This window comes from Mesorhizobium norvegicum (assembly GCF_004919685.1).
GTDB classification, from domain to species: Bacteria; Pseudomonadota; Alphaproteobacteria; order Rhizobiales; family Rhizobiaceae; genus Mesorhizobium; species Mesorhizobium norvegicum.
In genome coordinates, this window is the sequence record NZ_SMYZ01000056.1 from 1 (window position 1) to 55649 (window position 55649).

52 protein-coding genes and 1 pseudogene (2 of these 53 only partly in view) are annotated in these 55649 nt (G+C 63.4%); 28 read left to right on the top strand and 25 right to left on the bottom strand.

Features of this window, described 5'->3' with window-relative positions:
* Window positions 1-178: 178 nt before the first annotated feature.
* Genes waaC through rfaD form a run of 3 tightly spaced genes read right to left on the bottom strand, consistent with a single transcriptional unit; the run spans window position 179 to window position 3095 of the window.
* Window positions 179-1168, bottom strand: coding sequence for a lipopolysaccharide heptosyltransferase I (waaC, locus tag FCU66_RS23085; protein ID WP_136622362.1), 990 nt, complete (start codon window positions 1166-1168; stop codon window positions 179-181).
* Window positions 1165-2172, bottom strand: coding sequence for a lipopolysaccharide heptosyltransferase II (gene waaF / locus FCU66_RS23090; protein ID WP_136622363.1), 1008 nt, complete (start codon window positions 2170-2172; stop codon window positions 1165-1167). The genes waaC and waaF overlap by 4 nt, the downstream gene beginning before the upstream one ends.
* Entirely contained in the window at window positions 2145-3095 is a 951-nt protein-coding gene (gene rfaD / locus FCU66_RS23095; RefSeq protein ID WP_136622364.1) for an ADP-glyceromanno-heptose 6-epimerase, read from the bottom strand. Before rfaD ends, waaF begins: the two co-directional genes overlap by 28 nt.
* A 163-nt stretch (window positions 3096-3258) precedes the next feature.
* Here rfaD and FCU66_RS23100 point away from each other — a divergent pair, with 163 nt between their 5' ends.
* The 4 genes from FCU66_RS23100 to FCU66_RS23115 all read left to right on the top strand — a co-directional run bounded on the left by FCU66_RS23100 (window position 3259) and on the right by FCU66_RS23115 (window position 6775).
* A complete protein-coding gene (locus FCU66_RS23100; RefSeq protein WP_136622365.1) occupies window positions 3259-3891 on the top strand; it encodes a LysE family translocator in 633 nt (210 codons plus the stop codon).
* A gap of 158 nt (window positions 3892-4049) precedes the next feature.
* A complete protein-coding gene (gene rfaE1, locus FCU66_RS23105; protein WP_136622366.1) occupies window positions 4050-5543 on the top strand; it encodes a D-glycero-beta-D-manno-heptose-7-phosphate kinase in 1494 nt (497 codons plus the stop codon).
* A gap of 7 nt (window positions 5544-5550) precedes the next feature.
* A complete protein-coding gene (locus FCU66_RS23110; RefSeq protein ID WP_136622367.1) occupies window positions 5551-6123 on the top strand; it encodes a D-sedoheptulose-7-phosphate isomerase in 573 nt (190 codons plus the stop codon).
* A complete protein-coding gene (locus tag FCU66_RS23115) occupies window positions 6116-6775 on the top strand; it encodes an HAD family hydrolase (protein WP_136622368.1) in 660 nt (219 codons plus the stop codon). Before FCU66_RS23110 ends, FCU66_RS23115 begins: the two co-directional genes overlap by 8 nt.
* Window positions 6776-6779: 4 nt before the next feature.
* Here the strand turns inward: FCU66_RS23115 and FCU66_RS23120 are convergent, their stop codons facing one another.
* Both FCU66_RS23120 and FCU66_RS23125 read right to left on the bottom strand, forming a co-directional pair.
* Window positions 6780-7574, bottom strand: a complete 795-nt coding sequence (locus FCU66_RS23120) for a glycosyltransferase family 2 protein (RefSeq protein WP_136622369.1) — start codon at window positions 7572-7574, stop codon at window positions 6780-6782.
* Between the two features lie 242 nt (window positions 7575-7816).
* Entirely contained in the window at window positions 7817-8296 is a 480-nt protein-coding gene (locus FCU66_RS23125; RefSeq protein WP_136622370.1) for an Lrp/AsnC family transcriptional regulator, read from the bottom strand.
* Between the two features lie 251 nt (window positions 8297-8547).
* Between FCU66_RS23125 and trxB the strand changes: the two genes are divergently transcribed.
* Together trxB and FCU66_RS23135 are read left to right on the top strand one after the other, a co-directional pair.
* Complete coding sequence (gene trxB / locus FCU66_RS23130) at window positions 8548-9522, top strand: thioredoxin-disulfide reductase (RefSeq protein WP_136622371.1); 975 nt, start codon at window positions 8548-8550, stop codon at window positions 9520-9522.
* Between the two features lie 80 nt (window positions 9523-9602).
* Window positions 9603-10499, top strand: coding sequence for a LysR family transcriptional regulator (locus FCU66_RS23135; RefSeq protein WP_136622372.1), 897 nt, complete (start codon window positions 9603-9605; stop codon window positions 10497-10499).
* Window positions 10500-10668: 169 nt separating this feature from the next.
* Here the strand turns inward: FCU66_RS23135 and FCU66_RS23140 are convergent, their stop codons facing one another.
* From FCU66_RS23140 to FCU66_RS23150, 3 genes are all read right to left on the bottom strand, one after another.
* Window positions 10669-11166 (bottom strand): methyltransferase family protein, encoded by a 498-nt coding sequence (locus FCU66_RS23140; RefSeq protein WP_136622373.1) that lies wholly within the window; start codon window positions 11164-11166, stop codon window positions 10669-10671.
* A gap of 730 nt (window positions 11167-11896) precedes the next feature.
* Window positions 11897-13948: an elongation factor G gene (locus tag FCU66_RS23145; protein ID WP_136622374.1), complete on the bottom strand. Its 2052-nt coding sequence runs from the start codon at window positions 13946-13948 to the stop codon at window positions 11897-11899.
* 198 nt (window positions 13949-14146) lie between these two features.
* Window positions 14147-15676 carry a putative bifunctional diguanylate cyclase/phosphodiesterase gene (locus FCU66_RS23150; protein ID WP_136622375.1) on the bottom strand — a complete coding sequence of 510 codons (1530 nt, stop codon included), beginning with the start codon at window positions 15674-15676 and terminating at the stop codon, window positions 14147-14149.
* Window positions 15677-15956: 280 nt separating this feature from the next.
* On the opposite strand from FCU66_RS23150, the gene FCU66_RS23155 reads away from it, so the two are divergent.
* Both FCU66_RS23155 and FCU66_RS23160 read left to right on the top strand, forming a co-directional pair.
* The gene (locus FCU66_RS23155; RefSeq protein ID WP_136622376.1) at window positions 15957-16352 is read left to right on the top strand and encodes a (R)-mandelonitrile lyase; all 396 of its coding nucleotides are present in this window, start codon (window positions 15957-15959) and stop codon (window positions 16350-16352) included.
* Between the two features lie 185 nt (window positions 16353-16537).
* Entirely contained in the window at window positions 16538-18055 is a 1518-nt protein-coding gene (locus FCU66_RS23160; protein ID WP_136622377.1) for an MFS transporter, read from the top strand.
* Between the two features lie 61 nt (window positions 18056-18116).
* Here the strand turns inward: FCU66_RS23160 and FCU66_RS23165 are convergent, their stop codons facing one another.
* On the bottom strand, window positions 18117-19319 hold the full coding sequence (locus FCU66_RS23165; protein ID WP_126070111.1) for a pyridoxal phosphate-dependent aminotransferase: 1203 nt from the start codon (window positions 19317-19319) through the stop codon (window positions 18117-18119).
* A 195-nt stretch (window positions 19320-19514) separates the two neighbouring features.
* Between FCU66_RS23165 and FCU66_RS23170 the strand changes: the two genes are divergently transcribed.
* The 3 genes from FCU66_RS23170 (at window position 19515) to FCU66_RS23180 (ending at window position 22161) form a co-directional block, all read left to right on the top strand.
* Complete coding sequence (locus FCU66_RS23170; RefSeq protein ID WP_136622378.1) at window positions 19515-20405, top strand: EAL domain-containing protein; 891 nt, start codon at window positions 19515-19517, stop codon at window positions 20403-20405.
* Entirely contained in the window at window positions 20402-21250 is an 849-nt protein-coding gene (locus FCU66_RS23175; protein ID WP_136622379.1) for an EAL domain-containing protein, read from the top strand. Before FCU66_RS23170 ends, FCU66_RS23175 begins: the two co-directional genes overlap by 4 nt.
* A gap of 317 nt (window positions 21251-21567) precedes the next feature.
* A complete protein-coding gene (locus FCU66_RS23180) occupies window positions 21568-22161 on the top strand; it encodes a glutathione S-transferase family protein (protein WP_136622380.1) in 594 nt (197 codons plus the stop codon).
* A 428-nt stretch (window positions 22162-22589) separates the two neighbouring features.
* Here FCU66_RS23180 and FCU66_RS23185 read toward each other — a convergent pair whose 3' ends face one another.
* Entirely contained in the window at window positions 22590-22802 is a 213-nt protein-coding gene (locus tag FCU66_RS23185) for a cold-shock protein (RefSeq protein WP_010910991.1), read from the bottom strand.
* A gap of 277 nt (window positions 22803-23079) precedes the next feature.
* On the opposite strand from FCU66_RS23185, the gene FCU66_RS23190 reads away from it, so the two are divergent.
* Window positions 23080-23409, top strand: coding sequence for a hypothetical protein (locus tag FCU66_RS23190; protein ID WP_136622381.1), 330 nt, complete (start codon window positions 23080-23082; stop codon window positions 23407-23409).
* A 33-nt stretch (window positions 23410-23442) separates the two neighbouring features.
* On the opposite strand, the gene FCU66_RS23195 is transcribed toward FCU66_RS23190, so the two are convergent.
* Window positions 23443-24012: a methylated-DNA--[protein]-cysteine S-methyltransferase gene (locus FCU66_RS23195; protein WP_136622382.1), complete on the bottom strand. Its 570-nt coding sequence runs from the start codon at window positions 24010-24012 to the stop codon at window positions 23443-23445.
* Window positions 24013-24193: 181 nt separating this feature from the next.
* On the opposite strand from FCU66_RS23195, the gene FCU66_RS23200 reads away from it, so the two are divergent.
* The 6 genes from FCU66_RS23200 to FCU66_RS23225 all read left to right on the top strand — a co-directional run bounded on the left by FCU66_RS23200 (window position 24194) and on the right by FCU66_RS23225 (window position 28728).
* On the top strand, window positions 24194-25096 hold the full coding sequence (locus FCU66_RS23200) for a lytic transglycosylase domain-containing protein (RefSeq protein ID WP_136622383.1): 903 nt from the start codon (window positions 24194-24196) through the stop codon (window positions 25094-25096).
* Between the two features lie 5 nt (window positions 25097-25101).
* Window positions 25102-25590 carry a GNAT family N-acetyltransferase gene (locus FCU66_RS23205; RefSeq protein ID WP_136622384.1) on the top strand — a complete coding sequence of 163 codons (489 nt, stop codon included), beginning with the start codon at window positions 25102-25104 and terminating at the stop codon, window positions 25588-25590.
* A 307-nt stretch (window positions 25591-25897) separates the two neighbouring features.
* Entirely contained in the window at window positions 25898-26641 is a 744-nt protein-coding gene (locus tag FCU66_RS23210; protein WP_168992205.1) for a DUF899 family protein, read from the top strand.
* Window positions 26642-26974: 333 nt separating this feature from the next.
* Window positions 26975-27439, top strand: a complete 465-nt coding sequence (locus FCU66_RS23215) for a cupin domain-containing protein (protein WP_136622386.1) — start codon at window positions 26975-26977, stop codon at window positions 27437-27439.
* 266 nt (window positions 27440-27705) lie between these two features.
* Window positions 27706-28098: a RidA family protein gene (locus FCU66_RS23220; RefSeq protein ID WP_136622387.1), complete on the top strand. Its 393-nt coding sequence runs from the start codon at window positions 27706-27708 to the stop codon at window positions 28096-28098.
* A gap of 237 nt (window positions 28099-28335) precedes the next feature.
* Window positions 28336-28728, top strand: a complete 393-nt coding sequence (locus FCU66_RS23225) for a RidA family protein (protein ID WP_136622388.1) — start codon at window positions 28336-28338, stop codon at window positions 28726-28728.
* Window positions 28729-28769: 41 nt separating this feature from the next.
* Here FCU66_RS23225 and FCU66_RS23230 read toward each other — a convergent pair whose 3' ends face one another.
* The 5 genes from FCU66_RS23230 to FCU66_RS23255 form a co-directional block, all read right to left on the bottom strand.
* Entirely contained in the window at window positions 28770-30557 is a 1788-nt protein-coding gene (locus FCU66_RS23230; protein ID WP_136622389.1) for an AIPR family protein, read from the bottom strand.
* Between the two features lie 176 nt (window positions 30558-30733).
* Window positions 30734-34231 carry a carbamoyl-phosphate synthase large subunit gene (gene carB / locus FCU66_RS23235; RefSeq protein ID WP_136622390.1) on the bottom strand — a complete coding sequence of 1166 codons (3498 nt, stop codon included), beginning with the start codon at window positions 34229-34231 and terminating at the stop codon, window positions 30734-30736.
* Window positions 34232-34443: 212 nt separating this feature from the next.
* Entirely contained in the window at window positions 34444-35295 is an 852-nt protein-coding gene (locus FCU66_RS23240; RefSeq protein WP_342778191.1) for an SH3 domain-containing protein, read from the bottom strand.
* A gap of 615 nt (window positions 35296-35910) precedes the next feature.
* Window positions 35911-36702, bottom strand: a complete 792-nt coding sequence (locus tag FCU66_RS23250; protein WP_136618016.1) for a metallophosphoesterase family protein — start codon at window positions 36700-36702, stop codon at window positions 35911-35913.
* Between the two features lie 251 nt (window positions 36703-36953).
* Entirely contained in the window at window positions 36954-37310 is a 357-nt protein-coding gene (locus tag FCU66_RS23255; protein WP_136618015.1) for an ArsR/SmtB family transcription factor, read from the bottom strand.
* 208 nt (window positions 37311-37518) lie between these two features.
* On the opposite strand from FCU66_RS23255, the gene FCU66_RS23260 reads away from it, so the two are divergent.
* Entirely contained in the window at window positions 37519-38697 is a 1179-nt protein-coding gene (locus tag FCU66_RS23260) for an MFS transporter (RefSeq protein WP_136618014.1), read from the top strand.
* A 26-nt stretch (window positions 38698-38723) separates the two neighbouring features.
* Here the strand turns inward: FCU66_RS23260 and FCU66_RS23265 are convergent, their stop codons facing one another.
* Window positions 38724-39179: a MarR family winged helix-turn-helix transcriptional regulator gene (locus FCU66_RS23265; protein WP_136618013.1), complete on the bottom strand. Its 456-nt coding sequence runs from the start codon at window positions 39177-39179 to the stop codon at window positions 38724-38726.
* A 218-nt stretch (window positions 39180-39397) separates the two neighbouring features.
* Between FCU66_RS23265 and FCU66_RS23270 the strand changes: the two genes are divergently transcribed.
* On the top strand, window positions 39398-40192 hold the full coding sequence (locus FCU66_RS23270; protein ID WP_136618012.1) for an SDR family NAD(P)-dependent oxidoreductase: 795 nt from the start codon (window positions 39398-39400) through the stop codon (window positions 40190-40192).
* Between the two features lie 283 nt (window positions 40193-40475).
* Here the strand turns inward: FCU66_RS23270 and FCU66_RS23275 are convergent, their stop codons facing one another.
* Window positions 40476-41075: a LysE family translocator gene (locus FCU66_RS23275; protein ID WP_136618011.1), complete on the bottom strand. Its 600-nt coding sequence runs from the start codon at window positions 41073-41075 to the stop codon at window positions 40476-40478.
* A 96-nt stretch (window positions 41076-41171) separates the two neighbouring features.
* On the opposite strand from FCU66_RS23275, the gene FCU66_RS23280 reads away from it, so the two are divergent.
* Entirely contained in the window at window positions 41172-42041 is an 870-nt protein-coding gene (locus tag FCU66_RS23280) for a LysR family transcriptional regulator (protein ID WP_136618024.1), read from the top strand.
* 245 nt (window positions 42042-42286) lie between these two features.
* Here FCU66_RS23280 and FCU66_RS23290 read toward each other — a convergent pair.
* The 3 genes and pseudogenes from FCU66_RS23290 to FCU66_RS23300 form a co-directional block, all read right to left on the bottom strand.
* Window positions 42287-42936 (bottom strand): annotated as a pseudogene (locus FCU66_RS23290) (dihydrofolate reductase family protein).
* A gap of 109 nt (window positions 42937-43045) precedes the next feature.
* Window positions 43046-43900 carry a protein-L-isoaspartate O-methyltransferase family protein gene (locus tag FCU66_RS23295; protein ID WP_168991876.1) on the bottom strand — a complete coding sequence of 285 codons (855 nt, stop codon included), beginning with the start codon at window positions 43898-43900 and terminating at the stop codon, window positions 43046-43048.
* Window positions 43901-43987: 87 nt separating this feature from the next.
* A complete protein-coding gene (locus FCU66_RS23300; RefSeq protein WP_136618009.1) occupies window positions 43988-45352 on the bottom strand; it encodes an Nramp family divalent metal transporter in 1365 nt (454 codons plus the stop codon).
* Between the two features lie 223 nt (window positions 45353-45575).
* On the opposite strand from FCU66_RS23300, the gene mntR reads away from it, so the two are divergent.
* Entirely contained in the window at window positions 45576-46028 is a 453-nt protein-coding gene (mntR, locus tag FCU66_RS23305; RefSeq protein WP_168991874.1) for a manganese-binding transcriptional regulator MntR, read from the top strand.
* Window positions 46029-46128: 100 nt separating this feature from the next.
* Complete coding sequence (locus FCU66_RS23310) at window positions 46129-46317, top strand: hypothetical protein (protein WP_109659990.1); 189 nt, start codon at window positions 46129-46131, stop codon at window positions 46315-46317.
* 83 nt (window positions 46318-46400) lie between these two features.
* On the opposite strand, the gene FCU66_RS23315 is transcribed toward FCU66_RS23310, so the two are convergent.
* On the bottom strand, window positions 46401-48479 hold the full coding sequence (locus tag FCU66_RS23315) for a hypothetical protein (protein ID WP_246093993.1): 2079 nt from the start codon (window positions 48477-48479) through the stop codon (window positions 46401-46403).
* A gap of 178 nt (window positions 48480-48657) precedes the next feature.
* Here FCU66_RS23315 and ypfJ point away from each other — a divergent pair, with 178 nt between their 5' ends.
* From ypfJ to FCU66_RS23330, 3 genes are all read left to right on the top strand, one after another.
* The gene (gene ypfJ / locus FCU66_RS23320; protein WP_136618006.1) at window positions 48658-49587 is read left to right on the top strand and encodes a KPN_02809 family neutral zinc metallopeptidase; all 930 of its coding nucleotides are present in this window, start codon (window positions 48658-48660) and stop codon (window positions 49585-49587) included.
* A 155-nt stretch (window positions 49588-49742) separates the two neighbouring features.
* Window positions 49743-51008, top strand: a complete 1266-nt coding sequence (locus FCU66_RS23325) for a TCR/Tet family MFS transporter (protein ID WP_136618005.1) — start codon at window positions 49743-49745, stop codon at window positions 51006-51008.
* Window positions 51005-51925, top strand: a complete 921-nt coding sequence (locus FCU66_RS23330; RefSeq protein ID WP_136618004.1) for an aldo/keto reductase — start codon at window positions 51005-51007, stop codon at window positions 51923-51925. The genes FCU66_RS23325 and FCU66_RS23330 overlap by 4 nt, the downstream gene beginning before the upstream one ends.
* Before the next feature lie 223 nt (window positions 51926-52148).
* Here FCU66_RS23330 and carA read toward each other — a convergent pair whose 3' ends face one another.
* The gene (carA, locus tag FCU66_RS23340) at window positions 52149-53354 is read right to left on the bottom strand and encodes a glutamine-hydrolyzing carbamoyl-phosphate synthase small subunit (RefSeq protein ID WP_136618003.1); all 1206 of its coding nucleotides are present in this window, start codon (window positions 53352-53354) and stop codon (window positions 52149-52151) included.
* Between the two features lie 278 nt (window positions 53355-53632).
* On the opposite strand from carA, the gene FCU66_RS23345 reads away from it, so the two are divergent.
* Complete coding sequence (locus FCU66_RS23345; protein WP_136618002.1) at window positions 53633-54082, top strand: GatB/YqeY domain-containing protein; 450 nt, start codon at window positions 53633-53635, stop codon at window positions 54080-54082.
* Between the two features lie 143 nt (window positions 54083-54225).
* Here the strand turns inward: FCU66_RS23345 and FCU66_RS23355 are convergent, their stop codons facing one another.
* On the bottom strand, window positions 54226-54822 hold the full coding sequence (locus FCU66_RS23355) for a TetR/AcrR family transcriptional regulator (RefSeq protein WP_136618001.1): 597 nt from the start codon (window positions 54820-54822) through the stop codon (window positions 54226-54228).
* A gap of 146 nt (window positions 54823-54968) precedes the next feature.
* On the opposite strand from FCU66_RS23355, the gene FCU66_RS23360 reads away from it, so the two are divergent.
* A protein-coding gene (locus FCU66_RS23360; protein WP_136618000.1) for a DUF4336 domain-containing protein crosses the window boundary here: on the top strand, window positions 54969-55649 show its 5' portion. Its footprint extends 24 nt past the window's final position; 681 of the gene's 705 nt are visible here — the first part of the coding sequence; its start codon is at window positions 54969-54971; its stop codon lies beyond the right edge, outside the window.
* A protein-coding gene (locus FCU66_RS23365; RefSeq protein ID WP_136617999.1) for a LysR family transcriptional regulator crosses the window boundary here: on the bottom strand, window positions 55615-55649 show its 3' end. 952 nt of this gene lie beyond the right edge of the window; the window shows 35 of its 987 coding nt (coding positions 953-987); its start codon lies off the right edge, out of view — the gene reads right to left on this strand; it ends in the stop codon at window positions 55615-55617. The genes FCU66_RS23360 and FCU66_RS23365 overlap by 59 nt on opposite strands.

A 55649-nucleotide genomic window follows, 5' to 3' on the forward strand; every position in this document is an offset into this window, starting at 1 on the left:
GGGCATTTCTCCCCGTATAGGGACGGGGAGAAAGAACGCAGTCATCGGTGATTTCGCCAATTTTCAACGTTAACAGAATAGACGCCGGCCTTGCGTTCAGCCCTCTTCTCCCCGTCACTATACGGGGAGAAGGTGCCGGCAGGCGGATGAGGGGCAGCGCTGGCCTTTCCGATAGAGTTCAATTCTTACCAGCGTGGGCCTTGGCAACGAGCTGAAGTCCTAGCAGCCTCTCTGCTTCCGCCACGACCCCCGCCGGCATCACACGCCCCCCAGGCGCGGCCAAAAGCGTCGATGCATAGGGCCCGCGCGGGCCGGTCAAACCCGGCTCGGTTGCCAGGAACACCGCAACCGTCGGCAGGCCGAAGGCGCTGGCGAGGTGGGTCAGCCCGGTGTCGGCGCCGATGACCAGCGTCGAGCGGCCGATGAATGCGGCGATCTCGGCCAGCGGCGATTTGGGCACCACGACCGTTGACCGGACGGCCCCCGCAATCGCTTCGGCCACGGTCTTCTCACGCTCGTTCGACCATGTGGTGACCGGCGTCATTCCCCGCTCAACCAGCAGGCGGGCGGTTTCGATCCAGTCCTGGACGGGCCATTTCTTGTCTTCGCGGCTGGTGCCGTGCAGCAGGAAGGCGGTTTTTCCAGCGATGCCGGCCAGAGTGCCGGCGGGCGGCACGATGCCGGAGTCCAGCGTCGAAAGATCAGGCTGATAGCCGAGCGCCAGGCCGAACAGCCGCCGCGTCCGTTCGATGGCGTGCAGGTTGCGCGGCACGGCATAGGTGACGTCGCAGAACAGCGTCGCTGAGGGTTCGCGCGCACTGGAGCGGTCGAAGCCGGCAATGGGTGCGCCTGCCTGTCTTGCCACCAGGGCCGATTTCAGCAGGCCTTGTGCGTCGATGACCAGGTCGTAGCGGCAATCGCGCAAGGTGCGGCGCAAGGTTGCCGCCTCGCGCCATGTGCCGCCGTCGAACAGCGCCTTGCGCCAGCGCCTGATCGCCACCGTGTGGATCCTGTCGATCGCCGGGTGAAGCGCGACGATCCCGGCGAATGCCTCTTCCACGCACCAGTCGAAGGTCACGTCCGGCCGCTGGCGGCAGGCGTCCTCGACGGCGGGAAAGGTGTGGATGACATCGCCCATCGAGGATGTCTTGACGATCAGCACCTTCATGCCGCGGCCGGGATTTCCAGCAGGCGGTCCGCCGCCGCCGCGACCTGGCCGACTTCAAGCGTCTTCAGGCAGTTGAGGTGGCCGAGCGGGCAGACCTTCTGGTGGCAGGGCGAGCACGACAGGCCGAGCCAGACCAGCTCGCGCTGCTCGGCCAGCGGCGGCGTATTTTCGGGCGAGGTCGAGCCATAGACGGCAACGATCGGCGTGCCGACGGCAGCGGCGACATGCATCAGCCCGCTGTCGTTGGACACCGCCAGCCTTGCGGCTGCTATCAGGTCGATGGCGTCCTCCAGCCGCGTCTGTCCGGCGAGGTCGACGGCGCCGGGGGCAAGTGCGGCGATCTCCGCCGTCACGTCGCGGTCGTTCTTCGAGCCTAACAGAGCGACCTTCAAGCCTTTGCCCATGAAATCGCGGGCAAGACCGGCATAGCTTTCACTCGGCCAGCGCTTGGCCGGGCCGAATTCGGCACCAGGCATCAGTGCCACGAATTTCTGCGGCGCCAGCCCGAACCGGTCGAGCAGGGCGACCTGGTTTTTCGTGTCCACGCTCAGCCGGGGCGCCCGGAAGCTGCCGCCCTGGGCGAGGCCGAAATAGGCCTGCGCGGTGCGCCGTTTGACGCTGTCGGGCAGCGGCACGATGTCGGTCAACAAGCCATAGCGCATCTCGCGCAGATTGCCGACACGGCGCGGAATGCGGGCAAAGAACGGGATCAGCGCCGATTTCCAGCTTCCCGGCAGGATATAGGCCATGTCGTAGCGGCCGCGCAGCAGGCGGCCAAAGCGGCGGCGATGGGTGAATTCGAGCGCGCCGGGTTTGAGCGGAAAATCTATCTGCTGGCGGATTTCGGGCATGCGCTTGACCAGCGGCGCGGCCCAGGCCGGCGCCAGCACATCGATGGCGGCGTTTGGATGCAGCTCCTTCAGCGCCGAGAACAGGCACTGCGCCATCACCATGTCGCCCACCCAGCGTGGGCCGATCACGAGGATCGTTGGGCTTTCAGCCATTCGACATAGTCTCTGACACCGGTTTCCACTGTCCGGAATTGGCCATTATAACCGGCCGCGCGCAAACGGGACATATCAGCTTGCGTAAAGCTCTGGTAGCTGCCCTTGAGATGGTCGGGGAAGGTGATGAACTCGATCTCACCCTTGCCCAGCGTGTCGATCACCGTTTCGGCAATGGCGCGGAAGGGCTGGGCGCGCCCCGTGCCGCAATTGAAAATGCCGCTTTCGCCCCGCTTCCACAGCCACAGATTGACGTCGGCGACATCGCCGACATGGATGAAGTCGCGGCTTTGTTCGCCGGGCCCGAAGCCGTCATAGGCACCGAACAGTTTCGGGTTCTCGCCGCGTTCGACCTGGTTGAACAGATGGAAGGCGACCGAGGCCATGGCGCCCTTGTGTGCTTCGCGCGGGCCATAGACGTTGAAGTAGCGCAGGCCCGCGACCTGCGAATGATCGGTGTCGAAGACGGTGCGCCTGATATGGTCGTCGAAAAGCTTCTTGGAATAGGCGTAGACATTGAGCGGCCGCTCGAGCGCCGGATCCTCGCGAAACTCGGCGCCGCCGCCATAGACGGAGGCCGAAGAAGCGTAGAGGAAGGGCACGCGCAGCGCCTGGCTTGCGTGCAGCAGCCGCTTCGAGAAGGCGTAATTCACCTCCATCATGAATTTGCCGTTCCACTCGGTGGTGGTCGAGCAGGCACCCTGGTGGAAGACGGCTTCGATGCGGCCGAGCGAGCCTGCCTCCATGCGGGGCAGGAAATCATCCTTGTCGAGATAGTCGGCGATCTGCAAGTCGGCGAGATTGGCGATCTTGTGGCCGTCGGTGAGGTCGTCGACGACGAGGATGTCGTCATGCCCTTCGGCATTCAGCGCGGCGACAATGTTGGAGCCGATCATGCCGGCGCCGCCCGTGACGATGATCATGTTGTTGGCCCTGATACGCGTTTCACTTGCCGATTCCGGCCCTTATAAGGGAGGCAGGGTGGGCTGTCGACAAAGCAGGCAGCGGAGCGGTTGTCACAGTGGCGCCGCAAAGCTTCCGCTTCTGTCGGTTCGTGCCGCCCGGCATGATCGTGAGGGACCAATAATGCCGTCGACCGAACTGCTCATCGCGTTTTTCGCCACCACGGCGATCTTCGCCTACATTCCCGGCCCGGCCATGCTCTACGCAGCCGCGCAGACGATGGCGCGCGGCCGCTGGTCCGGCCTGACCGCAGCACTTGGCATTCATCTGGGCGGCTATGTGCATGTTTTCGCCGCCGCCGCCGGCCTGTCGGTGCTGTTTCACGCCGTGCCGACGCTCTACATGGCGGTCAAGCTGGTCGGGGCGCTCTATCTGATCTGGCTCGGCGTCTCCCTGTTCCGCAAGCGCGTGGAGGGCGATGCCGCGCTGCCCGCCATCGAGCGCAAATCGGCACGACGTGCTTTTTTCGAGAGCATCACCGTCGAGGTGCTCAACCCGAAGACGGCGATCTTCTTCATGGCGTTCCTGCCGCAGTTCATCGATGCCTCGGCGGCGTTTCCGGTCTGGCTGCAATTCGTCGTGCTGGGCACAACAGTCAATCTGATGTTCTCCTCGGCCGATGTCGTCTGCGTGTTCCTGGCGGGCGCCGTGATCGGCCGTTTGCGGCGTTCGAGCCGCGCACAGCGGCTGATGCAGCGGGCCGGCGGCGCGGTGCTGGTTGGGCTCGGTGTCCATGTCGCCTTGCAGAAGAGCTGACTGCCCGGGCCTTTGCGGTCATACCCTGCCGTTGCACTGCATGGATTTGCGGTATATCGGCTTTCGCCATGAACGATCTGGGCCATGAACGATCCGGCCTGTCTGATGATGATGACCAGCAAGATTGAAATCGGCCCTTTCCATGCGTTGCCAGTGACATGATCAAGCACAATCCGCCTTCCCCCGAACCCCTGCACCGCGCCATTGCGCGGTTCGGCCAGGCCACCGTGCTGGTGGTCGGCGACTTCATCCTCGACCGTTTCGTCAACGGCGTCATCGAGCGGATCTCGCCGGAAGCGCCGATCCCGGTGCTGCACGGGCGCGGCGAGACCTCGACGATAGGCGGCGCCGGCAATGTCGTCGCCAACATCGTTTCGCTCGGTGCTGCCGCTGTTCCCGTCTCGGTGATCGGCACCGATGTGGCAGGCGACAGCCTGGTGCGGATGCTCGGCGAGCTTGGCGTCGACACGGCTGGCCTGGCGCAGGATCGCGGCCGCATGACCTCGTCGAAGAGCCGCTTCAGCGCGCTCAACCAGCAGGTGCTGCGCTTCGACGAGGAGGAAATCAAGCCGCTGGGTGCTGCGGAGCGCGCCGGCCTGATCCGGCATTTCCACGATGCACTGCCGCGCGCCGACATCGTCGTCTTGTCCGATTACGGCAAGGGCATCCTGCTCGACGGCGTCGCCGCCGATCTGATCGCCATCTGCCGCGAGGCGGGAAAGCCGGTTCTGGTCGACCCGAAGGGCCGCGACTATGCGCGCTATGCCAGGGCGACCGCCATCACCCCCAACCGCAAGGAACTTGGCGAGGCCGTCGGCCATGCGGTGTTCGCCGATGACGAGATCGTCGGCGCGGCACGCCAGTTGATTTCGGCGCACGGTTTCGACTTCGTAGTCGCGACGCGCAGCGAAAAGGGCATGAGCGTGGTCGGCCCGACCGAGGCGCGCCACATCGCGACCCAGGCGCGGGAAGTGTTCGACGTTTCGGGCGCCGGCGACACGGTGATCGCGAGCTTTGCGCTGGCGTTGGCCGTAGGCGCCGATACCGTCATGGCCGCTTCGATCGCCAATGCCGCCGGCGGCGTCGTGGTGGGCAAGCGCGGCACCGCGCGGCTGACGGTCGAGGAACTCACCGGCGCGCTGTTCCGCTCACACGGACCGACCGCCCACAAGGACGCCATCCTCGATGCCACATCAGCCGCGCGCATGGTGGCGGCCTGGAAGGAAGAAGGCTTGAGCGTCGGCTTCACCAATGGCTGCTTCGACATCCTGCATGCCGGCCATGTCAGCCTGTTGCACGCGGCGCGCAGCCAGTGCGACCGGCTGGTGCTCGGCCTCAACAGCGATGCCTCGGTGCGGCGCCTGAAGGGCGCCGGGCGTCCGGTCAACGACCAGCACGATCGCGCCTGCGTGCTGGCAGCACTTGCCTCGGTCGATGCGGTCGTGGTGTTCGAGGAAGATACGCCGCTGGCGCTGATCGAAGCGCTGCTGCCCGACATACTGGTCAAGGGTGCCGATTACACGGTCGACACCGTGGTCGGCGCCGATGTGGTGCAGAAGGCCGGCGGACGCGTCGTGCTGGTCGATCTCGTCGCCGGCAAGAGCACCACCAACACCATTGGCAAATTGCGCGCCGGCGGCACCACAAACTGAGGGTTTCATGTCCGACTTGAACGATTACCTGGTCCGCTCGGCGGCTGCCATATCAGCCATGGTCGAGCGCGACCTCACCAGCGAGATGGAGCGGGCGGCGAGCGCTGTCGTGACGGCGCTTTCGTCCGGGAAAGCCTTGCTGATCTGCGGCAATGGCGGCTCGGCCAGCGACGCCATCCACATTGCGGGCGAACTGGTCGGCCGCTTCCTCAAGGAGCGCAAGGCCTACAATGTCATCGCGCTGCCGGCCAACGCTGCCGTGCTGACCGCCTGGGGCAACGACTATGGCTTCGATACGGTGTTTTCGCGCCAGGTCGAGGCGCATGGCGCGGCCGGCGGTGTGCTCTTGGCGATCTCGACCAGCGGCAATTCGCCGAGCATCCTCGCCGCCGCCGAACAGGCGCGGATGATGGAAATGACGGTGATCGGCCTGACCGGCGACACCGGCGGCAAGCTCAAGCCACTGTCCGACATCCTGCTCAACGTGCCGTCGACCTCGACGCCGATCATCCAGCAGGGGCATCTGTGTCTCTATCATTATCTGTGCGAGGTGGTCGAAGCGCGTCTCAGCAATGGCTGACGCCACGACGTCCGGCCCCTATCCGCTGGCGGAGCCCGGCCTATGGGTCGAGCGGATAGGCTCGACGGTGTTTCCTGCCGGCACGCCTGCGCTGTTCCTCGACCGCGACGGCACCATCAACGTCGACACCGGTTATCCCGACGACCCGGCCGAAATGGTGCTGCGCGCGGATATCGCCGCAGCGATCGCTGCCGCCAACCGCGCCGGCATTCCCGTCATCATCGTCACCAACCAGTCGGGCATCGCGCGCGGCTATTACGGCTGGGGCGATTTCGTCGCCGTCAACGGTCGCGTGCTGGAATTGCTAGGCGGCGAGGGCGCATTCGTCGACATGGTGCTGGCCTGCGCCTATCACGAAGCGGGCTCCGGCTCGCTTGCGGTCGCAGATCATCCGATGCGCAAGCCCAACCCGGGCATGCTGCTGGAGGCGGCCAAACGCGTTGGGCTCGATCTGCAGCGTTCGCTGATCGTTGGCGACAAGCAGGCGGACATGGAGGCGGGACAGCGCGCCGGCCTCTCGCAGGGCTGGCTGGTCGACGGGCAAGCGGCTGTTCAATCGGGCTTCACGGTCAGGCCCTGGCGCGACCGCGAGGATTTCGACGGCCTGCTCGCCGCAATAGCGGCACTTGGCGCTGTGTCAGGCAAATCGTGATGGCTCACACCGGATCGTTGTCTCGCCAGGCTTCATAAAGCTTGGCCTCGGTGGCGAACGAATACACCATCACCATCATCGAATAGACGAAGCCGTGCCGGCCACACAGGAAGTAGCGCTTGGCCAGGTAGAATTTCAGGAAATTGCCGAGCGGCGACAGCACCAGTTTTACCAGGCCAGGTTTCTTGCCCCGCTCGACCAGCGTGGCAACCTTGAGGCTGGAGTAGGTGTTGGCCCTGGCCAGGTCCTCCGCGATGCTCATTTCGCGGCGGTGCAGCAGCACGCCATTTTCAATCGTGCCGGTTTCGCCCGGCACCTCGAACGATTCATGGACCCGCAAGTTGAGGTCCATGGTGGCCTTGTCCCGGCGAAAAAGACGCAGCAGCCTGTTGTGCAGCACCCAGCGGTGCGCATAGCCATAGCCTTTCAGCTTGTCGCGGCGCCTTATGTACCATCCGTCGAAGCCGACATTGCGAGGCTGCGTCACGTCCACGATCGACTGCCTGAGCAGGTCGTCGATGGCCTCATCGGCTTCAATCGAAAGGCACCATGGCTGCGTGGCCTGATCGAGGGCGAATTGCCGTTGCCGGGGAAAACCCGGCCAGTCGTTGTGAAACAGCCTTATCGGGTAGCCCTTGGCGATGAATTCCTGGACGACATCCAGGGTGCTGTCCGTCGAGCCTGAATCGACGACGATGATCTCGGCGCAGAAGTCGACGCTTTCCAGGCACTGGCCGATCATGTCGGCTTCATTCATGCAGATGACCAGCGCCGAAACCGGGCTAGCAAATCGAGTCATGGTCCCACCCTACGGCACACTGTTCTCGGGATTTGCGCTGCTTGCTGCATCTGTTTGTACGCAATCCCGGAGGGAAAACCGTTACACACTTTTTCTGGAATTGCTCTAGGAAACCAACAAGCGGCCAAGGCAGAACGTCCGGCTTCCACACGACAGCCTATCGAATGCCAAAGCTGCCCTGATATGGCGAAGCCCGCAACCCGCATCCGCCAGACCCGATGTGGCGCTGCCGTTCAACCGGCTCAAGGCTGTGCAAACGAGACCAGCCCTTCGTCCTTGACCCGGCGGATGGTGAGCGCGGTGCGCACCGTGTCGACATTCGGGGTCGAGGTCAGCTCCTCGATGACGAAGCTCTGGAAGGCGCCGAGGTCGCTCGCCACGCAATGCAGCAGGAAATCGGATTCGCCCGACACCATCCAGGCGTCGCGCACGATCGGCCAGCCGCGGGTGCGTTCGGCAAAGGTGCGCAGCTCGGCGTCGGCCTGGTGATGCAGGCCGATCAGGCAGAAGGCGACGACATCGAGGCCGAGCGCCGGCGCATTGAGCAAAGCGCGGTAGCCGCGGATGATGCCGGCTTCCTCCAGCCGCTTGACGCGGCGCAGGCATGGCGGCGCCGAAATGCCGACGCGGGTCGACAGTTCGACATTGGTCATGCGGCCGTCGCCCTGCAATTCGCGCAGGATCTTCCAGTCGATGGCGTCGAGGTCGGCCTTGAGCGGCATGAGGGCTCTCGAGAAGTCAGGGGCAACACGCAAGAATCTTGCGTGATTTTGTAATTAAACGACTTCGCTGTCCATTCCATCCCTCGCCCGGAATATTTCGCAGGATCAAGTGGGCAACAGGGTGCGACAAAGCTTTCCGGGGACGAACGCCAACTTGCCTTGCTGGCGTCGTGGGCAACACTTACATTACGCGCGACAATGACCGAGTTTTCCATGCCGCAATTGCCGGCAGCCCTCCACAGAGGCTTTAGATGACCACCAAGCACGCGCCCGTTCTCATCATCGGTTCCGGCCCGGCCGGCTATACGGCGGCGGTCTACGCCGCCCGCGCCATGCTGAAGCCGATGCTGGTCGCCGGCCTGCAGCAGGGCGGCCAGCTGATGATCACCACCGATGTCGAGAATTATCCCGGCTTCGCCGACCCCATCCAGGGTCCGTGGCTGATGGAGCAGATGCTCAAGCAGGCCGAGCATGTCGGCACCGACATCATCAACGACATCATCACCGAGGTCGACCTCAATGTGCGGCCGTTCCGTGCCAAGGGCGATTCCGGCACCACCTACACCGCCGACGCACTGATCATCGCCACCGGCGCGCAAGCGAAATGGCTGGGCATTCCGACCGAACAGACCTTCATGGGCTTCGGCGTCTCGGCCTGCGCCACCTGCGACGGTTTCTTCTATCGCGGCAAGGATGTTGCGGTGATCGGCGGCGGCAATTCGGCGGTGGAAGAGGCGCTCTATCTGTCGAACCTCGCCAAGAGCGTTACCGTGATTCACAGGCGCAACGATTTCCGCGCTGAACGCATCCTGCGCGAGCGGCTGCTGAAGAAGGACAATGTCCGCGTCATCTGGGACACGATCGTCGACGAGATCACCGGCCGTCCCGGCAAGACGCCGCTGCCGCCCTCGGTCGAAGGCCTGAAGTTGCGCGATGCGGTGACCGGCGAGGTGTCGCACCTCAAGGTCGACGGCGTGTTCGTGGCCATCGGTCACGCACCGGCGGTCGAACTGTTTGCCGGCAAGCTGAAGCAGAAGCCGAATGGCTATCTGTGGACGGCGCCGAATTCGACCCGCACCGACGTGCCCGGCGTGTTCGCGGCCGGCGATGTGACCGACGACATCTACCGCCAGGCGGTGACCGCGGCGGGCCTCGGCTGCATGGCCGCACTCGAGGCGGAGAAATATCTGGCCGGCATCGAAGTGCACCGCGAAGCGGCCGAGTAGAGAGTTCAGAGAGCGGCTTAGAAACGCCGTGTAAAAGCCTGATTTTTCATTCAGACGCCAAAACAGAACGAGGGGGAATCATGGCGTTGGACTGGGACAAGCTACGCGTGTTTCACGCTGCGGCGGAGGCGGGGTCGTTTACCCATGCGGCCGAGACATTGCATCTGTCGCAATCGGCGATCTCGCGGCAGGTCAGCGCGCTCGAGCATGATGTCGGCGTGCCGCTGTTCAACCGCCACGCCCGCGGGTTGGTGCTGACCGAGCAAGGCGAAATGCTGTTCCGCACGGCGCATGACGTGCTGATGAAGCTCGAGACCATCAAGTCACGACTGACCGAGACCAAGGACCGCCCCTCCGGCGTGCTCCGGGTGACGACGACGGTGGGGCTGGGCGCCGGCTGGCTGACCGAGCGGGTGCAGGAGTTCATCGAGCTCTATCCCGAAATCAGCCTGCAGCTGATCCTTGCCAACGAGGAACTCGACCTCACCATGCGCCAGGCCGATTGCGCCATCCGGCTGCGCCAGCCGCAGCAACCGGACCTGATCCAGCGCCGCCTGTTCACTGTGCATTTCCACCTCTACGCGGCCCCATCCTATGTCGCCAAGCACGGCAAGCCGGCTTCGGTCGCCGAGCTGAAGGCCCATCGCATCGTCACCTTCGGCGTGCCGGTGCCCTCGCATCTGTCGGAGCTGAACTGGCTGGAAACGGTCGGCGATTTCGAAGGCGGACAAAGGGTGCCGACGCTGCAGATCAACGACATCTTGTCGATCAAGCGGGCGGTGCAGGGCGGTGCCGGCATCGCCATGCTGCCCGACTATGTGATCAGCAAGGACTCCGACCTGGTGCAATTGCTGCCGGAGACCGAAGTGCCGTCCTTCGACACCTATTTCGCCTATCCCGACGCGATGAAGAACCAGGCCAAGCTGCACGTCTTTCGCGATTTCATCATTGCCAAGGCCCGAAGCTGGTCCTTCTGAGGGCATGTCGATATTCAGGTGATGCCGGCCTGCGAATGGCGGCTTCCTGCGCTTCCGGTGCTCACGTACTTGAGTACGCTCCGCGCCGGTTCTCGGCAGCCACCATTCTCGGCTCGGCCTGACCTGAATCTCAACATGCCCTGCGGCGGCGCTGCTTTTCGACTTCGGCTCAGCCCCGCCAGGGCGTCAGGCGAGGCAGCCAGCCCGGGACGTTGCGACGGTAGGTGTCGTATTCGGCGCCGTAGCGGTGGGCCAATGTCGGCTCCTCGTAGAACCGCACGAAGGAGCCCATGGCAATCGCGCCGATGACGGCATAGGCGACCAGCGTCCAGCTCGAGAACAGCAACGCCTGGCCGAGGATGATCGACAGCACGGCGACATACATCGGGTTGCGGACATGGCGGTAGATGCCGCCGATCACCAGCCTCTCGGTCGGGGCGACCGGAGCGGGCGTGCCGAGGCCCTCAAGCGCAAAGCGGCCGAAGGCATGCAGGAGTGCTGCGATCGCGGCGACGATCAGGAGCCCGCCAACAGGGACAAAGCCCGGCAGGCTTGACCACGGCAAGCTCCATCGGTCGGTCAACAGCCAGGGCACCAGCCCGGCAACCACGCAAGGTGCTGCAATGAAGAAGGCCGCACTGCCGGCGATCGCCGAAAACGCCCGCATTGGTTGCTTCCTCCCTGATTGCCTCAGAAATGAACGCCTGCTGCCCGCTTCTACGTCATGACGCAGTTTTGGCAATTTGGGGCAAAAACCGGCGGGGATTCGCGATTCTCTAGTGACAATCGCCCGGTTCGGCGCTCCATTTTGACGATTCTGCTGGTCCTATTGGCTCTTGGAATGGGTTAGACCACAGCCTGCGTCTTTTTGCATGCGTGTGTTGCAAAATAGATGCTTGTTTCTTGGGCATGATGAGCACATATATAGATCATCTCCAGGGCGCGTTCTCCTCCCATTAGCGCCCTCGAGTGTTCCCCTCTGGAGGTTAGCCTTAACAGGCACTTCCAATCAAACTCAGCCGGATCTTCGTTGATCCGGCTTTTTTGTTGCCTGTACCCTGCTGGGGCGGTCAAAAAATCCATCACAATTGCCGCGTAACAGTGACATGTAACCTCTGGTAACATATCGCGGACGCTCGCGACCTGCTATGTAGACCATAGGACGCGGTGTGGTTCGGACGGGAGATGGGGGCATCACTCGTACGGCCCGGGCTCAGGCGGCTACCGCGTCCGAACCGTTTCTTCCGCCGAAGTTCGGCGGCACCAAATGCGGCGGACCTGCCGTTTTACCTCCCAAGGAAACGGTCCGCGAACAAAACGACGTCCGGTCCCCGCCGGGCGTCGTTTTCTTTTTGCCCCTCGAACCGAGGTTCGAGGGGCGTGTGATGTGCTACGGGTCAGGCAGCCTTGCCGTTGGTGTTCATCGCCTCGTCAGCCAGACGGCCAGTGAGTTCGGCCATGTGGTCGAAGACGGCACGGTAGCTGGCGACGCCCGCGGTCGCCGAGCGCAACTCGATGATCAGGTCGCCGATCTCGGCTTGCGGCATGGTTGCCTCGACGACATCCCATCCGGGCCAGTCAGGCCGCGCGTCGTAGCCGAGGATCTGGCCACGCCGCTGCGGGATGAGCGCGATGATCTTCGAGGTGGCGTCGGACGGCGTGACGATCTCGACCTTCATCACCGGCTCCAGAAGCACCGGCGAGCAGGCGGCCATGCCTTCCTTCATCGCCAGCCTGGCCGCCATCTGGAAGGCCATGTCGGAGGAATCGACCGCATGGTAGGAGCCGTCGGACAGGTTGACGGCGACATCGACGACGGGGAAGCCGAGCGGCCCGGACTTCAGATAATCGCGCACGCCGGTTTCGACCGACTGGATATAGGTCTTCGGCACGACGCCGCCGGTTATGGTGTCGGTGAACTGGAAGCCGGAGCCGCGCGGCAGCGGCTTGATCTCGATCACCACGTCGCCGAACTGGCCATGGCCGCCGGACTGTTTCTTGTGACGGCCACGCTGCTGCGCCGGTTTGCGGATCGTCTCGCGATAGGGCACCGCCGGCGCATGGCCTTCGACCGGTATCTGGTTCTTGCCTTCCAGCCGCTCGCGCACGACACGCAGATGCATCTCGCCATGGCCCGACAGCACGGTCTCGGCCGAGTCCTGGTTGTGGCGCAGGCTGAGCGAGGGGTCTTCCTCGGCCAACCGCTGGATGGCGGCCGACATCTTCACTTCGTCCTTGCGCTCCTTGGGCCGCAGCGCGAAGGCGAAGACCGGTTGCGGCGGCTCGAACTGGAACAGCTGTTTGGCGCCGCCCTTGGCCGAACTCAGCGTCTGGCCGGTCTTGACCTCGTCCAGCTTGCCCAGCGCCACCGTGTCGCCGGCCTTGGCGATGGTGAGCTTGGACTGGTCCTTGCCGAGCATTCGGTAGATGCCGGAGACCTTTGCCGTGTCGCCGCCGGGCAACCAGAGTTCGGAGCCGTCGACGACCTGGCCGGACAGGACGCGCGACACCGACAGCTTGCCGCCATGCGGCGTGTGGATGGTCTTCATCACCTGGACCACGGTGGCCGCGCCGTCGGGTGCGCCGAGCCGCTTGCGGGTCGCCTCGATGTCGGGCGCGTCGTGGCGGATCGCCTTCAGCAGGCGCAGCACGCCATTGCCTTTCTCGGCGGTGCCGATCAGCACCGGCGTTACCGCGCCATCGCGCAGATCGGCGGCGAGGTCGTCGAAGATCGCGTCCTTGGGTGGCTCGATCTCCTCGAGCAGCTGTTCCATCAACTGGTCGTCATGGTCGGCCAGCGTTTCCAGCATGGAGAAGCGCGCCTCCAGCTCGCGCGCCTTGTCGTCGCCCGGTATCTGAGCGACCTCGCTTTCGGCATATTCGCGATAGATGTAGGCGCGCTCCAGCGCCAGATCGATCGAGCCGATGACGACGCCATCCTTGCGCAGCGGAATCTGGCGCAGCAGCAACGGCACGGCACTGGCCGGCTGCAGCATCTTCAGCGTGTCGCGCACACCGGCGATTGCCTTGTCGACCTTGTTGAGGAACAGGATGCGCGGCACGCCGAGATCGTCGAGCTTGCGCATGATCAGCTGCAGGGCAGGGATCTTCTTTTCGTCGGCCTCGGCGACGACCACCGCGAGGTCGCAGGCGGCCAGCACCGGCTCGGCCTCGAAGGAGAATTCGATGGAGCCGGGACAGTCGACGAAGGTGATCTGCTCGCCCATGAATTCGGTGGTGGCGATTGTCGCCTCGACGCTCATGGCGTGGGCGCGCGCCTCGGGCGAATGATCTGAAACGGTATTGCCTGATGAAACGGGATTTTGTCGGGGAATTGAGCCCGTACGGGCCAATATGGCTTCAAGAAGTGTCGTCTTACCGCTTGCGAAGGGACCGACTATGGCAATGCATTTCGGTCCCGTGCGTCGTCCTCCGGCGCGAGTACCCATGACTGACCTCCACTCAGGCGTTTCCCGTAGGACCGACTGGCTACATGGTTCAGGCGTGGTCAATCGGTCCTGAGCGGCGGCCGGCCTGTTCGACCGTCGCGGGCGGGGTTCTTTTCAAGTGCCACCTGCCCAAAGCCATCGTCCCACTTGTTTGGCGGCAGGGCAAGAAAAATAGAATTCCGGCACTCTGCCGCTGCCTCAGGCGCTCAGCGCCAAGGGCTCGGCATCGACGGGGCGCAGGGAAGCAACCTTGTCGCGCGATGCCGGCCTGCCGAAGAAATAGCCTTGGAACCGATTGCAGCCGGCGGCCTTGGCGAGGACGAACTCTTCTTGCGTCTCGACGCCCTCGGCGACGATGGTGACGTCCTGGATGCGCGCGATCTGCGCCAGCGCCGAAACGAAGATCTGCGCCACCTGGTCATGGGCGAGGCTGCGGATGTAGGAGCGGTCGATCTTGATGCTGTCGATGGGCAAGGTCTTCAGATAGTTGAAGCCGCAATGGCCGGTGCCGAAATCGTCGAGCGCGATGTGGAAGCCGAGGCCGCGCAACGCTTCAAGGCGCCGCAGGATCTCGGGCGTCGCGGCGGTTGCCACCGTCTCGGTGATCTCGATGACGAATTGCGTGGCGGAACGTCCGGTCTCCTTCAACACGCGATCGCACATGGTGACGATCTCGTCGCGCTTCAGCTGTTCGCCTGAAACGTTGATCGAGATGCGCCGTCCCGGGAAATGACCGATGTCGGCGCAAGCCCGCTTGAACACCCATTCGCCTAGCATGTCGATCAGGGTCGAACGCTCGGCGATCGGAATGAATTCGGCCGGCGAGATCAGGCCACGAACCGGGTGGCGCCAGCGGATCAGCCCTTCGAAGCCATAGGCGGAACCGTCCGGGTTGACGATCGGCTGGTAGTGCAACTCGAGTTCGCCGAGATAGACCGCCGCACGCAGTTCCCGTTCGATCAGGCGGCGGTAGCGCTTGTCGGACAGCATCTCCTCGTCGAATACGGTGACGCGGCCACGGCCCGCCGCCTTGCTTTCATAGAGCGCCAGGTCGGCAACCAGCATCAGTTCCGTCGTGTTGGAGGCATGTGTCGGCGCCAGTGCCACGCCGATGGAAATGGAGAGCGGGATCGTCTTGCCCTCATGCGATTTGCCGGCCCGCATGGTGTCCAGCAATTGCCTGACATTCTTGTTGATGGCGGCGAGATCGCTGTGCGGAATGATGATGCCGAACTCGTCGCCGCCGAGCCGTCCGACCAGGCCGTCGGCAAAGATGCGCTCTGAAGTCTTGACGAGATACGCCAAGGCGAGGTCGCCGAACTGATGCCCGAACGTGTCGTTGAGCTGCTTGAAGTGATCGACGTCGATCACCAGCAAGGTCGCATCGCGCCGGTCGCGCATGCTGCCGAGACTGTCGTGCAGCGCTTCGAGGAAATAGCGGCGGGTCATCGCCCCCGTCATCGCGTCCCTGGTCAGGAAATGATGTTTTTCCGCCTCGGCGGCGGCCGCCGACCGCAAGCGGTGCACGATGCTGCTGCGCATGTACATCAGGGCCAGCAGGGCCAAGCCGGTGGCCAGGATCGAGACGGTGAAGGAGCTGCCCGAAGGCAGGTTTTGCGAGATGTCGAAAGCGCCGAGCACCGCGGCGCCGATGCTGATCAAAAGCAACAATTGAATGCCGCGATAGATGCGGCCGCTGTGGTCCCTGATCGTCGCCAGTATGCTCATCTCATCACCCCTGCACCCGCCGGCAAGGGCTAGAGGGCAGGCGTTAAAAAGCCCTTGAGGCGGCCACGCCCGGCCGGCGATTTGGCCGTCCGTGCCGGGGATCGAACGTTCATGGTTAAGAAGCCTGCCGCGGATGCCGGCAGGTGGGGAGATGGCCGATCGCAGTTGCACGGCGCGGCATATCGGAGGAAGGTGCCGGCTTGCGCCAATGTCATTTGCGCCAATGCCAGGACAGGCGGTGTTCTGCCGCCAGCCCGTCAGAGATCAAGGACCATCGACCATGAAGATCATTGCCTGCGGCAGCGTGCCGACCATCATAGCGCCCGAAAAATACTTCACCGGCCGGGTGCTGCAGACGCCCATCATCGAGAAGGAGGCGCCTGCCCGGTTGCGAGCCACGTTGGTCAGCTTCGAGCCGGGCGCGCGCACCCACTGGCATACCCATCCGCTTGGCCAGACGCTCTACGTCACCGAGGGCGCCGGACTTGCCCAGACATGGGGCGAACCGGTCCAGGAGATCAGGGCCGGAGACGTCATTTCCTTTGCGCCAGGCGAAAAGCACTGGCATGGCGCGGCGCCGAAATCGGCGATGACGCATATCGCCATGCAGGAAGCCCTCGACGGCGTCCATGCCGATTGGCTGGAAGCGGTAACGTCGGCGCAATATGGCGGCTGAATGCTGAGTCCGTAAGAAGTCGGGCTTCTATTCCAGCCGCAACATCTTCAGAAGAGGGCGGCTCGCGGCGAGTTCCGTGCCATCGCGCAGGCCGCGCTCAATCGCGTGATCGACGGCGCCATGCCGCCCGTGAGCTGACCGTCGGTCAATGGTGTAGGTGGCTGCAAGCCTCAGGTCTGGATATCATGTCAAAGCACCGTCTGCCCCTGGTCGCCGCCGTCTATCTCGGTTCGTTTGTCGCTCTGCTCGACGTCAGCATCGTCAATGTCGCGCTGCCGACCATCCAGCAGGCGCTGCAGACCGATTTCGGCGGCCTGCAATGGGTGGTCGACGCTTACACGCTGTGCCTGTCGGCCTTCATGCTGTCGTCGGGCCTGATCGGCGACCGCTACGGCCGCAAGCGCTCGTGGCTGGCCGGTGTCGGCATCTTCGTTGCCGGCTCGCTTATCTGCGCCATCGCGCCCAACCTTGCGGTGCTGCTGGCCGGCAGGGTGGTGCAAGGCATCGCCGGCTCGCTGCTCATTCCAGGCGCGTTGTCGATCCTGACGCAGGCCTTTCCCGATCCACGCGAGCGCGCCGGCGTCATCGGCGGCTGGGCGTCGTTCGCCGCCATCTCGCTGCTCGTTGGCCCCGTCCTCGGCGGCATCCTGGTCGAGACGGTCGGCTGGCAAAGCATCTTCCTGATCAACCTGCCGCTCGGCCTGGTCACGATCGCGCTGGGTGCAGCATCGATCAACGAGACGGCGCATCCCGAACATGCCCATCTCGACCTTGTCGGCCTGGCGCTCAGCATCGTGTGGCTGGGCGCGCTGACCTTCGGCCTGATCTCGGCCGGCGAGACCGGCTGGGGTGAACCCAAGACGATCATGGCGCTCATCGCCGGCGTCGTCGGCCTGGCGGCCTTCCTCGGCTTTGAGGCGCGTACGGCACGGCCAATGCTGCCGCTTGGCCTGTTTCGCGACGTTCGCTTTGCCGTTGCCAATGTCGCTTCGTTCGCGCTCGGCTTCACTTCCTATTCCAGTGTCTTCTTCTTTTCGATGTTCCTGCAGCAGGTGCAGGGCTGGTCGCCGACGCAGACCGGCCTGCGCATGGCGCCGGCCTTCATTGTCCAGATCGTGGTGTCGCCATGGATCGGCAGGCTCAGCGCGCGCCACGGTCATTCCGCGCTGATGACCATTGGCTATGTTGCGATCGGCCTGTCCATGCTCGGCATGTGCTGGGCCGGACCTTCGACGCCCTATGCGGTGCTCTGCCTTCTGTTCGCCATTGGCGGTCTCGGCAATGCGCTGGCGATCCCGACCGGCAGCGCGGCCGCCATGTCCTATGCGCCGCGCGAGCGCTCCGGCATGGTGTCGGCGGTCATCAACGCCACCCGCCAGAGCGGCCTTGCCATCGGCATCGCCTTGCTCGGCGCCTTGATGAGCATGCGGGCGACCAACCTTTTGACCGGATATCTCGGCGATGCCAGTGTCGCCAACGCCGAGGCGGTGGCCCGCGCCGCAATATCGCGGCATGATTTCGCAACCGACGCGGCGATGGGCGAAAGCGGAGTGCACGATCTGTACACGGTCGCCTATGCCGGCGGCTTCCACGCCGCGATGCTGACGGCGGCGATTGGCGCGTTCCTCACCGCCGCATTGCTGGTCGCCGTGCTGGCACCGGCCGAGGCGCGCTCGGCCAAAGAGGCCAAGCACGAGGCGTGAGGCTGACGGCCCATTAAAAACCCGGCGGTGAAGCCGGGTTCTTGCCTTCATGGTGCGCCGGTCAGGTCAGCGATGCCGTAAAGCGCTGGATGCGCGTGCAGGCTTCCTCCAGCAGCGTCTCCGAGGTGGCGTAGGAGATGCGGAAGTTGGGGCCAAGGCCGAAGGCCGAGCCGAACACCACCGCGACGCCTTCGGCCTCGAGCAGTTCCGAGCAGAAGGTTTCGTCGGTGTCGATCAGCTTGCCGGCCTTGGTCTTCTTGCCGATCAGCTGGGCGCAAGAGGGATAGACATAGAAGGCGCCTTCCGGCGACGGGCAGGTGATGCCGCGCGCCTGGTTGAGCATCGACACGACGAGGTCGCGCCTGCCTTGAAAGATCGCCTTGTTCCTGGCGATGAAGTCCTGCGGGCCGTTCAGCGCCTCGACGGAGGCCCATTGCGCGATGGTGCAGGCGCCCGATGTCTGCTGGCCCTGGATCATGTCCATCGCCTTGATCAGCTGGACCGGACCGGCGGCATAGCCGATGCGCCAGCCGGTCATGGCATAGGCTTTCGACACGCCGTTCATGGTCAGGGTGCGCTCGTAGAGCTTCGGCTCGACCTCGGCTATGGTCTTGAAGACGAAATCGCCATAGGTCAGGTGCTCGTACATGTCGTCTGTCAGCGTCCAGACATGCGGATGCTTCAACAGCACATCGGCGAGCGCGCGCAGTTCGGCCTCGGTGTAGGCGGCGCCCGACGGGTTCGACGGCGAGTTCATCAGCAGCCATTTGGTCTTCGGCGTGATCGCCTTTTCCAGCACAGAAGCGGTCAGCTTGAAGCCGTTGTCGATCGAGGTGTCGGCAAACACCGACGTGCCGCCGCAGATCGCCACCATCTCGGGATAGCTGACCCAGTAGGGGCGCGGGATGACGACCTCATCGCCGGGGTTCAGGGTCGCCATGAAGGCGTTGAAGAGGATCTGCTTGCCGCCGGTGCCGACGATGGTCTGCTCGGGCTTGTAGTCGAGATTGTTCTCACGCTTGAACTTTTTCGCGATCGCCTCGCGCAGCGGCACGATGCCCGAAACCGGCGGATACTTGGTTTCGCCACGGCGGATCGCCTCGATCGCCGCATTCTTGATGTTGTCGGGCGTGTCGAAATCCGGTTCGCCGGCGCCGAGGCCGATAATGTCACGGCCGGCATTTTTCAGCTCGCGCGCTTTCTGCGTCACCGCGATGGTGGCGGAAGGCTTCACGCGGGAAAGAGTGTCGGCAAGAAAGGCCATGACCAGATATCTCCAAACTAGGTCGGCGCGGGCCGGGAGCGGCCGCGGCGCTTCTCATGTCGCATGATTTCGCGCAGTGCAAGCATTGTCGGCTGATCCAGGTCTCAAGGAGCCGTGATCGGCAACAATAAATTCATTAACAGACGGTAGAGGCTTGAGTGGCAGGATCGCAGACCACTTGCGAAGCGAGGAACCGTGTCGCGCAGCATCGGGCTTGCCCACATCATCCGTCAGGACGACGGCACCTCCACCGGTGTCTGGGGCATCTACACGCTGCAAAGCGCCTTCCAGCCGATCTTCGCCTTCGACGAAGGCAAACTGTCGGTGGTCGCGTTCGAAGGGCTGATCCGGCCGTTCCGCGACGGCGAGCCGCAATCACCGATGAATTTCTTCAGCACCTGTCCGGCCGCCGACCGCCTGCATATCGAGGCGCTGACCAGGACGCTGCATCTTCTGAACGCCGGCGCCTGCCTGCCGCAGGAGGCGTCGATCTTCGTCAATTTCGACCCTTCGGTGTTCACCGAGCGCACCGTAGCCGACGCGGCCTTGCGCGAAATGCGGCTGGTGCTGCATGAGGCCGGCATCGATCCGCGCCGCGTCGTCTGCGAGGTGACCGAGCAGCGGTCGGCGTCGCAGGAGACCTTGCACAGCTTCGTTGCGGCGCTGAGGGCCAATGGCTTTCGCATCGCCGTCGACGACTATGGCGCCGACGATTCCGACATCAACCGCATCAAGGAGCTGAAGCCGGATATCGTCAAGTTCGATGCCTACTGGATCACCCAGCTGATGGACTCCGGCGCCGGCTTCGCGCTGCTGACCACCATGGTGAAAAGCTTCGAGGAGCAAGGCATCCGCACGGTGTTCGAAGGCATCGAAGAGGGTTGGCAATTGGAGCTTGCCGAGAAATCGGGAGCATCGATGGTGCAGGGTTTCGTGCTGGCGCGGCCCGAACTGGCGCCGACCAGTTTTCGCGTGTTCGACAAGACCAGGCAGGCATCTGTCGCTGTCGGCGACACGCCTGCTCCCGCCCCGGCACCGCATTCGGCGCGGCCGGTGAAGGCGTTCGGGCGCAAGGTGGCGCCATGAGGCCCGAGCGGCGGCGCAATGTCGGCGATGCGATCCAGGTCGACGAAGTCGGCATCGAATACGGCATCCATGGCGAGTTCCGGCTGCGCAGCGCCTATCAGCCGATTTTCGCGCCGCGTGGCCGGTTCCTTCATGCTGTCGCGGTCGAAGCCCTGATCGAGCCGCACCGTGCCGGCCGGCCCGGCGCACCGCGGGTTTTCTTCGAAAGCATTGCCGCCTCGGACCGGCTGTTTGTCGAGACCATGTGCCGGGCGCTGCATCTCAGGAATTTTCGCAACATCGGCGTCGACGGGCTCGACCTGTTCTTCAACTACAATCCGCTGATCAACGACCATCCCGGGCGGGCGTTGGCCGAGATCCGGCTGATGACCAGGCATCTCGGCGATTTCGGCCTCGCGCCGGCCATGCTGGTCTGTGAAATCACCGAACAGGCGGCCGATGATGTGCTTCTTGCCCGGCTGGTGCGTGAAATGCGGCGCGACGGCATCCGCATCGCCATCGACGATTTCGGCACCGGGCACTCGACCGAGGAGCGGGTGAGCCTGCTCAAGCCCGACATCGTCAAGATCGACGGCACCTGGTTCGCCGAGTTCTGCCGCCACGCAGCCGCCGAGCGGTTCTTCCGTCCGCTGGTTTCCAGCCTGCATGACCGTGGCGCAAAGGTGCTGGTCGAAGGCATCGAGCAGCCCACCCATCTGCGTGTCGCGCTCGAAGGTGGCGTCGACCTGCTGCAGGGTTTTCTTCTCGCCCGTCCGGCCTTGGCCGGCACGATCTTCAACGAAGAGCCGCTCGTGATCGATGCCTTGTTGGGTAGAGACAACAAGGTTGTGCCGCTGTTCGGCTAGGCAACCTTGGCGATTGGCGAAAGCGGTGCCACAGCGTCCTTCTCCCCGTCACTATACGGGGAGAAGATGGCGGCAGCCAGATGAGGGGCGGCGCTGACTTGTCGCCGTGTAGCTCAGCTTCGAAGGCGATAATTCTGATGCGCTGCGCCGCCCCTCATCGCCCTGCCGGGCACTTCTCCCCGTAAACGGGGAGAAGGACGCTTGCATCAGCGCCGCTGATCATCCTACCAAAACAAATCATTGGTTGAGGGCGCCGCGGCTGCGATAGTTGCGCCAGTGGAGACTGCGCTCTGGGGAACAGCCATGATACTTACGGCATGATCGACAGCGGCAATTGCTACAAGCCGCGCCTGCTGATGGCCAAGCTTGGCCTTGCCTTCACCAATGTCGAGGTGAGCTCGCACACCGGCGACACGCGCAAAGCCGATTTTGTCGCCAAGAACCCGAACGCCGTGGTGCCGCTGCTCGAGCTCGATGACGGTCGGCGGCTGGCCGAATCCAACGCCATCCTGCTCTATCTCGCCGAAGGCACGCGCTTCCTGCCGGTCGACAGATATGAGCGCGGGCTCGCCTATCAATGGCTGTTCTTCGAACAGTACAGCCACGAACCCTACATCGCCGTGCGCAAGGCGCTGCTGACCTTTCCCGAAAGAGCCGCGGATGCGACGCCGGAGCGGCTGGCGGTGACGCTGGAGCGCGGCAACAAGGCGCTCGGCGTGATGAACAAGTATCTGGAAAACAACGCCTTTTTCGCCGGCGGCACGCTCAGCGTCGCCGACATCGCGCTCTATGCCTATACGCATACGGCAGAGCAGGGCGGCTTCCAGCTCGACGCCTATCCGGCGGTGGCCGCCTGGCTGAAAAGGGTGGAGGCCGATCCGGGGCATGTGCCGATCGAGTGGGTGGGGTAAGCAACGCCGACGATTGGCGAAAGCGGTGCCACAGCGTCCTTCTCCCCGTCTCCATACGGGGAGAAGATGGCGGCAGCCAGATGAGGGGCGGCGCCAACCTTTGACAGATTGTGCTTTGGCTTTGCGACGAGTTCTGAAGCGTCGGCGCCGCCCCTCATCGCCCTGCCGGGTACTTCTCCCCGTATAGAGACGGGGAGAAGGACGCTGTATCGTCGGGGGCGCTCAACCCCAGACAGCAAAAAGGCGGGATAAATCCCGCCTTCCCATGCTTGGTAGCCTGATCGGGAGCGTCCGGTCCGGGCTGGCAGCTATCTGCTGATCCAGTCTGTCGGGTCTTTCCGCTCCAGCGCGCTTCTCGCGCGACTGTCAGTACATCCGTGACTTGCCGCGCGCCCCGAGCTCTCGCCCGGCGCGCGCTGTTCGCAAAATCAGGCTGCCTTGCTCAGAGATCCAGCGGACGACTTGCCAGTGCGGCGGTCCTGCTCGATCTCGAAGTTGATCTTCTGGCCTTCGACCAGGGTCGACAGTCCAGCACGCTCGACAGCGGAGATGTGGACGAAAACGTCCGCGCCACCCGCGTCAGGCTGAATGAAGCCGAAGCCCTTGGTGGCGTTGAACCACTTGACCGTTCCAGTTGCCATTTTAGATAGTCCTTCAACATTTGCTTTAGTTTGACCAGACCGAGGTCCAGCCGGTGTGCATCGAGATTTTGGAGATAGACGTCAGCAAACGCGAAGATCGCGAGGCCCGGATCGATCGGCCGAAATATCAATGGAACGCATATAGGCTGGTTTCGCATAAAAAACAAGACTGCGTGAGAAAGCCGTGATCGAGGCGCTGCCCAACGGCTGCCCCAATCTGCTGAAAACGTTGCGGCAGATCACGCTGTCCTCGAGCGGCGGATCAGGGGAGAGGACCATGAAAACCATTCTGCTTGCCGCCTGCCTGACGCTTATTGCCGCCGAGGCCCAGGCGGTCTCGCGCTACGACCCGACCCGCATGAGCTGCGGCAAGGTTCAGGCGACGATCGCCCGGCAGGGCGCCGTCATCCTGCGCTACCAGTCGACGCGGGTGCCGGGGTTGCCGCTCTATGACCGTTATGTGCAGAGCCAGCAATTCTGCACCATGGGCGAGGTGAGGACGCGCGCCTACGTGCCGAGCGCCGACACCAAGTCCTGCCCGGTCTACAACTGCAAGCGGCCGGACAATGACCGGCATTTCCGCCGGCGGTTCTTCCATAATGACTAGATAACTAGATAACTAGGCTCTCGGCCGCAGCCGTCAAAACCCGAAGGAAACCTGCGCCGGTGGCGGTGGGCCGACGCGCACGCCTTCCATGGCCAGCATCTTCTCCTTGGTGACCGAGCCGCCCGGCGCCGAGAAGCCGCCGATCTTGCCGCCGGCAGCGAGGATGCGATGGCAAGGGATGACCAGCGGCACCGGATTGGCGCCAAGGGCGGCGCCAGTCTCGCGGGCGAGCCCGGCATGGCCGGCGGTTTTGGCCAGCTCACCATAGGTGGTGGTTTCGCCGAAGGAGAGTTTTCGCGCCGCGTCGTAAATGGCGAGGCGGAAATCGTCGATGCCGTCGAGATCGACCGGCACGCCGGAGAAATCGACGTCCTCGCCCGCCGCATAGGCCTTGATCGCTGCGATCAGCTCGACCACCCATGGCGGCTGGGTCGTGGAGGCGGAAACCCCGCCATGGCGCAGCAGGCGCCGCTCCACCGCTTCGCGGCTGCGTTCGGGCAGGCAGAGCCGGATCAGGCCCTTTTCGCTCCACGCAATGCCCATGAAACCGATCACTGTTTCTAACACTGCGTGGCCGGCCGTGATCGAAGATGTCGTGTCCATGATGCGTTCCTTTCCGCAAAGTGGCGAAAACCGGGATTCGTCCCAGTACATATCCAGAACAATATGGCATCAGAGGCCAAGTCTCGCCACCCGAAAACCACCGGATGGCCCCGATTGCCGCTCATGAATCGCTGGTGTAAGGGATTTCTTAACAACCCGACAAACCGGACCCGAGCGCGGCTTGCCAGCAAAACTCAACCTTATCGCGATCGGCGTGATCCTGGCCGCCGCCGGCATCAGCGGCTGCACGTCGACCTCGCAGATGAAGTCCGCGCCTGCTCTTACCGAAACCGCGACCGTCGCCGGCACTGATGCCGGCTTCACCGTGCCGCTGCCGGAGACCGTTTCGGTGCTGCCGGAATCCTCGGGTATTGCTCCCGTTCAGACGGCCGAACTGCCGCTCGATCCTGCCGCACAACCGGCGGCAGCGACCGCCGCCTTTGCCGGGTCGACGCCGGCGGCACCAGCCGTGCCTGCCGTGATGACCGCCAATGCCTGGCAGGCGCCTGCGCCGGCCATTGCGGGTGAGCCGGTCAAGGCGGCCGAGACCTATACGACCGCGGGGCTCGTCATGCCGGCGACCGCCAAGGGCGACCGGATGCCCGGCGTCCAGCAGGTCGCCTATGTCGTGCCGCAGAATCCGGCTGCCCTGGTGCAGGGTCCCGTCGGGCCGACAGAAGAACACGCGACGGGCGTGCGTGGCGATGTCGAGCGGCTGATCGAGAAATACGCCGCGATCTACCAGGTGCCGGTCGATCTGGTGCGCCATGTCGTCAACCGCGAGAGCACGTTCAACCCGAAAGCCTACAACAACGGCCATTGGGGGCTGATGCAGATCAAGCACGCGACGGCGCGCGGCATGGGCTATGACGGGCCGGCCAAGGGCCTGTTCGACGCCGAGACCAATCTGAAATACGCGGTCAAATATCTGCGCGGAGCCTGGCTGGTGGCCGGCGGCAATGCCAAGAAGGCCGATTGGCTCTACCAGACCGGCTACTATTTCGACGCCAAGCGCAAGGGCCTGCTCGAGGCGACCGGCCTCGGCACCGACCGCCAGCGCCGCCGTCTGCAGCCCGACGCCTGAGCGCAATGCCTGAACCGCGCCCGCCGGCTTTGAACGACATCCGGCTGCGCAAGATCCTCGACGAGACGCTGGTTCCTCCGCATTGGCCGGAGGGCTTTGTCATGCGCTCTCTCGAGTCCGGTGACGCGCCGGCCCTGCATGCGCTTTTGACCGAAGTGTTCGACGACGGCGCTGACGGCCCGTTCGACGAATGGTGGCCGCGCGTATCGGACGATCCCGAATTCGACCCGGCACTGTGTTTCCTCGTCATCGACGCCAAGGGCCGGCTGGCCGCAGCGGCATTGTGCTGGACCCGCGCCTTCGTCAAGGACCTCGCCGTTCATCCCGAGGCGCGCGGCAAGGGCATTGCCGAGGCACTGATGTGGCACGCCTTCGCCATTTTTCGCGAACGCGGCGCCGACCATGTCGACCTCAAGACCAACACGGTGGAGAACGTCGCCGCCGTCCGGCTCTACGAGCGGCTCGGCATGTTCGAGGTCGCCTGGGCTGGGTAAGGAGCGGTCGGCGCAGCCGATCAATCGACAACGATTTGTCGATTGAGGCGACGAACGGTGAAAACCCGGCCTGCCCAAAGGGCAGGGAGCCATAGCGGAGGGCCGGGCCGTTCTCAAATATCCGGCGCGTTGCCGATCTGGACTGTCCGGTGCCCGCGGCGCAGGAGCGTTCTCCAACGCTCGGGAAGGTTTGGCCCGTCATCGTCTTGCTCTGTGCAAAAATGTCGGAACCGATCGTCGCGAAACGTCCTTGGGTCGCAGAGCAACCGCGCCGGGACACCGGCGCTGCGACTTGAAGGAGCCGATCATGATCACCTTTCCCAACGAATCCGCCAGATACCGCACCGCGCGCGAAAAACTGCTGCGCAAGGAAATCGAGCTGCGCCGCGCCATGGAGGAGGTCGCCGTCGCGCGCCGCGCGTTGCCGCCGGGCGGGCTGATCCGCCAGGATTATGAGTTCGACGGGCTGGATAAAGATGGAAGGCCCGCCAAGGTCAAACTTTCGGAGCTGTTCGCGCCCGGCAAGGACTCGCTGATCCTCTACAACATGATGTTTCCGCGCCATCCGCAGGAGACGCGCGAGGTGGCGACCAGCGGCGGCACGGCGAAGCTGGCGCGCCCGGATCAGCCATGCCCGTCCTGCACGGCGTTGCTCGACCAGTTCGACGGCGCGGTCGGCCATCTCGAAGCCGCCGGCTTCAATTTCGCGGTGGCGGGCAAGACCAAGCTCGAAAACCTGGTCACGCTCGGCCGCGACAGAGGCTGGCGTAACATGCGGCTGGTGTCGTCGGCCGCCAACAGCTTCAAGCGCGACTACAATGCCGAGGATGCCGACGGTGCACAAATCCCGCTGCTGTCGGTGTTCCATCGCGACGCCCACGGCATCCGCCATTTCTGGTCGTCCGAACTCGGCTTCGCACCGTCGGAGCCGGGCCAGGATCCGCGCGCCATCGGCACCTGTGAGATCCTGTGGAATTTGATGGATTTTACGCCGGAAGGCCGGCCGAGTTGGAGTGAACAGCTGCAGTATGGGGAGGCGTGTTGCCATTGAGGGGCCGCCTTCTAGGCGTCGCCAAAACTGGAGCCCCCATTCGAGAGTCAGCGCTCTACGGCGCCCCCCTCTGTCCTGCCGGACATCTCCCCCACTTGGGGGGAGATTGGATGTCGCGCCCGCCTTCGCCAATTTTCAATGTTGCAAGAAGAAAGCCGGCGCCCAAGCTGCCAATCTCCCCACCTGTGGGGGAGATGTCCGGCAGGACAGAGGGGGGCGCCGTAGAGCGCCGCCGTGAATGCTAGCCCCTTGGCAAACCAACTGCCGCAAGGTGGCTCTGTGCCTCCGCCCGCCGCGAACTACACTGCGAGCATCCATCCGAGGGAGCATCCCATGCCCAAGATCGACCTATCCGCCGTGCCTGTCCGCAAGGGCTCCGGCTACCCCGCGCCCTTCGATGTCCCCTGCGCCGACCGCACGCGTCGCCGTCTGGGCGATGCGGGCGGCCTTACCGATTTCGGCGTCAACCTGATGACCTTGCCGCCCGGCGGCTGGTCCAGCCAGCGCCACTGGCACAGCCATGAGGACGAGTTCGTCTATCTGCTGGAGGGCGAACTGACGCTGGTCGAGGATGGCGGCGAGACGCTGCTCAGGGCAGGGGGCTGCGCGACCTTTGCCAAGAACAGCGGCAATGGCCATCATCTAATCAACCGGTCGTCGACGACGGCGCTCTATCTGGAGGTCGGCTCGCGCAACCCGGACGATGTCATCACATGCTCCGACATCGACATGATGAGCCCGAGCTCTGACGGGCGCTTCCTGCACAAGGATGGAACGCCGTATCCGGGGCAGGGGTAGTTCTGGACCATGCCTTTCCTTCTCCCCTTGTGGGAGAAGGTGGCCTCGCAAAGCGAGGTCGGATGAGGGGTGTTCCAGCTTGGCAATACGGTCATTTATGAAAGTAATTCAGGGCGAGAATCAGCAACGCCTCATTTCTTCCAGCACCCCTCATCCGACCCGGCGCTAGCGCGCCGCGCCACCTTCTCCCACAAGGGGAGAAGGGAAGAACCGCTGGCGTTCCACCCGCGTCAGGATAAGCTCCCTGCAAACCCAGGGAGAGTGCCATGAAGAAGGAAATCATCGAAGTGCCGGTGCTGTCGGCGGCGGTGCGCGCGCTCGGCGTGCCGCTGTCGCTGGTGACCAGAGCCGGGGGGCTGGTCTTTGTGTCCGGCACGCCGCCGCTTGACATCTCGACCGGCAGGCTGGTCAAGGGCGACATCGAGGTGCAGACCGAGGCGTCGCTGCAGGCGCTGAAACATTGCCTGGAAGCGGCCGGCACCTCGCTCGACAACGTGGTGATGGTGCGCATCTACGCCGTCAACTCCGGCTTCTACAACGCCATCAACCGGGTCTATGCCAGGCATTTCCCCGAAAATCCACCATCGCGGACTTTCGTGCCGGTGGCGTCATGGCCGATGGAGTTCGATATCGAGATTGAGTGCGTGGCGGTGGGTTGAGCCCTGGACCATGTGTCGGCGCTGGCGTTCCGCCAGTGCCGGGATAAGCTCCCTGAAATCTGAGGTTATCGCAAAGACCCCCTCATCCGGCCGCTTCGCGGCCACCTTCTCCCCGAGGGGAGAAGAGGCGCCAGCGCTTGTAGCCTCCTCTCCCCTCGGGGAGAGGTCAGCCGAGCAAAGCGGAGGCTGGGTGAGGGGGCCTTTGCGCCAACCCATCTAACGAGAGGGAGGATCACCATGAAGAAAGAAATCATCGAAGTGCCGGTCATGTCGGCCAAGGTGCGGGCGCTCGGCCTGCCCTGCTCGACAGCGGTGAAGGCCAACGGCTTTGTGTTCATCTCGGCGACGCCGCCGGTGGACATGGTGACCGGCGAGATGGTGCGCGGCGACATCGAAACGCAGACCGAGGCGTCGCTGAAGGCGCTGAAACATTGCCTGGAAGCGGCCGGCACCTCGCTGGAAAACGTGGTGATGGTGCGCATCTACGCTGTCAATTCCGGCTTCTACAACGCCATCAACCGGGTCTATGCGAAGTACTTTTCTACGAACCCGCCGGCGCGCAGCTTTGTGCCGGTGGCGTCATGGCCGATGGAGTTTGATATTGAGATTGAGTGTGTGGCTGTGGCGTGATGAGAGGATAGAAACGAGCAGAAGTGCGAATCGTTAGCCTCCTATGAAATGTAGTTCTTCACCTCAGGAATGTCTTGGGTCAGGATCATCTCCCTAAATTCGTTAGAAACCGACTCTGATCGGATGGCGTCCCGAACCCTCTCCTGGGACTGCGTCCCAAACTGCTTAAGTTTGTCGTCTAATATCGACGAGCTTCTATAAACCACCGCCTTAAGCGCCTCCTCATTCTTGCTCAATGCAATAATATTCTGCGCTACTTTTTCTATTTCTGATTTTTTCATCGAAAAAACGTCTCTACCTCGGGTAACAATTAAACCAACGGCACATATTATATAAAATCGGAACGTCTTATATTTATTATCTATGCGCTGATTTCTCCAGAGGAATTCTATCCGGTAGTACAGATAACAGCAGGCATGATAGATCCTAACGTCATGATCGTCCTTAAATATCTTGCTGTCGTACTCCGACATGATTCCCCGATAGTCACGAGCTGCACGATTGGGTTGGAAGAAAATCGCGGCAGCCAGGGCCTTCATCATCGAAGATGGTTGAATTATCCTAACGCGCTCGACCTGTTGGCCACGATATTGGTTTTCACGCCGTTCAAGATATATGATCTCTTCCGGCTCAACCGATCTGGCATATTCCTCGAGGCTCTTTAAAAATGGCCTCAGCGCCCAGAATTGCTCTTCCTTCACCGGGTTTTGTCTATTTGTTCCGATAATGATTGACGCGACGAAGTCATCGTTCTTCGATCCAATTAGGCGGAATGGCACAGCGATATGGTCGATTAGATTTAAATCTTCAGCCGCCCCTTTGCTTTCCCCAAAAATCAATTCGTATATAATATTGCTGGTTTGGCACCCGTTTACTATTTGATAGTCTTCCAGGTGGAATCGATCTCCGGTGCGGTCTATGCTTTTCGATACAACGGTAACGCCGTTATTCCTAAAAGCAAAATCATCGCCTCCACTCGCCAGAACTGAGGCCTTTATTTCTTGGTTAATCTTCGATTTTTGATCGTAATCTCTAATATTGTCAACAAAAACCGATTTATTAATACCAATGGCGTTTGATTTGTCGTCAAACAAAGTAAACAGCTTAACTAGCTGCTTAGCTTCAAGGTATCCGACGTAGGCTTCGTCCACTTTTTTATTCTTTGGCATAACGACTGCTTTTGTAAATTCAATTTCTGCCTCGACAGATGTTGTTGCGGCGCGGTACCATTGCTGTAGCTGAAGCGCCCCAACAATACCTACGTCAAGGTTGTCCCTGTCAAACATATTTTTCTCAGACATTTGACGAACAAATGTATTCTTCAAAGATTCGATGCGTCGAGGTTCCTCGTAATTACCGGTTGCAATGTAGAATGCTTTGAGTGAAGGATTCTTCTTGCCAACTACCCCTTCATATACTGCGAGCATCGCCTCGGTTAAGTCCGACAATTGGGAGCTTTCATCTCGCAAATCGCCGTCAAAAAAGCTAGTTATGGCGTCGAAAAATTTGGAAATGTCACCGTAGTCGTAACTTGGACTAGTTTTCGACTGAAAGAAAACAAATTCTATCGATGGATTCTTGATCGCGGCGAGCTTATCTTCTGCTTCGAGCCGTGTTCTAACTACTTCACCTTGTATTAATATTGCTACCCCGTCGAGACCGAACTCCGTGCCTGTCAAATGGACATCGTTGGCATCTGCGGACTCGGCCAACAGACCGATTAAAGTCGCAAATATCGAGTAAATTTCAAATTGATCACTAAGACTTGCCGACTCGATGCTCGTGGATTTTGCGTAATCCTTGACTTGAGCGCGAATTACTGGATTCATTTTGGCCCCCACCCTTTGGCTGTTAGCCTACGTGACGTCTCGGGGGCTGTCTACTGTATCCGGCGCTTTGCTAACCGTCTGAGTGGTATTATTTTAGATCGTGGTATTGCCCGGATATCAGTTGGCTGCGGCGAGCAATTTGAAAGCGAGAACTGCTAACAGCAGTTCGCCAATCCTCAGGCAAAATACTCCTGCAGCGGCCTGACCTCCAGGCTCCCTGCCTTCAGCGCAGCAATCGCCTCGGCCACCGCAGCCGCACCCGACAGCGTGGTGTAATACGGCACCTTCTGCATCAGCGTCGCTCGCCGCAGCGATTTCGAGTCCGACACCGCTTTCTGGCCATCAGTCGTGTTGAAGACGATCTGCACCTGGCGGTTGCGGATGGCATCTTCGATGTGGGGGCGACCCTCCAGGACCTTGTTGATCTTTTGCGCGTCGACGCCGTTTTCGGCGAGGAAGCGCTGCGTGCCGGAAGTGGCCAGCACCTTGAAGCCGAGGCCGGCCAGGCGCTTCACCGCCGGCAATATGCCCTTCTTGTCCTCGTCACGCACCGAGACGAACAGCGTGCCGGAGCGCGGCAGGTCTACGCCGGCGCCCAGCTGGCTCTTGGCGAAGGCGAGCGCGAAGTCGCGGTCGAGGCCCATGACCTCGCCGGTCGAACGCATTTCCGGTCCGAGCAGGATGTCGACGCCGGGGAAACGGGCGAAGGGGAAGACCGCTTCCTTGACCGCGATGTGGCCGGGGTTCCTGGGGTCCGGCATGGCGCCGTAATGGGCGAAGGCGTCTTCCAGCGTCTCGCCGGCCATGATGCGGGCGGCGATCTTGGCAATCGGGCGGCCGATGGTCTTGGCGACGAAGGGCACGGTGCGCGATGCGCGCGGGTTGACCTCCAGCACATAGACGGTGCCGTCCTTGATCGCATACTGCACGTTCATCAGGCCGCCGACATTGAGCGCGCGGGCAAGTGCGGCCGTCTGGCGCTCCAGCTCGTCGACCAGCTCCGAAGGCAGCGAGTGCACCGGCAGCGAGCAGGCACTGTCGCCCGAATGGATGCCGGCTTCCTCGATGTGTTCGAGAATGCCGGAGACGAAGGTCGACTTGCCGTCGCACAGGCAATCGACATCGACCTCGATGGCGCCTGACAGATAGGTGTCGAACAGCAGCGGGTTCTTGCCCAAGAGAGTGTTGATCTGGCCGGTCTTGTCGTTGGGGTATTTCTGCTTGATGTCCTCCGGCACCAGGCCGGGCACGGTGTCGAGCAGATAGGTTTGCAGCATGCCCTCGTCATGGATGATCTGCATGGCGCGGCCGCCCAGCACATAGGACGGGCGCACCACCAAGGGGAAACCGAGCTCGCCGGCGACCAGGCGGGCCTGCTCGACCGAATAGGCGATGCCATTCTTCGGCTGGGTGAGGCCGAGCTTGTGCAGCAGCTTCTGGAAGCGGTCGCGGTCTTCGGCGAGATCGATCATGTCGGGTGAGGTGCCGAGGATCGGGATGCCTGCCTTCTCCAGCGCATCGGCGAGCTTCAACGGTGTCTGGCCGCCGAACTGGACGATGACGCCGACCAGCTCGCCCGACGCCTGTTCGGCGCGCAGGATCTCCAGAACGTCCTCCGCCGTCAGCGGCTCGAAATAGAGCCGGTCTGACGTGTCGTAGTCGGTCGACACGGTTTCGGGGTTGCAGTTGATCATGATCGCTTCATAGCCGGCGTCGCGCAGCGCAAAGGCGGCGTGGCAGCAGCAATAGTCGAACTCGATGCCCTGGCCGATGCGGTTGGGACCACCGCCGAGGATGACGACTTTTTTCCGCGACGAGACCTGCGCCTCGTTGGCGAGGCTGCCTGCGAACGGCACTTCATAGGTCGAGTACATGTAGGCGGTCGGCGAGGCGAACTCGGCCGCGCAGGTGTCGATGCGCTTGTAGACCGGATGAACGTCGAGCTTGTCACGGATCTTCGCAATCACTTCGATGTCGGTTTTGGTCAGCGAGGCGAGGCGGGCGTCGGAAAAACCCATCGCCTTCAGCATGCGCAAATTGACGGCGTCCTCGGGGATGCCGTGCTCGCGGATGCGGGCTTCCATGGCGACGATGCCGGCGATCTGTTCGAGGAACCACGGGTCGATCTTGCACATGGCGTGCACGTCTTCCAGCGAGGTGCCCATGCGGATCGCCTGCGCCACCATGCGCAGCCGGTCGGGCGTCGGCGTGCCCAGTGCGGCGCGAATGGCGTTGCGGTCGTCGGCATGGTTGGCGGCGCCGTAGCCAAGGCCGGGGATCTCGATCTCGTCCAGACCTGTCAGCCCGGTCTCCAGTCCACGCAGGGCCTTCTGCAGCGATTCCTGGAAGGTGCGGCCGATGGCCATGACTTCGCCGACCGACTTCATGGCGGTGGTCAGCACCGGCTCGGCGCCCGGGAATTTCTCGAAGGCGAAACGCGGGATCTTTGTCACGACGTAATCGATCGACGGCTCGAAGGAGGCCGGCGTCGCGCCGCCGGTGATGTCGTTCTCCAGCTCGTCCAGCGTGTAGCCGACGGCAAGCTTTGCCGCGATCTTGGCGATCGGGAAACCGGTCGCCTTGGAGGCCAGAGCCGACGAGCGCGAGACGCGCGGGTTCATCTCGATGACCACCAGACGGCCATCGGCCGGGTTGACGGCGAACTGCACATTGGAGCCGCCGGTCTCGACGCCGATCTCGCGCAGCACCGCGATCGAGGCGTTGCGCATCATCTGGTATTCTTTGTCGGTGAGCGTCAGGGCAGGGGCGACGGTGATCGAGTCGCCGGTGTGCACGCCCATCGGGTCGATGTTCTCGATCGAGCAGACGATGATGCAATTGTCCGCCTTGTCGCGGACGACCTCCATCTCATACTCCTTCCAGCCGAGCACGCTTTCCTCGATCAGCACTTCGGTGGTCGGCGAGGCGTCGAGGCCGGACTGGACGATCTCGTAGAATTCGGCGCGGTTGTAGGCGATGCCGCCGCCGGTGCCGCCCATGGTGAAGGACGGGCGGATGATGGCGGGCAGGCCGACATGGTCGAGCGCCTGGGCGGCGATTGCCATGCCATGGCTGATGTAGCGCTGCTTGCGGTCGCCTTCGCCGAGGTTCCAGCGGGTTTCCAAGGCATCGAGCGCGGCGTCGAGATCGGCCGGCTTCTCGGCCTTGAGCGCCGCGCGCTCGGCCTCGTGTGTCTTGCGGTCGGTGTTCTTGACGTCGGTGGCGTTGGCCAGCATCGACTTCGGCGTTTCCAGCCCGATCTTCTTCATCGCCTCGCGAAACAGCGCGCGGTCCTCGGCCTTGTCGATGGCCGTGGCATCGGCGCCGATCATCTCGACATTGTAGCGCTCGAGCACGCCCATGCGGCGCAGCGACAAAGCGGTGTTGAGCGCGGTCTGGCCGCCCATGGTCGGCAGCAGCGCGTCGGGCCGCTCCTTGGCGATGATCTTGGCGACGACTTCAGGGGTGATCGGCTCGATATAGGTGGCATCTGCCAGTTCCGGGTCGGTCATGATGGTGGCCGGATTGGAATTGACCAGGATGACGCGAAAACCCTCTTCCTTTAGCGCCTTGCAGGCCTGGGTGCCGGAATAGTCGAACTCGCAGGCCTGGCCGATGACGATGGGGCCGGCCCCGATGATCAGGATCGACTTGATGTCAGTGCGTCTTGGCATGGCGAAGTTCCGTTCGGCGGGCGGCTTGCACAAAAAACCGGGACGGGAAGACCCGGCCGGTTGTGCTCGCGATTCTGGTATCAGGCTAGGAGGGCCTTATAGGGAAGAGTTTTGGCGGATGTAACCCCGAAAATGAGGGTAGGGATTAGGGATTGGGCAGTAGGCACTAGGCAAGCCCTATTGCCTAAGCCCTACTGCCTTCGTCCCGACAACTAATCCCCGAATGCGACGGCGTCCGTGATCTCGAAGCGCTCGGCCACCCCGACGCGGATCATGTTGAGGCTGCCCTCTCGGGTGAAGCGGAAGTTGCTGGGCGCGTCGGAACTGGCCGGCTGGCCGCCGCGGAAGGAAATGACGCGCGTGCCGCCATCGGGCCAGGTGACCTTGACGTCTACGTTGTCGCTGCCCTTGCGCACGACACTGACCTCGCAACGCGTCATCGGCTCGCCGACATAGCGGGCGCACGGAATTTCGCTGGCGGCATCGGCGGCATGGTCGGACGGCGATTCCACCCGCGCGACCGTTTGCGGGTCAGGCACTGGGGCAGCGAAGGCCAGGCCGTACGCATCCTGCATGGCCGTCCGGCCGATCTCGGCGGCTGATTTCGACGTGCTTTCGGCGTCAGCCACCGGATCGGCGCCGCCAAGCCGTGCGGTCAGGTCGGGCGGCGCGACTGGCGGCTGGGCCGGGACATCCGCGCCGGCGGCCACCGTGCTGTTCGCCGATGCCTGGTCGGCCTCATTGCCGCTGCCCGTGGAGGCAACCACCGGTGCATCAGCCGGCTTCGTTTCGCCTTCGACATAGGGGGCCGGATTGAGCGGGATGAGGTAGCGCGCCGGCGCCCAGCCGCTGGCCTTCGGATCGTCGGATTCAACCTTGCACCACTGATGGCCGTCAATGTCGTTGCAACCGAGATTTTTCACACGCGCACCACTGGCCAGGCGTGTCTCGGTCTTGCCGATCGGCGATGGCTTGGTGCGGAGATTGAGAAGATCGTCCGGCGCCAGGCCGGTCACGATGGAAATGACGAGATCCGGCGCCTCTTCGGCCATCTCTTCAGCCATAGTGGGGACAATAGCCGGCCACGCCGCCATCAGGAGCGGAGCGGCAATCAGCGCATGCAGGGTTGTTCGGAGCGTAACTGTGCGCCTCATCATTTGGCCGTGCGCTGATACTCAAAAACACCACGCCGCGGCGGATCGAGCCCGCCGCGTGCCCGGCCGGTTTTATAAGGGACGACGCGCCGCCATGTAAGCCTGAAAATTCGGCTGCCCATGGTGCTGGAGTCCGGGAGAAACCCTGCTGCTCGTTTCGAAGCCCCAGCTGATCCCCTCGCCAGGTTAATCCTCCCGACCTGATTGAAAGCATTTCGTATCTAGCTTGCGGGTCAGGATCGCAGGGCAATAGCTTCAGATCAATGAAAGTTTCCGACTTGTGGCGGAGACCACCAATTGTCGAAGTCAACGCTGCCCCTCATCGCCCTGCCGGGCACTTCTCCCCGTATAGTGACGGGGAGAAGGGGCTGACCGCGGCCTCGGCGTCTATCCTATGACGCTGGTGATTGGCGAAACCGTCGATGAGAGCGCCCCTCTCCCCGTCACTATACNNCAGGTGAGGGGCAGCGCCAATGCCTGGAAAGGATGATGGTGCGAATTCGAAACCTGAAGCGATTGCCCTGGTCATGACCCGAAACTTGGCTGTGCAGTGAGGGAGGCTTCCGGCATATACCCAGTTCGCAACGCGTGAGCCCATTCCGGCCGGCCCGCTTGCTCGGCCTGTCTGGCTGCGGCCTCATGGTCGTAGTCGACGGCGATGGCCTCGAAGCGGTCGGGCTCACCCGCGCCGCCCAAGGTGACGATGCCATAGCGGGCATGCGGCGAACCCTGCTCGGAGACATGCGCCGGCGGCGTCGAATCGTCATAGGCGGGGCAGCCGATGCTGCCCGGGTTGAAGATAACGGGACCATCGGGGATGCGGATCAGTTCCGCGCGGTGGCTGTGGCCGCACAGCGCGATGCGGCAGGCCGGGTCGAGCGCCTTCAGCCGGCGCCGGATCGCCGCCAGCGGCGCGCGCACCAACTGGCCATTGACGATCGCGTCAGTGAGATATTTCTCGTCGTGGTCGGGGCGGGCGTGGAAAGCGATGACGCCGGGCGCGATCTCCAGCGTCAGCGGCTGGGCGAAAAGCACCTCGCGCTGTGTCTCGGTCAGCCGCTCCTGCGCATAGACGTCGGAGGCCCACATGGTCTCGTCGGCCGGGTCGACGGCGACGCGGCGGTCGTGGTTGCCGCGCACCGTCGGCAGGCTCAGCGCCTGCAGCCGCGCAAACGTCTCGCGCGGCCACAGTGGGCCGGAAACGCTGTCGCCGAGGTTGACGGTCAGGTCGGCGCCGCCGCGCTGTCGCAGGTCGTCAAGCACGGCGTCGAGCGCCAGGACGTTGCCATGGATATCGGCGAGGACGGCAATGCGCATCTTTTGAAAAGCTCCATCGTTTGACGAATGGTGGTGGCGAAAGGCGGATCTTGCAGAACTTGGGTTCCTCGCCCCCACGGGAGTGGGGAGAGGTGGCTCGGCGAAGCCGAGACGGAGAGGGGGTTTGGCGCTGCCCATCGTTCAAAGAGGTTCAACTTTCTTCAAACGTATAGCTTGCGAAAAGGCCCCCTCTCCGACCGCTTCGCGGCCACCTCTCCCCCGCGATGCGGGGGCGAGGAACCCCAGTTCTGTTATGCCGGGATTTCGATATCGTGGCCGCCGACCGCGGGCAGGGCGGGATCGTCGCCGGCGGCGGCGATGACGCTGTCGAGCAGGCCGGGGAAGCGGGCGTCGAGATCGGCGCGGCGCAGCGTGATCATGCGGTTGGTGCCGACCACCTCGGCGCGGGTGACGCCGGCTTCGCGCAGTTTGGCCAGGTGGTAGCTCAGATTGGTCTTCGAGCCGAGATCGAGGAACTGGCTGCAGTTCAGCGGCACGCCTTGCTTGCTGGCGAGATAGCGCACGATGGCGAGCCGGGTCGGGTCGCCGAGCACGCCGAGCACGATCGGCAGGCTGATCTGGTCCGTATTGGGGTGTGGCAAGGTCATGGCCCGAAACTAAGCACAGTCGGGGCTGATTTCAACGCATGCGTCCTTCTGTGCCCGTACACACTGTTTCTCCGCTTCGCGACCGTGCCGACCGACTGTGCTGACACAGGGCTGTCAGGAGGGTTCAGCTATTTTTCCCTGGCTTCATTGACATCATGCCCTGTTATGTCCAATTGTTCAATAACTTTTGAACTAAGGACATCGCCCCATGGACAAGCGCCTCTTCTGGCTTGCGCTCGGATCGTTCACGATCTCGACCGAAGGCTTCGTCATCTCCAGCCTTCTGCCCGACATCGCGGCGGACGCCGGCATTTCCATTCCGCTGGCCGGCACGCTGATCACCGCCTTCGCGCTCGCCTATGCGGTCGGCACGCCGATCCTGGCGACGCTGACCGGCGAATGGGACCGGCGCCGCGTCATCCTGTGGACACTGGTGTTCTTCGTGCTCGGCAACATCGCCGCCGCCTTGAGTTCCTCCTTCGAATTGCTGTTGATCGCGCGCATCGTCATGGCGCTGTCGTCCGGCCTGTTCGCGGCGACCGCGCAGGGCACGGCGGTGGCGCTGGTCGATGACCATCACCGGGCGCGCGCCATCGCTGTCGTCGTCGGCGGCACCACGGTCGCCGTCGCGGTCGGCGCACCGCTCGGCGCGCTCGTCGCAGCCTTCGCCGGCTGGCGCGGCACCTTCTATGCCATCGCCGGTCTCGGCGCGCTTGCCGGCGCGATCCTGTGGTACCGGCTGCCGCGCGGCATTGTCGGCACCAAGCTGCCGCTGAAGCGCAGGCTGGCGGCAGCGATGCGTCCCGGCGTGATGCCGATCCTCGTGACGACATTGCTGGCGCTGACCGGCGCCTTCACCGTCTTTGCCTATGTCGCGCCGCTCGCCATCGAGGGCGGCGGGCTCAGCCAGATCGCGCTGCCCGGCATGCTGCTCGCCTTCGGCGTCGGCGCCGTCATCGGCAACATTGCCGGCGGCCAGGCGGCCGACCGGTTCGGCGCGACCCGCACCGTCGGCTGGTCGCTGGCACTGAGCGCCGCCATGCTGGTGATGCTGTCGGTCATCCCGACCTTCCTGCCGCCGCACATTGCCGGGCCGGCGCTGATGGCGATGATGGTGCCGTGGGGCATCGTCGGCTGGGCATTCCCGCCGGCGCAGGCCAGCCGCATCATCAAGCTGGCGCCCGACGCCGCCCCGATCGTGCTGTCGCTCAACGGTTCGGCGCTCTATCTCGGCGTGGCGCTGGGCGCCGTGGTCGGCGGTGCGGTGCTGCGTTACGGCGCGCCGGCCGATCTTGGCCTGATCGCCGCGGCCTTCCCGATCATCGGGCTCGGCATCGTGCTGGCCGGCCGCTGGGCGGCTCGGCCTGTCGCGATGCCGGCCGAGTAGAACCTTTCCTAAATCCGTCGGCCGGCTCAGCTGGCCGGCGGCAGATCGAAATCCAGCGCGGCGATCTCATCCAGAGCCGCGCGCAGCCTTTCCGCCTTGTCTTTGCCCGCCACGTCCTCGAAGCGCTGTTGGGCGACGTGCCATAGCTTCATCGCCTCATCGAGCTTGACCAGACCTTGCGGCGTCAACCGCACGCGCTTGATGCGGCGGTCGTCCGGGTCGGCGAAGGTCTCGACGTAGCCGTCGCGGATCAGCGGCTTCAGCGTATGGCCGAGCGCCGACAGGTCCATGATCAGCGACGCGGCGATGGCGCCCATCGCCGGCTCATTGCCGATATGGATCTGGTAGAGCAGGCCCTGCTGCGTGGCCTTCAGGCCCGAAGGCGCCATGACATCATCATAGAACTGGCCGAGCTTGCGCGCCGCGCGACGCAGCATGGCGTTGTTGCAGAGGGTCAGGCCGGGCAGGGTGTCCTTTGACATGATGGATCCTTGGCGCCGACGAATGATGCCCGGCCGCTGCCTCTCAAATAATCCTCGTTGCGATCATTGACAAGATAGTGGCATATGCCTACTTCACGAATAGTGGCATATGCCACTAAATGAAATCAGATGGCTTTGCCGGCAGTGCGAGGGTGATTGCCCACGGTGCCGGCGGCCAGGTCGAAACGAAGCAAATCAGTCGAAGAAGGAACAGGACAATGAGTGGACAGAGCAACAAGGGCACGGCGGTCGTCACCGGTGCTTCGGCAGGCATCGGCGCGGTCTATGCGGACCGGCTGGCAGGGCAGGGCTACGATCTGGTGCTGGTGGCGCGGCGCGCCGACCGGCTGGAAGAGCTGGCCGAGAAGCTGCGTTATGCCTACGGCCGCAAGGTCAGCGTGATCAGCGCCGATCTCGCCGACGACAAGGACGTGCGCCGCGTCGAGCAGGCGATATCAGCCGACGACAGCGTGACGCTGCTGGTCAACAATGCCGGCATTGGCGGTGCGCAGGTGGTGGCGACGGCCGACGCCGACGCGGCCGAGCGCATGATCAAGGTCAACGTCATCGCCTTGACCCGCCTGACCCGCGCCGTGCTGCCGGGGCTCTTGGCACGCAACCGCGGCGCGGTCGTCAACATCGCCTCGGTGCTCGCCTTCGACACCTCGTTCGGCGGTATCTACAGCGGCACCAAGGCCTATGTCGTCAACTTCACCGAAGCCCTGCAGCGCGAGGTCGCGGGTACCGAGGTGAAGGCCCAGGTGGTACTGCCCGGTGCGACCCGGACCGATTTCTGGGAAATTGCCGGCAGCGATATCGACCAGCTTCCGAAGGAAATCATCATGAGCGCCGACGATCTGGTCGATGCCGCACTTGTCGGCCTGGCCAAGGGCGAAGCCGTTACCGTGCCGGGACTTGCCGACGCCGCCAAGCTGGACACTTTCCTTGGCGCCCGGCAAGCCTTCTACGGCAGCCTGCACGCCGACAAGCCGGCGGCACGCTACGCGGCTTGAGGGTTTCGAGGCCGATAGCAGAACTTGGGTTCCTCGCNNCCTCCCCCCCGATCGACGGGGTAGAGGAAAGGCGCCAAGCTTTTTGCCGTCAACGCTCGTCCAGCAACGCTCCCTTCCTTTCCCTCCGGAGGGGGGAAAGGTGGCGCTGCGAAGCAGCGACGGATTGGGGGAACCACGTGGCAATCAAACCTTGGGCCGATCAGTCATGTCAGTCACAGAAGATGTGTGCATAGCGTAGCCGCGTTGCGGGGGCGAGGAACCCAGGTTCTGCAAGGCCGCGCCCCTAAGCCGACCGCCACATCGGAATGATCGAGGCGGCCAGCACCAGCGCCAGCACGATGTTGAGCGCGCGCCATTGCCATTCGGTCTTGAGCAGCCGGGCCAGCAGCATGCCGGCCACGCACCACAGCGACAGCGAGGCGGCGGCCGCGAGGCCGAAGGTGGCGCCGAGCAGCAGCGCGAGCTGCATCGGCCCGCTGGCTAGCGCCGCGAACGAGGCCGCGGCGCCCAACCCCATCGCCCAGCCTTTCGGGTTCATCCATTGAATGCCGGCGCCGCCGAGAAAGCTGTTCGGCCTGGCCATGGTCACATCCAGATTGGGCGGCCCGCTGCGACCGATCTTGATCGCCAGCCAGACGAGATAAAGCGAGCCGATGACCTTCATCGCCAGCTGCAGCGAGGGCACGGCGAGCAGCAGGCCGGCGAGCCCGGCGGCGGCGGCGCCCGTGACGGTGGCAAGGCCGGCGGCGCTGCCGATCAGCAAAGGCACGGAACGGCGAAAGCCGAACTGTGCGCCGGACGCGGTCGACAGGGTCGTGGCGATGCCGGGCGTGGTGGTGGCAACGATGGCAAACAGGACGAGGGGGATGATGGGCTCGAACATGCAGCTTCCTCTGTGGGGGCTGCCATCGTAGCTGCGCACGAACTTCAGTAAATGCAATGTTTGCTATGGCTGGCATTAGCAAGCATAATGCCAACCATGATCCGAAATCTCGATATGGCGCTGATCCGCACCTTTGTGACCGTCGCCGACAAGGCCAGCATGACGGCGGCGGCCAACGCGCTGCACCTGACGCAGGGCGCCGTCAGCCAGCAGGTCAAGCGGCTGGAGGAGGCGCTCGGCTCCAGCCTGTTCGAGCGCGACCGGCGCGGCTTGCGGTTGACGCGCGCCGGCGAACGGCTGTTTGGCAAGGGCAAGCGGCTGCTTGGCCTCAATGACGAGATCTGGGCCGAAATGGCTGAGATACCGATGGCCGGCCAGGTGCGGCTCGGCGTGCCTTACGACCTTGTCGGCACCTTGCTGGCGCCGGTGCTGAAGACCTATGCCGAGACCTATCCGCAGGTTGAGATATCGCTGGTCTGCGCCTCGTCGCCTGAGCTGACTGCTGCCCTTGCAGCCGGGACCATCGATCTTGCGGTGATCGAGGAACGCGTCGGCCCGTCGGCGGGCGAATGCCTTGCCATCGACCGGCTGGTCTGGGTCGGCGCCAAGGGCGGCGTTGCCCGCGCCAAGCGGCCGCTGCCGGTGTCGATCGTCGCCGACACCTGCGCCTTCCGGCCGGCGGTGCTGGCGGCGCTCGGCGAGCATGGGCTGGAATGGCGCACGGTGTTCGAAAACGGCAACATCGATGCGACGACAGCGACGGTGCGTTCCGACCTGGCGGTCACCACCTGGTTGGCCTCGACGGTGCCGGCCGATCTCGACATATTGCCATCGGAGTCCGGGCTGCCGCCGCTGCCGAATTTTGCCATCAACCTGCATTTGCCAAGGCATGGAGTCGGCCCGGCGGCGCAGGAATTCGCGCGGCATATCCGCGATGGGCTCGCGCGGCGGCCGCAGGCGGCTTGAAGGACCTGTCAGAACTGGGGTTTCCTCTCCCCCGTCGATCGGGGGAGAGGTGTCGAGCGAAGCTCGACGGAGTGGGGGTCGATCTTTTTCCGTCTGATTACCGCTGGCCTGAGTCTTCTTGCCCGCCTGGTTCTGCCTGTCTTACGGCGGTGCGTTTGGCGAATGGCTTCCCCCACTCCGTCGCTGCTTCGCAGCGCCACCTCTCCCCCCTCCGGAGGGAGAGGAAAGGTGCCAAGGCCGTCCTGCTACTTCCAGTTCTTGCGCCGCTCGATCTCGGCCTCGGACGGCTTCTCCGTGGCAAACGACCCAACCTTGATCTCGCCTGATCGCTCATAGGTCGCCATGATGACGCCGGTGCTGGAAGCCTGCGACTTGACAAGCTTGAAGGCGGCCGGCATCGCGCCTTCGCCGAACAGCCGCTTGCCCTTGCCCAGCAACAGCGGGAAGATCATCAGCCGGATCTCGTCGATCAGCCCGTTGGCGAGCAGGGTCTGGATCAGATTGCCCGATCCCTGGGTGAGCAGGTCAGGTCCATCCTCCTGCTTGAGGCGGCGCAGCGTCGCGACGATATCCGGCCCAGCGATTGCGTGTTCTGCCAGGTGAGCGAATCCGGCCGATGCGTCGCCACATACTTGGTCGCAGGGTTGAAGGCATCTGCGATCGGATCTTTCTGATACGGCCAGTACGCGGCGAAGATGTCGTAGGTTCTGCGGCCGAGCAGCAGGTCGAAGGGTTTGGAGAACAGTTCCTCCATTGCCACGCCCGCCACCTCGTCAAAATAGTGGAAGGTCCAGCCGCCGAACTTGAAGCCGCCGACCGGGTCCTCTTCCGGACCGCCGGGCGCCTGCATGACGCCGTCGAGGCTGACGAATGTCGCAGCGATGATCTTTCTCATTCCAATGCTCCCGTTTCTTCAATCCACGCCGTCGTGGCCGGACTTCAGCCCAAGGACGGGCGACCGGTCACCGGTCCGACAGGACATGTGAAATTTTGGCAAGTCATCGTCATTTGCGAGGTCCGGTGCGCGGTCTGGCGTCGAGATTTTTCGACGAAAACCAGACATCGCCGAAGATCGCTGTGGCGGTGCGGTCAGGCGCCTTGTCCTGCACCAGCCAGATCGAGCGGCTGCTCGCGGCCTGCTCGCGCGTCGGGATCGTCGCTGCAGCGTCCGCGATCGAGGCGCCGACACAGGGAATGAACCACGACCGCATGAACGGATCGCAGGCGAAGCCTTTTGCGGTACGGGTCACCATCACCGCCAGCGGGACGCGCTCGGCCGGGCGCCAGGGAAAGATCATGCGGCCGCCTGGTCGGAGCGCCTTCAGCCACCCGGCCGGCGGTGCTGCGACGCCGGCATTGACATAGATGATGTCGGATGGTGGCAACGGCGTCGTCACGGCATCGCCATGGACGACCGTCGCATTGCCATAGGCTTCGAGATTTTGTCGCGCCAGATCGGCTAGCTTTTCGTAGAGTTCGAAAGCGGTGACGGTGCCTCCGGGTGAAACCAGCCTGGCCAGCACGGCGGTGTAGTAGCCGGTGCCGGCGCCGATATGGGTGACGGCCTCACCGGGCCTCGGTGCAAGCTTTCCGATCCACATGGCGTGCAGGAACGGCTCGCCATTGTTGATGCCCTTGTCGTTGTCGAGCGCCACCAGCACATTCTGGTAGATGTGGGCCGGATCGGCGCTCGGCGTCGTGACCTTGCCGTTGCCGGCGATGATCATCCACGGCCCGGAACCGAGAAAGACTTCGCGTGGCACCTCGGCGAAAACCGCCTCCAGGCGTGGATCGGGCGAGCCGGCATTGGCGGCCATCAGCCGCGCGTAGAATTTCCTGATGTCTTCGATCCGGGCCATGATGCCGGAGAACATAGCGCGGATTGCCCATTTGTCGCGAGACTACCCCCTGCTCAGAGGGTAGCCGATTTTCCGGCGAGGCGGAACTCAGCCGACCCCGAACATGGTGTCGTAAAGCAGCTTGAAGTTGAGCACCAGGATGATCGCGGCGACCACCCAGGCAAGGGCTGCGACGCCGCGCGGAATGGCGAGGTTGCCCATCTTCTTCTTGTCGGAGACGAACTGCACCAGCGGGACGACCGCGAAGGGCAGCTGCATCGACAGGATGACCTGGCTGAACACCAGCAACTGGCCGGTGCCCTTTTCGCCATAGAGCGCGGTGACGATCACCACCGGGACGATGGCGAGGCCGCGCGTCAGAAGCCGGCGTGCCCAGTTGGGGATGCGCAGGCGCAGGAAGCCTTCCATGACGATCTGGCCGGCCAGCGTCGCCGTCACCGTCGAGTTCAGGCCGGAAGCCAGCAGAGCGACGGCGAACAGGATCGAGGCGATGCTGAGGCCGAGCAGCGGCGACAAAAGCTCGAAGGCCTGGCCGATCTCGGCGACGTCCTGGTGGCCGGTGTTGTGGAAGGCGACTGCAGACACGATCAGGATCGAGGCGTTGACGAAGAGCGCCAGCATCAGGGCGATGGTCGAGTCCGTCGTCGCCCATTTGATGGCGTCGCGCTTGCCCTTGTCGGTGCGTTCATAGGCGCGGGTCTGCACGATCGAGGAGTGCAGATAGAGATTGTGCGGCATGACGGTGGCGCCGATGATGCCGATGGCGATGTAGAGCATCGCCGGATTGGTGACGATTTCCGACGACGGCACGAACATGGCATGCAGGATCGAGCCGGCCGGCGGGGCAGCGACGAAGATCTGGATGGCGAAGCAGCTGAAGATGACGATCAAAAGCGCGATGACGAAGGCTTCGAGATAGCGGAAGCCCTTGTTCATCAGCAGCAGCACGAGGAAGGCGTCGAGTGCCGTCAGTATGGCGCCGCCGATCAGCGGAATGCCGAACAGAAGCTGCAGCGCGATCGCGGTGCCGATGACCTCGGCCAGGTCGCAAGCGATGATGGCCAGTTCGCAGGCGATCCACAGCACGAAGTTGACCGGACGGGGATAATAGGCGCGGCAGGCCTGGGCAAGGTCGCGGCCGGTGGCAATGCCGAGCCGTGCTGCCAACGCCTGCAGCAGGATCGCCATCAGGTTGGACAGCATGATGATGAACAGCAGCGTGTAGCCGAACTGCGCGCCGCCGGCGAGGTCGGTCGCCCAGTTGCCGGGATCCATATAGCCGACCGAGACCATGTAGCCGGGGCCCATGAAGGCGAACAGGCGGCGGAACCAGACGCCCGAACTCGGCACGGCGATGGAAGAATTGACTTCGCGCAGGCTGGGCTGCTCGTCCTCGTCGGGCCTGGCGAACCGCCAAGAGGAACGAGGGGCTGTGGCTTCGGCTTCGGACATGAGGGAGGGCTTTCCGCGAGACTGGGCGATGTTCTTAAGCTATGCCATGGCTCAACATTATGCAATATGCTATATTTCATTGTTTGTGCTTTTTATCGGGCTGCTGTCAACTCGAAAGGAGGCACGCCGGTTGCACCTATGGCGGAATGCAAATAAACGGCCTGAAGAATCAGAGCCCGTGCTATGAATGCATGGACAGCAAAAGCCTCGGGAGGAGCGCGCATTGGCGCTGAAGAACAGACCGGTCCCGCGCGAGCCACTGCCCGACGCCGATGTCCATTCGGAAGGCTTCCGGCAGACGCGCGAAGCGCGCCGCAGTGCGCTGGTCGAGGATTATGTCGAGCTGATCGCCGACCTGATCGAGGACGGCAACGAGGCGCGCCAGGTCGACATCGCAGCAAGGCTCGGCGTTGCCCAGCCGACCGTGGCCAAGATGCTGACCAGGCTGTGCGCCGACGGTCTGGTGTCGCGAAAGCCCTATCGCGGCGTGTTCCTGACCGATGCCGGCCGCAAGGTCGCCGAGGAAAGCCGCATCCGCCACCAGACGGTGGAAGCTTTTTTGCGCTCGCTCGGCGTCAGCGCCGAGACCGCGCGCATCGATGCCGAGGGCATCGAGCACCATGTCAGCGCCGAGACGCTGCAAGCTTTTCGGAAGGCGATGACGGCGCCGCGCTAAGTCGCACCGGCCGCCGGATTTCCAGAGCCGCCGGAACCGCCGCACGTTACGCACGTTGCTCCTGACATAGCGCTGATGTCGCGCGGCAAGGGAGGAAACGATGGGCGTTGAACAGGCACCGACCGCAAAGGGCAAGCAGGCGGCCAAGGGACTGAAACAGGCGGCGGCGAAGGACGAGCGCAAGACCGAGGCCGAGACGGGCCATCCGCTGAAAAAGGGCGCGGCGCGTTTCGAGGAACGTTCGAAGAGTTCCGACGGCAAGAGCGCCGGCGCCAAGCAGAAAGATTAGCCGTCTGTCAGGCTGACGTTAGCGGTTCTGGGCGAAAGCCGTCTGCCGGGACGTGGTGGCGGCGCTTTCAGCAAACCGTTCTCTCACTCACGGACGTCCTGCACCCAGCTGCGCGGGTGGCCGTCGACGCGGAACTGGAAGATGAAATAGGGCGGAATGCAGGTGCCCTTGCCGGCTTTCGCTTGCGCCAGATCGTCATAGCCTGCCGTGCAGATATAGTCCTCGCGGCAGGGATGGGCCTTGTCGCAGGCGCGCAGGCCGGCGGTCTTGGTGAACTCCCTGGTGCAGAATTTGTGGTCCTTGCCCGACGCGATGCAGTCGTTGAAGCCGGTCTTGGCCAGACGCCCGCACGTCGCCTCGTCGGGAAGCTTGTCGCAGGTCGCCTTGCGCAGCATGCCGCCGGGAAAGCCGCCAGTTTTCTGCTGTGGATTGTCGTAGCGCTGGCGCGCGGCACCATAGCCGGCGAGCTTGACCAGCGGCTTCTTGTCCCGCGCCGGGTCGATGGCGCAGGCCTTGGCGGTGGCCGGCGACAAGCGGCAATATTGGTCGTTGCCCCAGGTCGACATTTTGATCTCGCCGAACTCGACGGGGTCGCCGACCGCGGTGCCGGCCTCGCTGACGCAGGTGCCGAAGCCCGGATGGATGGCGCTTTCATGGACGCCGGCGCAGCGCAGGCCTTCGCCGCAGGTCCAGTCCTTGAAGCTTGGATCCTCGCCGCGATAGCAGATCGAGCCCCAGCCATTGTAGAGGTCGGTGCCTTTCAGCGCCTCGGCATATTTCGCGTCCGGACGGGCGGCGAAGCCGCGCGTAAAGTCCGGGTGGCCGCCGGCGGCGAACTGCTCGACGATGGCGCGGCGGCGCGGCAGGTCGGCGAAGAACACGGCCGAACCCGGCACGAAGACGGCGTTGCGGCGCGGTTCGCTGGCCGGATCGGCGCCGGTGTAATGGAAACCGGCAATGCCATGCGTCTGGTGGCAGCCGGTGCAGCTCATCTCGTTGAGCCGCAGGTCGAAGCCGGCCACCGACTTGATGGTCGAGAGTGTGTTGCCTTTGGCGACATAGTCCCTGAGCGCCTTGTCGATGTCGGCGTCGTCGACTAGCCCGTAGGCGATGTTGTTCTGCGACCGGCTCAGCCCGCCGGGTGCGACGGAGACGGCGCTCTTGGCTAGGAACTTTTCGTCGATGACCAGCCGGCCATGATCGAGGTCGTAGATGTTGCGGTCGGTGAGCAGCCATTTGGCGAAGGACAGCTTGTCGGCCAGCACGGTGGCGCGGTCGATCTGGTTTTCCATCTTCGCTTCATAGAAGCTTGATATAGCCGGATCCCATTTGAAGATCTTCAGCAGATATTCGGCGTGGCCGCCGAAATCTCGCCGCGTCGAGGCCGACAGCCTGAGCACCTGCATGTTGAGTTCGAGCCGCATGATCTGCGACGAATTCAGCATGGCGCCGGACAGCGGCCCTTCGTCGGAGCGCAGCCAGGCGGCAAGCTGGTCGGGCGGCAGGTCTTTTTTTCCGGCGGCAAGCCAGCGCTGGGCAACATCGGCGCAGGACACATCGGTGGTATCCGGCAAATCCTTCGAGGCGCGTGCTTGTGCCTGGCGGGGTTTGGCGTTGAACACCAGGCTCATGGTCAGCGGCAGGCGCGAGGAAATGCGCTGGGCGGCCTTTCCCTTGGCAGGCTTTTCCGCGACCGAATAATGGAAGCGATAGATCAGCCGGATCTCGCCGCATTCGGTGTGGCCGAGATAGCCGCGATCCATGCGGTTGACGATGCCGGTCAGGTCCAGCGTCGAGCCGTCGTCATCGATGTATTTCGGGTTGAACTTCTGGCTGGTGTCCTTCGACTTCGCCATATCAGCGACATAGGGGTCCGGACTGGTCTTCGGTTCGTCGGCGATCTGCTGTTTGACGGTGTCGCGCACGGTGGCCAAAGCCGGCACCGAAAACAGGCCGCGATTGTCGACCTCGCGGGTGAGGCCGAGTGCGGGTCCGAGCAGGCGGCTGATCGAAAGGCCGCCGCGCTCGAGCGCCTGCAAGGTGGCGGGGTCGGTGACGGCAACGCTGGAATCGAGCGTCACCGCGCCGGCGGCCGGCGTGCCCAGACAAAACAACGCCGCAATCAGCGACAGGAACGAACCGATCGTCCTCAAGCCCAACACATCCCCATTGTGCGGGCAATGCTACAGGCCTTGCGCACTCTCGGCCAGAGTGGTGAGGCCGCCATGCCAGAACCGCCGCAGTCTGGAAAAATGCTGTGACTTGGCGCAACCATTGGGATAATTGTTTGTTGGGTTGAGCCCCGGAACAACGGGGAAGTTTGCAGCACGAGGAGTTGCCATGCTCTGGAAAGGCCGTCGTCAGAGTGACAATGTCGAGGACGACCGCAGCGACAGCGGCGGCGGCGGACTCGGCGGCAGCCCTGGTCAGTTCCGCATTCCGATCGGCGGCCGTGCCGGTGGCGGCGGCAGCATCTTTCTCGTCATCCTGGTTGTGCTGGCCGGATGGTATTTCGGATTCGATCCGTCGACGATCCTGGGTGGCGGCGATGGCGGCCTGCTACCGGGCGGTGGTGGCCAGATCACCGACAACAGCGGCGGTGGCCAAGACAGCGGCGCGGGTACGCCAGCCAATGACGAGATGAAGCAGTTCGTGGCCACCGTGCTGGCCGAGACCGAGGACACCTGGACCGGCATCTTCAAATCTCAGGGGCTGACCTATGAGGACCCGAAGCTGGTGCTGTTCAGCGGCCAGGTGCGCTCGGCCTGCGGCTTTGCCTCCGCGGCGGCCGGACCGTTCTATTGTCCCGGCGACCACAAGGTCTATCTCGACATGACCTTCTTCCAGCAACTCGATCAGCAGTTCGGCGCTTCGGGCGAGTTCGCCCGCGCCTATGTGATCGCGCATGAGGTCGGCCACCACGTACAGAACCTGACCGGCATCATGTCCAAGTTCAACCAGATGCGGCAAAGCATGGGCGAGGTCGAGGCCAACCAGATGTCGGTGCGCATCGAGCTCCAGGCTGACTGCTTCGCCGGCGTGTGGGCCCACTACACCGCGCAGAAGGGCATATTGGAGCAGGGCGACATCGAAAGCGCGCTGAACGCCGCCAAGCAGATCGGCGACGACACGCTGCAGAAGAAGACGCAAGGCTATGTCGTTCCGGAAAGCTTCAACCACGGCACCTCGCAGCAGCGGCAGACCTGGCTGGCGCGCGGTTACAAGAGCGGCAAGCTTTCGGATTGCAATACGCTGAGCGGCCCGATCTGAGAGACTGATTCCGAGATTCACCTGACGGCGAAGGTGCCGTCAGGTGATGTCAGGATGAAACAATCCCGCCTGTTCCTGTATTGTTCCTTTCTGCCGGCTCGCCTATAAGGTGCGTCCGCCTGCGCCCCAGGGCGAGCAGAGGAGCTTGACCCATTATGATCGACCCCAAAACCGCCAGACGGGGCCTTGCGCTCGTCTTCACCACGCTGCTGCTCGACATTATCGGCTTCGGCATGATCATGCCGGTACTGCCAGCCTATCTCAGGGAACTGACCGGCGTCAGCATCAGCGGAGCGGCGATTGAAGGCGGTTGGCTGTTTTTCGTCTATGCGGCGATGCAGTTCTTCTTCGCCCCCATCATGGGCGGCTTGAGCGACCGGTTTGGACGCCGGCCGATCCTGCTCGCCTCGGTGCTGACGTTTTCCATCGACAATCTGATCTGCGCCGTTGCCTGGTCCTATCCCATGCTGTTCATCGGGCGCGTGCTGGCCGGCATTTCGGGCGCCAGCTATTCGACGACATCGGCCTTCATCGCCGACATCTCGAACGATGAGAACCGGGCGAAGAATTTCGGCCTGCTCGGCATCGCTTTCGGCGTCGGCTTCGTCATCGGGCCGGTTCTGGGCGGGCTGCTCGGCACATTCGGACCCCGCGTGCCGTTCTATTTCGCCGCCGGACTTGCCTTTGTGAACTTCCTGATTGCGCTGTTTTTCCTGCCGGAAACGCTCGATGACAAGCATCGCCGCCGCTTCGAGTGGAAACGCGCCAACCCTGTCGGTACGCTTCTCCAGATGCGCCAGTACAAGGGCATCGGTTGGATCGGGCTCACCTTCTTCCTGATGACGCTCGGGCACATGATGTATCCGGCGGTCTGGTCGTTCGTTTCCAATTATCGCTATGGCTGGAGCGAGCAGCAGATCGGCTTCTCGCTCGGCGCCTTCGGCCTGTGCGGCGCGATCGTCATGGCGACGGTGCTGCCGCGCGTGATCCCCAGGCTTGGCGAGTGGAAGACGGCGGTGATCGGTCTTGCCTTCACCGCGCTCAGCGCCTTCGGCTACGCCTTCGCGTCGCAAGGCTGGATGATCTATGCGGTGATCGTCGTCGGCTGTCTCGAAGCGCTGGCCGATCCGCCGCTGAGAAGCCTCGCCGCTGCCAAAGTGCCGCCTTCGGCGCAAGGTGAGTTGCAGGGCGCGATGACCTCGATCTTCTCGATCACCTCGATCATCACGCCGCTGCTCTATACGGCGATCTTTTCCTGGTTCACAGGGCCGAACGCGCCCATGACCTTCGGCGGCGCGCCCTATCTGGTTGGCGGGTGTTTTCTTACGCTGGCGCTCATCGTCTTCGTCACGAAAGTGGCCAGGCCCGTGGCGCGCACGAATGTCACCGCCGGCGTCGCCGAGGATGGAGCTCAGATATGAGTCATGACGGCCGCATTGCGCTCACCAGGGACGGACTGTCGCTGTCGCGCCTCGTCTTCGGCGCCTGGCGTCTGCTCGACAGCGCCGCCCGCCCGGATGCCGAAGCGGTCGCGCGGCTGATCGGCAGCGCCGTCGATCTCCGCCTGACCAGCTTCGACCATGCCGACATCTATGGGAACTACGAGGTGGAAGCGGCGTTCGGAGCGGGATTGGCGCGCTGGAAAGGCAAGCGCGACAGCATCGAGTTGATCTCGAAATGCGATATCATGCTGAAATCGCCAAACCGGCCGGACAACCGGCTGAAGCACTATGATACCAGTGCCGCCCATATCGCGGCCTCGGTCGATCGTTCGCTGTCCAATCTCCACACCGATTACCTCGACTTGTTGCTGCTGCACCGGCCGGATCCGCTGATGGATGCCGACGAGACGGCGACAGCGTTGGCCGGGTTGGTCACATCCGGCAAGGTGAGGGCAGTCGGCGTCTCCAATTTCACGCCGTCGCAGTTCGATCTGCTGGCCTCGCGGCTGCCGTTCGCGCTCGCCACCAACCAGATCGAGATGTCGGTGCTGAAAACGGCTGCATTGACCGACGGCAGTCTCGACCACGCGCAGCGCCTTGCCTATGCGCCGATGATCTGGTCGCCGCTCGGCGGCGGCTCGCTGTTCACCGGCAAGGAGGGGCGCGAGGCGCGGGTGCGGGCAGCGCTTGCAGCGGTGGCCGCCGAGATCGGTGCCAGCGATCTGGCTACCGTCGCGATCGCCTGGCTGCTGCGCCATCCGGCCCAATTGGTGCCGGTGCTGGGCTCGATGAAGCCGGAACGGCTGGCCGCCATGATCAAGGCGATCGACATCGTGCTCGACCGCCAGCAATGGTTCGCCATCCTGGAGGCCAGCGAAGGCCGACCGGTGGCGTAAGGGTCAGGGTGCGATGCCAGGCTGTGAGGCGTTTGCGCCGCCCCTCATTGTCCTGCCGGACATTTCTCCCCGTATAGTGACGGGGAGAAAGACGCTCTCGTCGATGATTTCGCCAATCGCCTACGTTGCAAAAAGGGCGCCGAGGTCGCGGTCAATTCCCTTCTCCCCGTCACTATACGGGGAGAAGGTGCCGGTAGGCGGATGAGGGGCGGCGCGACGCCTCCTAAGCCCGCTCGGCCAGCAATTCCTCGCCGCGCTTTTCGCGGATCAGGTTGACGAAGCGGCGGAACAGATAGTGCGAATCCTGCGGGCCGGGCGAAGCCTCGGGATGATGCTGGACCGAGAACACCGGCCTGCCGGTGAGCGTGATGCCGCAGTTCGAACCGTCGAACAGCGAGACATGGGTTTCCTCGACGCCTGATGGCAGCGAGTCGGCATCGACGGCGAAGCCGTGGTTCATCGAGACGATCTCGACCTTGCCGGTGGTGTGATCCTTGACCGGATGGTTGGCGCCGTGATGGCCCTGATGCATCTTGGCGGTCTTGCCGCCGAGCGCCAGCGCCAGCATCTGGTGGCCGAGGCAAATGCCGAATACCGGGATGTCGGTTTTCAACAGATCCTGGATGACCGGCACGGCATAGTCACCGGTGGCTTCCGGGTCGCCGGGGCCGTTGGAGAGGAAGATGCCGTCCGGCTGCATGGCGAGGATTTCTTCAGCACCGGTCTTGGCCGGCACCACGGTGACCTTGGCGCCAAGGCCGGCGAGCAGGCGCAATATGTTGCGCTTGACGCCATAGTCGATGGCAACGACATGCATGGTCGGCTCGGTCTGTTCGCCAAAGCCTTCGTTCCACACCCACGGCGTCTCGCGCCAGACCGAGGACTGGCCCGACGTGACCTCCTTGGCTAGGTCGAGGCCGATCAGGCCCGACCATGCGGCGGCGCGGCGCTTCAGATCGTCGAGGTCGAACACGCCGTCGGGCGCATGCGCAATGACGGCGTTGGGCATGCCCTTTTCGCGGATCAGCGCGGTCAGCGCGCGGGTGTCGATGCCCGACAGGGCGACGATGCCGCGCTTCTTCAGCCATTGGTCGAGACCGGTGCCGGCGCGGTAGTTGGACGGATTGGTGACATCGGCCTTGAACACGGCGCCGACGGCGCCGGCGCGGGCGGCCGGGTTAAGGTCCTCTATGTCCTCGTCATTGGTGCCGATGTTGCCGATATGCGGGAAGGTGAAAGTGACGATCTGGCCGGCATAGGACGGGTCGGTGAGGATTTCCTGGTAGCCGGTGAGTGCCGTGTTGAAGCAGACTTCGGCGACGGCGGAGCCGGTGGCGCCGAGGCCGCGACCTTCGATGACGGTGCCGTCGGCCAGCACCAACAGCGCGGTCGGCTTTTCGGTGGTCCAAGGGGCGGTCATCGTGGCCATGGCGGCACTCCTAAAAGGCTGCGCCCTTCAATTGGCCCGGCGGACCTTGGCGCGGCAAACGGCGCACGGCAGCGATTTCGCAAGCCTGCGCGCGGTCAAAACTCAGTTCATGCAAGGCCCAGTACATAGGGGAAGGGGCCAAAGCGGTCAATGATGCCGGCACCGAGCGGTATGGATTTATTTCATCGAACAATATCAGCCATTTGACGTCTGCCTTCGGGATTTGCCTTGCGCATTCCCCGGCGCTATTGTCCGCGCCGATCGAAGGAGAATGCACCATGCGCGGCAAAATCGCCGAATCCCTGAAGAGCGCGATGAAGGCGCAGGACAAGCACCGGCTGCCGACATTGCGGCTGATCCAGGCCGCCATCCACGACCGCGACATCGCCAATCGCGGCTCGGCCAAGGAGCCGGCCAGCGACGAGGAGATCCTGCAGATCCTGGCCAAGATGGTGAAGCAACGCGAGGAATCGGCCAAAGCCTTCGACGACGGCAAGCGGCCGGAACTGGCCGCGCAGGAGCGCGGCGAGATGGAGATCATCCGCGCCTTCCTGCCGACGCAGTTGGACGATGCCGCCATCCAGGCTGCGGCGCGCGAAGCGATCGCGGCGACGGGTGCGGCCAGCCAGAGGGACATGGGCAAGGTGATCGCCGCGCTGAAGCAGAAATATGCCGGCCAGATGGATTTCGGCAAGGCGAGCGGCATCGTCAAGGGGCTGCTGCAATAGGGCTTTTCCCGCCGCACCTCTTGCCAGGAAAAGCGACCAACGGCCGTCGGTGACGTCGAGCTCTATGGACACCCGACCATGCGGCGTTCGGAGGTCAGAGGCAGCGGCAGCGGCACGCAGGTGCCGTAGCTCCGGCTCGCGGGCTAGCGCTTGCCAATCCGGTCCGGGGAGCGTTCGCCAATCCCTTCGACGACGATGCGGATGAGGTGCCTGATCTCGTCCTCGCTGAACAGACCTCCCGAAAGCACCGAAAGCATCGCCTGGCCGTATATTCCAAGCAGAACCAGCGACATGAAATTGGCGTTGTCGTCTTTGCGAATGACACCTTGCCGTTGGCCAAGGACCAGCAGGTCTCGCACCAGGAGCTGGAAGGAGGGGCGGTCGGACGGCGGCTGCAGGGACGGTCGCTCGGCGGGGGCAAGGGCCAGCCTGGCAAGTGAAGGGTTGGCCAGGCACCACCCCGCGCTGTCGAGAAGGACGGTCTCAAGCAGGACGAACACGTCTTCGTTTGCCGCCATGCGGGCGCGGTAGGTCGCGTCGCCCGCTTCCACGAGGGCGATGAGCCGTAGCGCAATCTCCTCTTTCGAGCTGAACAGGTTGTAGACCGTCTTGCGGGTCAGCCCGGCGCGCGTCGCGATCGCTTCAACCGAGGTGTTGACAAATCCGAGTTCCCGGAACGCTGCATCGGCGGCATCGAGGATGAGGCTTCGCGACCGTTCGGTCCGCTTTGGGGTTGTCATTTTTATACCATGGTGTAAATTTACACATGTGTAAACTTTAAAGTACATGGCTGCCGGTCTTCAGTAGGGAAGCCGACCGGCCATCCCGCGAACGGTCGACCGTGGCGCATCGGAATTCAAGCGTATCCATCGGAAGCATTGTGCAAATGGTTGGCATCCTCAGAGAATTCGGCCCGGGGATCTGGATTGCGGACGGTCCGACCGTCACGGCGGCCGCCGGCTTTCACTATCCCACGCGCATGGCCGTGATCAGATTGTCCGGCGGCGGTCTCTTCATCTGGTCACCGGTAGAGCTCACGGACGAGCTGCGTGCCGAGGTGGACGGCTTGGGCGAGGTGCGCTTCCTAATCCCGCCCAATTCGCTTCACCACGTGTTCCTTGCTGACTGGCAGCGCAGCTACACCGATGCCAAGGTCTACGCGCCGCCGGGCCTGCGGGAGAAGCGCGGGGATATCCGCTTTGACGGCGACCTCGGCGATACGCCTGATACCGACTGGGCTGACGATCTCGATCAAGTCGTCATGCGGGGCAACAGGATCACCATCGAGATTGTCTTCTTCCATCGCGAAAGCAGGACGGTGCTGTTCACCGATCTTATCCAGCATTTCCGTCCTGGCTGGTTCAAGGGCTGGCGGGCGCTCGTTGCCCGGCTGGATCTGATGGTGGCCGTTGAGCCCTCAGTGCCGCGAAAATTTCGCGCCGCCTTTACCGACTGGCGTGCCGCGCGCGCCGCCATCCAGCGTGTCCTGGCATGGCCGGCTGAAAAAGTGCTGATGGCGCATGGCGAACCGGTCACCGAGAACGGTCAGGCTGTTGTACGTCGCGCC

Bases quoted from the DNA above. Each gene is read 5' to 3' on its own strand.
- FCU66_RS23265 (WP_136618013.1), bottom strand. From the start codon at position 39,179: ATGTCAAAGGACACCCTGCCCGGCCTGACCCTCTGCAACAACGCCATG.
- FCU66_RS23100 (WP_136622365.1), top strand. From the start codon at position 3,259: ATGCCGTCGACCGAACTGCTCATCGCGTTTTTCGCCACCACGGCGATC.
- FCU66_RS23355 (WP_136618001.1), bottom strand. From the start codon at position 54,822: ATGACAACCCCAAAGCGGACCGAACGGTCGCGAAGCCTCATCCTCGAT.
- FCU66_RS23150 (WP_136622375.1), bottom strand. From the start codon at position 15,676: ATGAGCATACTGGCGACGATCAGGGACCACAGCGGCCGCATCTATCGC.
- FCU66_RS23300 (WP_136618009.1), bottom strand. From the start codon at position 45,352: ATGTCCGAAGCCGAAGCCACAGCCCCTCGTTCCTCTTGGCGGTTCGCC.
- FCU66_RS23185 (WP_010910991.1), bottom strand. From the start codon at position 22,802: ATGGCAACTGGAACGGTCAAGTGGTTCAACGCCACCAAGGGCTTCGGC.
- FCU66_RS23115 (WP_136622368.1), top strand. From the start codon at position 6,116: ATGGCTGACGCCACGACGTCCGGCCCCTATCCGCTGGCGGAGCCCGGC.
- FCU66_RS23210 (WP_168992205.1), top strand. From the start codon at position 25,898: ATGATCACCTTTCCCAACGAATCCGCCAGATACCGCACCGCGCGCGAA.
- carA (WP_136618003.1), bottom strand. From the start codon at position 53,354: ATGGCCACGATGACCGCCCCTTGGACCACCGAAAAGCCGACCGCGCTG.
- trxB (WP_136622371.1), top strand. From the start codon at position 8,548: ATGACCACCAAGCACGCGCCCGTTCTCATCATCGGTTCCGGCCCGGCC.
- FCU66_RS23220 (WP_136622387.1), top strand. From the start codon at position 27,706: ATGAAGAAGGAAATCATCGAAGTGCCGGTGCTGTCGGCGGCGGTGCGC.
- waaF (WP_136622363.1), bottom strand. From the start codon at position 2,172: ATGGCTGAAAGCCCAACGATCCTCGTGATCGGCCCACGCTGGGTGGGC.
- rfaE1 (WP_136622366.1), top strand. From the start codon at position 4,050: ATGATCAAGCACAATCCGCCTTCCCCCGAACCCCTGCACCGCGCCATT.
- FCU66_RS23310 (WP_109659990.1), top strand. From the start codon at position 46,129: ATGGGCGTTGAACAGGCACCGACCGCAAAGGGCAAGCAGGCGGCCAAG.
- FCU66_RS23135 (WP_136622372.1), top strand. From the start codon at position 9,603: ATGGCGTTGGACTGGGACAAGCTACGCGTGTTTCACGCTGCGGCGGAG.
- FCU66_RS23165 (WP_126070111.1), bottom strand. From the start codon at position 19,319: ATGGCCTTTCTTGCCGACACTCTTTCCCGCGTGAAGCCTTCCGCCACC.
- FCU66_RS23255 (WP_136618015.1), bottom strand. From the start codon at position 37,310: ATGACCTTGCCACACCCCAATACGGACCAGATCAGCCTGCCGATCGTG.
- FCU66_RS23345 (WP_136618002.1), top strand. From the start codon at position 53,633: ATGCGCGGCAAAATCGCCGAATCCCTGAAGAGCGCGATGAAGGCGCAG.
- rfaD (WP_136622364.1), bottom strand. From the start codon at position 3,095: ATGATCATCGTCACGGGCGGCGCCGGCATGATCGGCTCCAACATTGTC.
- FCU66_RS23110 (WP_136622367.1), top strand. From the start codon at position 5,551: ATGTCCGACTTGAACGATTACCTGGTCCGCTCGGCGGCTGCCATATCA.
- FCU66_RS23160 (WP_136622377.1), top strand. From the start codon at position 16,538: ATGTCAAAGCACCGTCTGCCCCTGGTCGCCGCCGTCTATCTCGGTTCG.
- FCU66_RS23275 (WP_136618011.1), bottom strand. From the start codon at position 41,075: ATGTTCGAGCCCATCATCCCCCTCGTCCTGTTTGCCATCGTTGCCACC.
- FCU66_RS23260 (WP_136618014.1), top strand. From the start codon at position 37,519: ATGGACAAGCGCCTCTTCTGGCTTGCGCTCGGATCGTTCACGATCTCG.
- FCU66_RS23195 (WP_136622382.1), bottom strand. From the start codon at position 24,012: ATGGACACGACATCTTCGATCACGGCCGGCCACGCAGTGTTAGAAACA.
- FCU66_RS23145 (WP_136622374.1), bottom strand. From the start codon at position 13,948: ATGGGTACTCGCGCCGGAGGACGACGCACGGGACCGAAATGCATTGCC.
- FCU66_RS23180 (WP_136622380.1), top strand. From the start codon at position 21,568: ATGATCGACAGCGGCAATTGCTACAAGCCGCGCCTGCTGATGGCCAAG.
- FCU66_RS23140 (WP_136622373.1), bottom strand. From the start codon at position 11,166: ATGCGGGCGTTTTCGGCGATCGCCGGCAGTGCGGCCTTCTTCATTGCA.
- FCU66_RS23175 (WP_136622379.1), top strand. From the start codon at position 20,402: ATGAGGCCCGAGCGGCGGCGCAATGTCGGCGATGCGATCCAGGTCGAC.
- FCU66_RS23225 (WP_136622388.1), top strand. From the start codon at position 28,336: ATGAAGAAAGAAATCATCGAAGTGCCGGTCATGTCGGCCAAGGTGCGG.
- FCU66_RS23250 (WP_136618016.1), bottom strand. From the start codon at position 36,702: ATGCGCATTGCCGTCCTCGCCGATATCCATGGCAACGTCCTGGCGCTC.
- FCU66_RS23240 (WP_342778191.1), bottom strand. From the start codon at position 35,295: ATGGCTGAAGAGATGGCCGAAGAGGCGCCGGATCTCGTCATTTCCATC.
- FCU66_RS23295 (WP_168991876.1), bottom strand. From the start codon at position 43,900: ATGGCCCGGATCGAAGACATCAGGAAATTCTACGCGCGGCTGATGGCC.
- FCU66_RS23215 (WP_136622386.1), top strand. From the start codon at position 26,975: ATGCCCAAGATCGACCTATCCGCCGTGCCTGTCCGCAAGGGCTCCGGC.
- FCU66_RS23280 (WP_136618024.1), top strand. From the start codon at position 41,172: ATGATCCGAAATCTCGATATGGCGCTGATCCGCACCTTTGTGACCGTC.
- FCU66_RS23120 (WP_136622369.1), bottom strand. From the start codon at position 7,574: ATGACTCGATTTGCTAGCCCGGTTTCGGCGCTGGTCATCTGCATGAAT.
- FCU66_RS23325 (WP_136618005.1), top strand. From the start codon at position 49,743: ATGATCGACCCCAAAACCGCCAGACGGGGCCTTGCGCTCGTCTTCACC.
- FCU66_RS23155 (WP_136622376.1), top strand. From the start codon at position 15,957: ATGAAGATCATTGCCTGCGGCAGCGTGCCGACCATCATAGCGCCCGAA.
- FCU66_RS23270 (WP_136618012.1), top strand. From the start codon at position 39,398: ATGAGTGGACAGAGCAACAAGGGCACGGCGGTCGTCACCGGTGCTTCG.
- waaC (WP_136622362.1), bottom strand. From the start codon at position 1,168: ATGAAGGTGCTGATCGTCAAGACATCCTCGATGGGCGATGTCATCCAC.
- FCU66_RS23330 (WP_136618004.1), top strand. From the start codon at position 51,005: ATGAGTCATGACGGCCGCATTGCGCTCACCAGGGACGGACTGTCGCTG.
- FCU66_RS23190 (WP_136622381.1), top strand. From the start codon at position 23,080: ATGAAAACCATTCTGCTTGCCGCCTGCCTGACGCTTATTGCCGCCGAG.
- ypfJ (WP_136618006.1), top strand. From the start codon at position 48,658: ATGCTCTGGAAAGGCCGTCGTCAGAGTGACAATGTCGAGGACGACCGC.
- carB (WP_136622390.1), bottom strand. From the start codon at position 34,231: ATGCCAAGACGCACTGACATCAAGTCGATCCTGATCATCGGGGCCGGC.
- FCU66_RS23205 (WP_136622384.1), top strand. From the start codon at position 25,102: ATGCCTGAACCGCGCCCGCCGGCTTTGAACGACATCCGGCTGCGCAAG.
- FCU66_RS23125 (WP_136622370.1), bottom strand. From the start codon at position 8,296: ATGCCGCTCAAGGCCGACCTCGACGCCATCGACTGGAAGATCCTGCGC.
- FCU66_RS23230 (WP_136622389.1), bottom strand. From the start codon at position 30,557: ATGAATCCAGTAATTCGCGCTCAAGTCAAGGATTACGCAAAATCCACG.